A 56,314-nucleotide genomic window follows, 5' to 3' on the forward strand; every position below is an offset into this window, starting at 1 on the left:
GCCCCGGCGCGACCCCGGGGACGCCCGGCGGCCCGGGCACCCCGCCCGCGACCGGGCCCACCACCCCGCCGACCGCGCCGCCGACGAGCCCGCCCACCGACCCACCCGCCGCCGCCCTGCAGGCACCGACCGGCGTCACCGGCACCGTGGTGGCCGACGGCGTCGTCGAGGTGCGCTGGGCCCACGCCGGGCCCGCCGCCACCGCCTTCGACGTCTCCGTCGTCGACAACGGCGCCCTCTTCGCCAGCGTCGACGGGAGCGAGCGCACCGCGCGGCTGACCGTGCCCCTGGGCCAGCCGGTGCGGTTCGTGGTGACCGCCGTCGGAGACGGCGCCCGCCAGGCCTCCGCTCCCTCCGCCCCCGTCACCGCGAGCAGCCGCCCGGGCGCGCCGGCCGCCGTCGGCGGGTCCGTCGCCACGGGCGCCCACGACGCCGGCGCCGTGACCGCGACGGTCACCTGGGGCGAGGCGGAGGCGTACGGGTCGCCCGTGACCGGCTACACCGTCGTCCTGTCCAGCGGTGGCGCCGGCGGCGCGACGCAGACGCAGCGGGTGGGCGCGGACGCCCGCACGGCGACGTTCACGGTCCCCTGCACCGACACCGGCGGCGAGCAGTGCGATCCCGGCACCACGTCGGTGAGCGTGCACGCCACGAACGCCGAGGGCGACGGCCCCGCCGCGACCGCCACCATCGGCGAGGGCGGCGCAGGCGCGGCCCGGCTCCCGGGCGCCGGTCGCCAGCACGTCACCGGGCACACGGGCGGCGACATCACCTACGAGGGCTTCGGCGAGGTCACGCTCTCCCTCGCGCCGCCGGCCGACTGGGCCGCGTTCACCGGCACGTGCAGCTACACGACCGACGCGGGGTCGTTCACGCTCCCCTGCGGCGAGACCTCGCTGACGATCCAGTACAACGAGGAGATCGCGTACGTCGAGTGCGGGCGCCCGGGCGGCGTCGGGGGCGGGCAGCAGCCCCTCACCCGCCAGCGCCAGGTCGTCTTCACCGCCGACAACGGGCGCACGAGCGCGCAGAGCGCGACGTACACCTTCACCACCGAGCAGGCGACGTGGTGCCGGGGCACCCCGCTCCCGTGACGCCGTACCGGGACACCCGCACCCACCTGCCCCCGCCCGTACCGATCCCCACACCGATCCCCAGCCCCGAGAGGATCCACCTGTGACCGCCACCGCCGAGGGCCGGGCCCACCCGTCCCCGACGTCCGTCTCCGAGGCCGACGTCGCCGAGTTCCGCCGCCTCCACCAGCGTCTCGGGGACGCCGTGGAGAGCGCCGTGCACGGCAAGCGCGCGGTGGTCGACCTGGTGCTCGTCGCCGCCGTGGCCGGCGGGCACGTGCTCCTGGAGGACGTGCCCGGCACCGGCAAGACGACGCTGGCCCGGGCCGTCGCCCGCGCCCTGGGCGGCGAGATGCGGCGGGTGCAGTTCACCCCCGACCTGCTGCCCAGCGACGTCACCGGCACCACGGTGTTCGACCCGGCCAGCGGGCAGGTGCGCTTCCGCCCGGGGCCGGTCTTCTCCCACGTCGTGCTTGCCGACGAGATCAACCGGGCGGCCGCGAAGACCCAGTCCGCCCTGCTCGAGGTCATGGAGGAGCACACGGTCACGGTCGACGGCTCCACGCGCGCCGTGCCCGACCCGTTCCTCGTCATCGCGACGCAGAACCCGATCGACCTCGACGGCACCTACCGCCTCCCCGAGGCGCAGCTCGACCGCTTCCTGCTGCGCACGTCGCTGGGCTACCCCGACGCCGAGCACGAGATCGACGTGCTCCGCCCGGGCAGCACGGCCGGGCGGGTGGCCGACGTGCCGGTCGTCGCGTCCCCCGGCGAGGTCGCCGCGGCCGGTCGCCAGCTGGCCTACCTCCACGTCGCCGACCCGCTGCTGCGCTACGTGCGGGAGATCGGCGTCGCCATCCGCACCGACCCCCGGGTGCGCCTCGGCGCCTCCACCCGCGGGCTGCGCTCGCTCGTGCGCTGCCTGCAGGTGTACGCCGCCTCGCAGGGTCGCCACTACGTCGTGCCCCACGACGTGCAGCGCCTCGCCGAGCCCGTGCTGGCCCACCGCACCGTCCTGACCCGCGACGCGCTGCTCGCGGGCCACCGGCCGGTCGACGTGGTGCACGAGGTGCTCGACGGCGTCCTGCCGCCGCAGCCCGACCAGGGCTGAGCGTGGCCCGGCCCGCCCCCGCCGCCTGGCGGGCGCTGACCCCGCGCGGTCGGGGCACCGCCCTGCTCGCGGTCGTCGTGCTGGTCGTCGGCGTCGTGGCCCGCTACCCGGTCCTCGCCGGCCTCGGCGCCTGCCTGCTGGCGCTCGTCGTCGTCGAGCTCGCCGCCGTGCTGCGCCGCCACGCGCTCGCACTGCGCCGTACCGTCGAGCCGGCCGTCGTCGTGCGGCACGAGCCCTGCCACGGCACGCTGCGGGTGGCGGGGCGACGACGCCGCGGTCTGGTGCGGACCGAGGCGGTCGACACGGTCGACGGCGTGCTCCACCCCGTGCGCATCCCCGACACCGACCGCGCCGAGGAGGTGCGCGTGGAGTACCCCGTGCCCACCCGCCGGCGCGGCGTCGTACCGGTCGGGCCGCTCCTGCTGCGCCACCACGGGCTGCTGGGCCTGGCCTCGCACGGCACCGAGCACGGCGAGGTGACGAGCGTGCGGGTGCTGCCCCGGCGGGTCCCGCTCAGCCGCACCGCGCCCGGCACCCGGCGGGCCGTCGTCGGCGCCACGGAGGCCGTCGACGTGGGCGGCACCGACCTCGTCGGGCTCCACGAGTACTCGGCCGGCGACGACCTGCGGCGTCTGCACTGGGCGACGAGCGCCCGCTCCGGGACCCTGATGGTGCGCGAGGACGCCGAGCCGGCCGAGCCGCACGTGTGCGTGCTGCTCGACGACCGCTCGAACAGTTACCCCGCCGACGACCGGGACGACCTGTTCGAGGACGCCGTCGAGCTGGCGTCGGCGCTGTGCCGGGTCACCGTCGCGGCGGGCCAGCCCCTGCGCTTCCGGGTGGTCAGCGGACGGTACGCCGTCGACGTGCCCGCCTCCCCCGCCCGGCTGCCGCGTCCCGAGGGCGACGAGGTCGAGCTGCTCCTCGCCGAGATCGGCGCCGTCGGGCCGGACACCGCGCCCGTCGACGTGCGGGGCGTGCGCGACGCCGACGTGGCCGTCGCGGTCTCGGGCGCCCGGGCCGACGACCGCGAGCTGGCCCTGCTGCTGGGCGACGGCGCCCGCCGGGTCGTGCTCTCCCTCGACCCCCGGCCGCTCGTGTCGTCGGGCCAGGTGGGCGACGTGCTCGTGCTCCGCGGCGGCGGGGCCCTCGGCCTGGCCGCGCAGTGGGACGTGGCGGTGGGGGCGTGAGCGGCGCGGGCCGCACGGAGCGTGCGGGGCTGCCCGGCGCCGCGGCGCTGGTGTGGAGCGCGAGCCTGCCCGCCGCGGGGGCGCTCTCGGTGGCGACCGCGTGGGGCGGGTGGCGCATGCCGCTGCTCGTCGTGGCCGCGGTGGTCGTGCCCTTCGCCCTCCTGGTGACCGTCGTGCGGCTCGGGGTGGGCCGCTGGGCGGCGACCGCCGCGCTCACGGCCCTCCTCGTGCTCGTCGCCTACGTGCTCGGGGCGGGCGCGGGCACCACGTTCGTCGGGACGGTGGGCGACGCCGTACCCCTGCTGCTGACGGAGCCGCAGCCCCTCGCCCTGCGGGCCGACCTGCTCGTGGCCCCGGTGCTCGCCTGCGGCCTGGTGGGCATCGCGGTCGGGCTGCGCTCGGTGCGCCCGACCCGGCTCGCCCCGCTGGTGGGCGGGCTGGTGCTCTACGCCGCGGGCGCGTTCCTCACCGGCGGCCGCGGGGACCGCGTCGGGGTCGTGGCGGCCCTGCTGCTGGTGCTGGCCGTGCTGGGCTGGTGCCTGCTCGACGAGACCGGCGAGCCGCGCCGGCGCCGCCTCGTGCTCGCCGGGCCGGTGCTCGTCGTGGCGGTCGGCGTCGTCGCCTCCACCGCGCTCGTGCCGGTGAGCGGCGCCTTCGACCCGCGGTCGGTCGTCGAACCGCCGATCGTGCGCACCGACGTCTCGAGCCCCCTGCCCCAGCTCGCCGCCTGGGCCGCGAACCCGGACGTGGAGCTGTTCACCACCGCCGGCGACACGGGCCCCACCCGCCTGGTCGTGCTCGACGAGTACGACGGCACGCAGTGGCGGGCGGCCACCCGCTACGGCCCCTTCGGGGCGACGGCGGACGACGTGCTCCCCGCCGGCGAGCAGCGGCGCCGCTCCACGATGGCGGTGCGGGTGGCCGAGCTCGGCGGCAGCTGGCTCCCCGCCCCGGGCACGCCCACCGGTGTGTCCGGGACCGAGGCGCTCGTCGACCCCCGCACGGGCACCCTCCTCGAGCCTGCCGGCGCGGCCGACGCCGAGTACGAGGTGACGGCGGAGGTCGACGACCCCGACCCGGCCCGCCTGCCGGGGGCCACGCTCCCCGACCCCTCCGCCGACCTGCCGCTGGAGCGCTACCTCGAGCTGCCCGACGTGCCGACGGACCTGTGGGTGTACGCCGGGCAGGTCACCGCCGGCGCCACCACGCCGTACCAGCGGGCGGTCGCCGTCGAGGACGCCGTGCGGGGCCAGCGGCGCGTCGCCGAGCGGGCCATCTCCGGCTCGGCGCTGTGGCGCGTCGAGGACTTCCTGCTCGGCGAGGTCGGCACCGCGGGCGCCCAGGAGGGGACCTCGGAGCAGTTCGCCACCGCCTTCGCCCTCGTCGCGCGGTACGCCGGGCTGCCCACCCGCCTCGTCGTCGGCTTCGAGCCCGGCGACGAGCAGCCGGACGGCACGCGGGTGGTGCGCGGCGAGCACGCGCTGGCGTGGCCCGAGGTCTACTTCGACCGGCTCGGCTGGGTGGCCTTCTCCCCCACGCCCGACGCCGACCTGGGCGGGGAGCGCCCCGACGCCCCGCTCGACCCGCCGACCACGCCGCCGCCGGCCCCCACGCCCAGCGCCGACCCGTCGCCCGACCAGGTCGACGACCACGCCGCGGACGACGCCGGCGGGTCCACGCTGCCGCCGCGCACCGGCGCCTTCGCCGCCGGGGCGCTGCTCCTCGCCGTGCCCCTCGGGCTGCTGCTCGCCCGGGCCCTGCGCTCGTGGGGCCACCGGCGACGCGGCGCGCGCGGCGCCTGGGCCGAGGTGCTCGACGCCCTGGTGCTCGCCGGCCGCCCCGCACCACGCAGCACCCCCGCGCCCGTGGTGGGCGACGGCGTGGCGATGCGGTACGGCGCGCCCGCCGCCACCCGGCTCGCCCGCGCGGCCGACCGCGCCGCGTTCGCCCCGGGCTCGACGGGCGCCGGAGCCCCGACGACCGAGGACCGGCGGGCCGTGCGGGAGGTACGGCGGGCGGTGCGCCGCAGCGTGCCGTGGTGGCGCCGCGCGTGGTGGTACCTCGACCCGCGGGTGCTCCGGCGCCGCTGACCCGCTCGTCCCTGCAGCGGCCTCAGGACGTCGGGGCGGTGATGCAGCGGACCTCGGACAGCCCGACCGGGCCCGTCGGCATGACGAGGAGGATGGCGTAGCACTGCCGTCCCCCCGCGGCCAGCGCCCCGGGCAGCACGACCTCGCGGGTGCCCGGCGCGAGCTCGGCCTCGTAGGAGACGACCGACCCCTGCGGGCCCGACGTGCGGGCGACGAAGAACCGTGCGGTGCCCTCGCTCGGGTCGGTCCACGCCAGCTCGAGGTCGAGCCCGGAGGCGTCGAGGGTCTGGAACACGACCGCCAGCTCGGGGTCGGGGCGGGGGTCGAGCGGCGGGTCCTCCGCCGGCGGCGTGCTGGCCGTCGGCACGGCGCCGACCGTCGGCGTCTGCTGCGGGCGGTCGGCCTCGTCGTCCCCGCCGCGCAGTCCGAACCCGACCACGCCCAGGCCGAGGCCCAGCACGAGGGCGAGCACGGCGAGGACGACCAGGGACCGGCGGCGCCGTGGCTCGTGCGGGTCGGTGGGCCCGTCCTGCTCTCGCTCCCGGCGCGCGTCCCGGCCCCTCCCGCGACGACCGCGACCACCGCGACCACCGCGACCGGCGGGGGGCTCGTCGGACCCGGCGACGGCCGGACCCGGCACGGCCGCGGGCGAGGCGCCGGTGCTCGTCGGGGCGGCGTCGGGAGTGGTGTCGACCGGGGCGTGGGCGAGCGCGGAGAGCGCCAGCGGCTCGGGGTCGGCGGACGCGCCGGGTGCCCACGCGGGCTCCACCGGCGCAGGAGCGGGCGTGGGGGTCGGGGTGGCGTCCGCGGCCGGGTGCGGCCGCGGCGCCGTCGGCGCCGGGCGGGGCTGCTCGACCGGGTGCTCCTCGACCGGTACGGCGGGCCCCGGCTGCGCGGGCTGGGCTGCCTGGGCCGCCTGGGCCGGCTGGGCGGGCTCGGCGGGCGCGACCGGTACGGCGGGAACGGCCGGCTCGGAGGACGGGAGCCAGGCGGACGTGCGCAGCGCGCCGAGCGCGTCGCGCAGCTCGCCCGCGGTGGCCCAGCGCTCCTCGGTGGGCTTGGCCAGGCACCGGTCGATGATACCGGCGAGGCGCTCGGCCCCGGGCACCTCGAGGGTGCGGTGGGGCTCGGTGCGGGCGCGGCGGATGTAGGCCAGCGCGGAGTCCTCGTCGGGGTCGTCGCTGGCGAACGGGGGCCGCCCGTCGAGGAGGGTGAAGAGCGTCGAGCCCAGCGACCAGAGGTCGTCGGCCCGGGACGGCTTCAGGCCGTCGAGCACCTGCGGCGCCGCGTGCCGGTAGGTGAAGGTCTCGACCGAGGACGTGTGCTCGGAGCCCGCCATGCGGGCGATGCCGAAGTCGGCGAGCACCCAGGAGGTGGGCAGGACGAGGACGTTCTGCGGCTTCACGTCGCGGTGGAGCACGCCGCGCTCGTGGGCGAACGCGAGGGCGTCGGCCAGCACGTAGCCGAGCTCGACGACCTCGTGGACCGGGAGCGGACCGTGGGCGCGGAGCCGGTCGTGGACGGTGCCGGCCTCGACGAAGTCCATGACGAGGTAGGGGCGGCCGGCCCCCGTCGTACCCACGTCGAGCAGGTTGACGATGTTGGGGTGCTGCCGCCCGAGCTCGATGGTGATCTCGACCTCGCGGCGGAAGCGGGCCGCGCGGGTGGGGTCGTCGGTGCCGAGCACCTTGATGGCGACGACCCGGTGGGGCGAGACCTGGCGGCCGCGGTAGACGACGGAGTCGCCACCGCGGCCGACCTCGGTCAGCTCGACGTAGCCCGGGACGTCCTCGGGCTCCGCCGTGGGCGGACGTGCCGGGGAGGCCGGAGGGCGCCAGGCGCCGTCCGTGCGCTCCTCCCCGGTCATCGCGTCACACCCGGTGGGGCATCAGCTCTTCGCCGCGTCGCCCTCGGCGGCCTCGTCGGCCGTCTCGTCGGCGGACCCGGCGTCGTCACCCTCGGCGACCTCGGCGGCGTCGGCCTCGGTGTCGTCGTCGCCCTCGGGCTGCGGCTCGCCGATGGTGCCGTCGGGCAGCAGGTTCTTCAGCTCGACCGGGTTGCCGGACGCGTCGGTGACGACGGCCGACTCCACGATCGCCGCGAGCGCCTTGCCGCGCAGGATCTCCTGCACGAGCTCGGGGATGTGGTTGTGCTCGAACATGTGGTTCGCGAACTCCTGCGGGTCCTGGCCGGACTGCTGGGCGCGACGCACGATGTGCTGGCTGAGGTCCTGCTGCTCGACGCCGAGCTCCTCCGCCTTGGCCACCTCGTCGAGGAGGAACTGGGCGGCGACGGCGTCCCGCACGCGGCGCTCGAGGTCGGCCTCGAACTCCTCGATGGTCTGCCCCTCGTCCTCGAGGTACTTCTCCATCGTGATGCCGGCCATCGCGAGCTGCTGCTCGACGCCCTCGCGGCGCGAGTTGAGCTCGTCGGCGACGAGGGTCTCGGGCAGCGGGATCGAGACCTTGTCGAGCAGGGCCTCCAGGACGGCGTCGCGGGCGGCCGCGGCCTGCTCGAGACGCTTGCCGCGGGTGAGGCGCTCGCGCACGTCGGCGACGAGCTCGTCGACGGTGTCGAACTCGGAGGCCATCTGGGCGAACTCGTCGTCCAGCTCGGGCAGCTCCTGCTCCTGCACGGCGGTGACCGTGACCTTCACCTCGACGTCCTCGCCCACGAGGTCGCCCCCGACGAGCTGCGACGTGAAGTCCTTCGACTCGCCGGCCGAGAGACCCTCGATGGCCTCGTCGAGGCCCTCGAGCATCCCGCCGCGGCCGACCTTGTAGGACATGCCGGCGACCTCGGCACCCGGGACGACCTCGCCGTCCTTGGTGGCCACCAGGTCGATGGTGACGAAGTCGCCGTCGGCGGCCGGGCGCTCGACGTCGATGAGGGTGCCGAAGCGCTCGCGCAGGTTCTGCACCTGCTCCTCGACGTCCTCGTCGGTGACCTCGAGGTCCTCGACGGACGCCTCGATGCCCTCGTACTCGGGGACCGTGATCTCGGGCTTGACGTCGACCTCGGCCGTGAACTCGAGGAGCTCACGGTCCTCCAGGCGGGTGACCTCGATGTCGGGCTGGGCCAGCGGCTCCAGCGAGTTCTCGCGCAGCGCCTCGACGTACACCTTCGGCAGGGCCTCGTTGATGGCCTGGTCGAGGACCGCCCCGCGGCCGACCTGGCGGTCGATGACCGCCGCCGGCACCTTGCCGCGGCGGAAGCCGGGCACGTTGATCTGCTGGGCGATCGTCTTGTAGGCCTCGTCGAGGCTCGGCTTGAGCTCGTCGAAGGGCACCTCGACGGTGAGCTTGGCCCGGGTCGGGCTCAAGGACTCGACGGTGCTCTTCACAGGTGGTTCTCCTCGTCGGTCGACATGCTGCTGCAGGGTTCGGATCAGTCGGGGCGACAGGACTCGAACCTGCGATCTCCTGCTCCCAAAGCAGGCGCGCTAGCCACTACGCTACGCCCCGCCAAGAGGGCCTCCGACGCCCCGGTCGCAGGCGTCTGACCTGCGGCGACAGGCTGTCGTCGACCACACTTGGAGCGGATGACGGGAATCGAACCCGCGTAGCCAGTTTGGAAGACTGGGGCTCTACCATTGAGCTACATCCGCCTGCGCGCCGCAGCGCCCGGACCACTCGCCCGGGCGCGGACACGCGGACGTCATGGTGCCACACGCCGCCCGGGGCGCCCCAACCCAGGTGCCGCGCGGGCTCAGGTGCGCCGGAGCACGAGGAGCGCGCAGTCGTCGGCCCCCGGACCCAGGTCGGCCAGCACCCGGTGCCCCAGCCCGGCCAGCCCCGCGGGGGCGTGGCGCAGCAGGTGCTCGCTGAGGAGCGCGATGCCGTCGTCGATGTCCGTGCCGCCGTCCTCGACCAGGCCGTCGGTGTAGAGCACGACCGCGTCGCCGACGTCGAGCCGCAGGCGGGCGGGCGGGTAGTCGGCGCCGGGGACGACACCCAGCAGCGGGCCGGACAGCTCGACGCGCTGGACCTCGCCGCAACGGCGGATCACCAGCGCCGGCGGGTGCCCGGCGGTGTAGGCCTCCACGTCGCCGCTGCGCAGGTCCACCGACAGGTGCACCGCGGTCGCGAACCCCTCGTTCCAGCCCTGGCGCAGCAGGAACTCGTTGGCGGCCGGGACCAGCTCGGCCGGCGGCACCGCGGCGACGAGACCGTTGAGCGCGCTGGAGAGCTGCAGCGCCCGGGTTCCGGCCTTCACCCCCTTGCCCGACACGTCGACGAGCACGGCGTCGAGCCGGCCCCCGCAGGCCGTCTCGGAGAAGCAGAAGAAGTCGCCGCTGAAGGCCGTGCCGTCGGCCGTGCGCACCACCCGGTCGGCCGCCCACCCCTCGGGCAGCTCGGGCAGCCGGCCCTGCGCCTGGATGCGGTCGCGCAGGTCGACCAGCATCGCCTCGCCCTCCGCGCCGCCCAGACCGAGCCGCACCCGGCGCAGCGAGGTGACGAGCACGAGCAGCCCGATCGTCGTGTAGACCGCGACCGACGCCCACAGCTTCGGCGTGAAGGCCGTCTGCTGGGTCAGGGCCAGCCCCAGCACGACCATCGCGAAGACGATGTAGCCCGCCAGCTGTCGCGGGCGCAGGAACAGCGTCGAGGCGACCATGGGCACGGTCAGGGTGTTGAGGGGGACGGTGTCCGGCCACAGCGCGACGAGGCAGCCGACGACGGTCGTCGTCACCACCAGCGCGCCGAGCGCCCGGTGGGCGACGGCGGAACGGCGCACGTCCCGGAGCACGAGGCCCCGGGGGCGCCGGGGGCGGCCCCTACCTTCCGTCCGAGACGACGCGTGCAGAGCGGTCATCGTGCCCTCCCACGTCGGATTCCTCCGTCACTGTACGCCCCGGGGGACGTGGCGCCGTTGGCACCGACCGCACCAGAACAGGTTGCGCTGGGCGAGCTCGGCCCGACGCACGGGCGAGCCGCACACCAGGCAGGGCAGGCCGTCGCGCCGGTAGACGTAGACCTCGCCCCCGTGGTCGTCGACGCGCGGCTCCCGGCCCATCGCCTCCGGGGTGTGCTCGGGCCGCACGGTGTCGATGCGGCCCGTGCGGACGCCGTCGTGCATGAGGTCCACCAGGTCGGCCCACAGCTCGTCGTACCGCCGGCGCCGCAGGCTCTCCCCCGGGCGGTAGGGATCGAGCCGGTGCCGGAACAGCACCTCGGCGCGGTAGACGTTGCCGACCCCCGCGAGCACCGTCTGGTCCATCAGGAGGGCGGCCAGCGGGGCACGGCTCCGCCCGATCCGGGCCCAGCCCCGGTCGGGGTCGGCGTCGTCGCGCAGCGGGTCGGGGCCGAGGCGGTCCGCCACGGCCCGCACGCCCGCGCCCGTCACCAGCTCGCAGGCGGTGGCCCCGCGCAGGTCGGCCCAGGCGGCGCCGCCGTCGTCGCGGGCGGCCACCAGCCGCAGGCGCACCTGCCCCACCGGGGCCGGCACCGCGTCGTCGACCGCGGTGGCCCCGAGCACGAACGTGCCGTAGAGACCGAGGTGCACGTGGACGAACCGGTCCGCACCGAGGTCGAGGAACAGGTGCTTGCCCCACGCCTGCGCCCCCTCGAGCACGGCGCCGTCGAGCAGGGCCGCCTCGGTGGCGAACCGGCCCTGGGGGCTGGAGACCCGCACGACCCGGCCCGCGAACGCGTCACCGAGGTCGTGGGCCAGCCGGTGGAGGGTGTGGCCCTCGGGCACGCGCGCGGCCCGCTCAGGAGGCGGTGTCGGCGCTGCCCGCGTCGTACCCGGGGAGGGCCGAGGCCGGCAGCGGCGGGAGGTCGCGGGTGACCTCGTAGTCGCCCAGCTGGGCGATGCGGCGCACGTGGCGCTCGTCGTCGCTGAAGGGGGTGGTGAGGAAGACCTCGACGAAGCGGGTCATCTCCTCCAGCGTGTGCTGGCGCCCGCCGACGGAGATCACGTTGGCGTCGTTGTGCTCGCGGGCCAGGACGGCGGTCGCCTCCGACCACACGAGGGCGGCCCGGACGCCGATGACCTTGTTGGCGGCCATCTGCTCGCCGTTGCCGGAGCCGCCGATGACGACGCCCAGGCTGTCCAGGCCCTCGGCCTGGTCGGCGGCGACGCCCTCCGCCGCCCGCAGGCAGAAGACGGGGTAGTCGTCGACGGCGTCGAAGACGAAGGGGCCGTGGTCGACGGCCTCGTAGCCGCTGTCGGCCAGCCAGTTCAGCAGGTGGTCCTTGAGCTCGAGGCCGGCGTGGTCGGAACCGAGGTGAACGCGCATGCGCCGATCCTCTCAGGCGTGCTGGCGCAGGAAGCCCGCGACCTGCCACATGAGCGGCTCCGCCGCGTCGTACGTCGCGGTGTGGCGCCAGAAGCCGTGCAGCTGGCCGAGGTAGCGGGTGCCGACCACCTGCACCCCCTCTTCCGCGAGCCGGGCGGCGAGGTGCTCGCCCTCGTCGCGCAGGGGGTCGTGCTCGGCGGTGACGACGAGCGTCGCCGGGAGGGTGCCCAGGCGGTCGGAGCGCAGCGGCGCCAGGTCGGGGTGCTCGAGGTCGGCGGGGGTGGCGGCGTACTGCTCCCAGTACCAGGCCGCCTCGCGGGGGTCGAAGCCGTGGTTCTCGGTGGTGAACGACCCGAACCCGCCCTGCGGGTCGAGGAACGGGTAGATCAGCACCAGGGCAGCGAAACGGCCGGGGTGGCGCAGGGCGGCCACGAGCGCGAGGTTGCCGCCGGCGCTGTCGCCGTGGACCGAGGTCGGACCGGCGAGTCCCTCCTCCTCGGCGTGGGCGTCGAGCCAGGCCAGCACCGTGTCGACGTCGTCGGGCGCGGCCGGGAACCGGTGCTCGGGCGGGCGGCGGTAGTCGACGCTCAGCACCGCGACGCCCGCGCGGTTGGCGAACATCCGCACGGCGGCGTCGTGCACCTCGACGTCGTTGAGCACGAAGCCGCCCCCGTGGAGGTGGACGACGACGCCCGGACGCGCGTCGGCCGGGCGGTAGAGCCGGCACCCGACCCCGTCGGCGTCGACGTCGCGGACCTCGGCGACGTCCTCCCGCGGCTGCGCGAGGGCCGCCTCGCGGTCGGCGGCCCGGGCCGCCGCCACGTCGAAGTCGGGGTCGGTGACCTTCTGCTCGTCGGCCGAGGACTCGAGGGCGCGCCGCGCCTGCGGGAACAGCATGGCGCCAGCCTAGGTCCCCCCTCGGCTTCAGGAGTCCAGGCGGGCGAGCTCCTCGTCGACGACGGCCGGGTCGAGCTTCGTGAAGACCGGCGTGGGCTTGGCGACCGGCCGGCCCACCTCGACCGGGGTACGCCGCCACGGCCGCGCCGCGGCGTACTCACCCGTGATCGTGGGGTAGGACCGCGACGGGTCGTCGAGGTCGTCGACCTCCTCGATGCGCGGCATCGGCTGGACGTCGCCGGCGCCGCCGAACACGCGGTCCACCGCGTTCGCCGAGAACGGCAGGAACGGCGACAGCACCGTGTTGAGGTCGGCCACGCACTGGGTGAGCACGTGCAGCACGGTGCCGAGACGCTCGCGCTGGTCGTCGCCCTTGAGGGTCCACGGCGCGGTGTCGGTGACGTACTTGTTCACCTCGCCCACCGCCTTCATGGCCTCGCCGATCGCGGCCTTCTGGCGGTGGCGGGCCAGCAGGTCGCCGACGGTCGTGAAGGTCTGCTCGACCAGGTCCAGGAGCGCGGCGTCGCCCTCCTCGAGCGGGCCCGCGGGCGGGATCGCGCCGAAGTTCTTGGCCACCAGCGTCGCCGTGCGGTTGACCAGGTTGCCCCATCCGGCGACGAGCTCGTCGTTGGTGCGGCGCACGAACTCGGCCCAGGTGAAGTCGCTGTCCTGGTTCTCCGGCCCGGCCGCGGCGACGAAGTAGCGGAACGCGTCGGGCTGGTAGCGCTCGAGGAGGTCGCGCACGTAGATGACGACCTTCTTCGACGAGGAGAACTTGCGGCCCTCCATCGTGAGGAACTCGCTGGACACGACCTCGGTGGGCAGCGCCAGCTCGCCGTACTCCCCCGGGCTGCCGCCCTTGTCGCCCTTGCCCGCGTACGCGAGCAGCTCGGCGGGCCAGATCTGGCTGTGGAACGTGATGTTGTCCTTGCCCATGAAGTAGTAGCCGAGCGCGTCCTCGCCGCCCTCGGGGGCGGGGTTCCACCACGCGCGCCACGCGTCGGGGTCGCCCGTACGGCGGGCCCACTCGATGGACGCGGAGAGGTAGCCGACGACGGCGTCGAACCAGACGTAGAGCTTCTTCGTCGGGTTGTCGCGCCAGCCGTCGAGCGGCACCGGGATGCCCCAGTCGATGTCGCGCGTCATCGCACGGGGCCGGATCTCCCCGAGGATGTTCTTCGAGAACCGGATGACGTTGGGGCGCCACGTGCCGGAGGCCTCGCGCTCGTCGAGCCACTCCCCCAGGGCCTCGGCCAGCGCCGGCAGGTCGAGGAAGAAGTGCTGCGTCTCGACGAACTCGGGCGTCTCGCCGTTGATGCGCGACACGGGGTCCTTCAGGTCCGCCGGGTCGAGCTGGTTGCCGCAGTTGTCGCACTGGTCGCCGCGGGCGCCGTCGTACCCGCAGATGGGGCAGGTGCCCTCGATGTAGCGGTCGGGCAGCGTGCGGCCCGTGGACGGCGAGATGGCGCCGTACGTCGTGCGCTCGACGAAGTAGCCGTTCTCGTGGACGCCCGTGAAGAGCTCCTGCACCACCGCGTAGTGGTTGCGCGTCGTGGTGCGGGTGTAGAGGTCGTAGGAGATGCCGAGCGCAGCGAGGTCCTCGACGATGAGGCGGTGGTTGCGGTCGGCGAGCTCCTGGGCGCTGACGCCGGCCTCGTCCGCGGCGATGAGGATCGGGGTGCCGTGCTCGTCGGAGCCCGACACCATGAGGACGTCGTGGCCCGCCATGCGCATGTACCGGCTGAACACGTCGGAGGGCACGCCGAAACCGGCCACGTGGCCGATGTGGCGCGGGCCGTTGGCGTACGGCCAGGCGACGGCGGACAGCACATGAGTCATGGGGGCGATCCTAGGAGCCCCGGTCCCCGCGCGCCGCAACGAGGCGGCGGGGCCGTGCCACGTCAGCGCTGCTGCACGACCCAGGCGGCACGGCCGGACGAGGGCCGACTGGTCGCGGTGCCGAAGTAGGTGACCTGGACCGTGTGGGTGCCGACGCCCGGCTTCACGGTCAGCCCCAGCGTGCCGTAGCCGTCGACGAGCGTCGCGTCCTGCACCCGCACTCCGTCGACCGCGACCCGGACGCGGCCCGCCGCCGGCGTGCCGTCCGTGTTCGAGACCGCGAACCGCACCCGGTTCACGCCGCCGCGCAGCGTCGTCGGCGCGTCGAGGCGCACGTAGGTGCGGGTGTCCTGCACGCGGGCGGCGTCGATGCGGTCCTGCGTCTGGCGGCGGATGGCGTCCATCGACGCGTACACGTACCGGCCCGGGCACGCCGTGTCGTTGGTGTCGCGGTGACCGTCCATCACGTGCAGGTACGCCGTCGTGCCCGACGGGTACTTGTCGCTGCCCTCGGAGACCACGTCCCGCTTGTCGAGCGGGCTGAGGCCGGCCTGGTCCAGCTTGTACGCCGCGAGCGACGTCAGCTGCGTGATCGCGGCCGCGCTCGGCCGTGCGCCCTCGTGGTTGCCGATGAGGGCGATGCCGCAGGAGGTGGCGTTGAACCCGAGGGTGTGGGCGCCCCGGACGAGGCGCTTGACGCCGCCGGCCCGGCCCTCGAAGGCCCGGCCGAACTTGTCGACGAGCAGGTTGTAGCCGATGTCGGACCAGCCCAGGGTCTGCGTGTGGTACGCGTACATCGCCCGGATGATGCGCGGCACGTCCTCCGCGCCGTACGCGTTCGCGCCCGCCGTGTGGTGCACGTGCACCTGCTCGAGCCGGTCGCAGTAGCGCAGCGAGCCGTCCCGCAGGGACTCGTCGGCGCCCCAGTCGGCGCGGGAGTAGACGAACGACATGGGCGCGGTGCGCTCCGCGCGTCGCGCCGGCACCGCCTGGGCGTCGGCGTCCAGGAGCTCGACCGCCAGCCCCGTGACCGGGCCGTCGGCGGCCACCTCGACCGCGTCGGCGTCGCCGACCCACACGAGGTCGCTCGCCCGGGTGCGGCGGGCGGCCCGCCCCTCCTCGCTGTCGGGGCTGGGGCCGTCCTGGAGGTGGCCGACCGCCTGCCACCCCTGCCAGGTGCCGTCGAGACCACGCACGCGCAGCGACAGCGCCGGGGAGCCCGTGGCCCAGGTCAGCGCGACGAGGGCGAAGCGGTCGGCCGTGACCGTGGTCGAGCGGGGCGCGCCACGGCCGGCGAGGGCCAGGGGCACGGTCGCGCGGCGCACCCCGCCGGACGCGGTCGTCGCCAGGCGCGCCCGGGTGGGACCGGCGGCGGCTGCCGCGGCGGGGGCACCGACCGACAGGGCGGTGGTCGACACCGTGGCGGCGCCGGCGCCGAGACCGGCGCCGACGAGGAGGGAGCGGCGGGAGGGGGTGGGTCGCGCGGGACCCTCGTGGTTGTCCGAGACCATCGCACCATCGTGGACCACGGCGCCGACGAGCGCGGATGATTCCGTGAGGTGGCCGTTGAACCGGCCGTCGGGGCGCGCTTCGATGGGGCGCATGGCGCTCATCGCGGAGGACCTCCTGCTGCTCCTGCTCGACGACGAGGACGGCACCCTGCTGCAGCAGTCCTTCCTCGACCAGGCGCTCGCCGGGGCGGTGCTCGCGGAGCTGGCCGCGGAGGGGCTCGTCGAGCTGGGCGAGGAGCGGCGCTGGGGCGCGAAGCCGCACGTGCTCGCCGTACGCGGCGCGCACACCGACGACCCGGTGCTCGCCACCGCGCTGGAGCGCGTCGCGGAGAAGCCGCGCGACGCCCAGGGGCTGCTGCACCCGCTCGCGAAGGGCCTGCGGGCCACGCTGCTCGACCGGCTCGCCGAGCGCGGCGTCCTGCGCCGGGAGGAGGGCCGCGTGCTGGGCCTGTTCCGGCGCACCACCTGGCCGGCGGTCGACTCGGCGCACGAGGAGCAGGTGCGCGACGAGCTGGAGGCGACGCTGGTCCACGAGCGCCCCGCCGCGCCCCGCGCCGCGGCGCTCATCGGCCTGCTCCACGCCATCGGTGTGGTGCACCGGGTGGTCGACCGCGAGGGCGTCTCGGCCGCCGAGGTGAAGCGCCGCGCGAAGGCCGTCGCCGAGGGCGAGCTGGCCTCCGAGGCCGTCGGCTCCGCCGTCCAGGCGATGTACGTCGCGATCTGGACCGCGACCATCGTGCCCGTCATCACCACCACGACGAGTTGAACGCGAGTGGCGGGTTCCCCGGTGCACCGGGGAACCCGCCACCCCGCGGGCTCAGCTGAAGTCCAGGTCCCCGGTGCGGGTGCGCTTGAGCTCGAAGAAGTACGGGAACGACGCGACGGTCACCGAGGCGTCCCACAGCTTGCCAGCGTCCTCGCCGCGCGGGATCTTCGTCAGCACGGGCCCGAAGAACGCCGTGCCGTCGATCGCGATGACCGGCGTGCCGACCTCCATGCCGACCTGGTCCATCCCGGCGTGGTGCGACGCCTTGAGGGCCTCGTCGTACTCGGTCGAGTCGGCGGCGTCGGCCAGCTCGCGCGGCAGACCGGCCTCCTCGAGCGCCTCCTCGATCACCTCGCGGGTGAAGTCCCGCTCGTCGAGGTGCCGGCGGTTGCCCAGTGCGGTGTAGAGCGGCAGCAGCGCCTCCTTGCCGTGGGCCTGCTCGGCGGCGATGCAGACGCGCACCGGGCCCCAGCCGGTCGAGAGCATCTCGCGGTAGTCGTCCGGGATGTCCTTGTCCTCGTTCAGGTAGGACAGGCTCATCACGTTCCAGGTCACCTCGATGTCGCGCACCTTCTCCACCTCGAGGATCCAGCGCGAGGTGATCCAGGCGAAGGGGCAGAGCGGGTCGAACCAGAAGTCCGCGCGGGACCTGTCGGCGGTGGGCACGGCTGCAGCGGCGTCGGTGGTCATGCCTGCGGCAACCCGGCCGCGGCCCCCGGCATTCCCGCGTGCCCGCCTCCCGCCGTACCCGGGTCGGTGGAAGGATCGGCCCATGCCCGGAACCAACCTGACCCGTGACGAGGCCGCCACCCGCGCGGCGCTGCTGTCCGTGGAGTCCGCGAGCGTCGAGCTCGACCTGACCGTCGGTGAGGAGACGTTCGCCAGCACCACCGTGCTGCGCTTCTCCAGCACCACCCCGGGGGTGACGACGTTCGCCGACCTCGTGGGCGCGAGCGACCTCTCCATCACCCTCAACGGGGGCGAGCTGGACCCGGCGGCCGTCTACCGCGACAGCCGCATCGAGCTCGCCGGGCTGCGGGAGACCAACGAGCTGCGCGTCACCGCGCGCCTGCCCTACAGCCGCACCGGCGAGGGCCTGCACCGCTTCGTCGACCCGGCGGACGGGCGGGTCTACCTCTACAGCCAGTTCGAGGTGCCGGACGCGCGCCGCGTCTACACGACGTTCGAGCAGCCCGACCTCAAGACGGTCTTCACGTTCACCGTGCGCGCGCCCGAGGGGTGGAAGGTCGTCTCGAACGCCGTGACGCCCGAGCCCCAGCCGGCCGGCGACGGCGCCGCGACGTGGGCCTTCCCGCCCACCGAGCGGATGTCCACCTACATCACCGCGCTCGTCGCGGGTGAGTACGTCGAGGTGCGCGACACGTACGCCGGCAGCCACGGCGAGATCGATCTCGGCCTGTTCTGCCGCACCTCGGTGCGGCCCTACCTCGACGCCGACGAGCTCTTCGAGCTGACGCGGCAGGGCTTCGCGTTCTTCGAGGAGAAGTTCGACTTCCCCTACCCGTTCGGGAAGTACGACCAGCTGTTCGTGCCGGAGTACAACATGGGCGCGATGGAGAACGCGGGCTGCGTGACCTTCCGCGACGAGTACCTGCCGCGCTCGCGCCAGACCCACGCGTTCTACGAGCAGCGCGCCAACACGGTGCTGCACGAGATGGCGCACATGTGGTTCGGCGACCTCGTGACCATGAAGTGGTGGGACGACCTCTGGCTCAACGAGTCGTTCGCGGAGTGGGCGAGCCACTGGGCGCTCGTCGAGGCCACCCGCTACACCGAGGCGTGGACCGGCTTCACCAACGCCCGCAAGAACTGGGCCTACCGCCAGGACCAGCTGCCCTCGACCCACCCCATCGCGGCCGACAACCACGACCTCGAGGCCGTCGAGGTCAACTTCGACGGCATCACCTACGCCAAGGGCGCCTCGACGCTCAAGCAGCTCGTCGCGTGGGTCGGCATCGACGGCTTCCTGGCGGGGCTGCGCGCCTACTTCAAGGCGCACGCGTTCGGGAACTCGACCTTCGCCGACCTGCTCGCCGCCCTGGAGCGCGAGTCGGGCCGCGAGCTCGGCAGCTGGGCGCAGGAGTGGCTGCAGACCTCGGGCGTCAACACGCTGACGCCGGTCGTGACCTCCGGTGAGGACGGCACCATCACGGCCTTCTCCGTGCGCCAGAGCGCCGCGGCGGAGTACCCCACGCTGCGCCGCCACCGCCTCGGCATCGGCCTCTACGACCTGGTCGACGGCCGGCTCGTGCGCCGCGCGGCGGACGACGGCGTCGGGGGGTACGTCGAGATCGACGTGCACGGCGAGGAGACCGAGGTGGCCGCGCTTGTCGGCGCCCGGCGCCCCGACCTGCTGCTGCTCAACGACGGCGACCTGACCTACGCCAAGATCCGCCTCGACGAGGTGTCGCTGGCGACCACGGTGGCGCACGTCGACACGATCGACGACACCCTCGTGCGGGCGCTGCTGTGGGGCGCGACCTGGGACATGACGCGCGACGCCGAGATGGCGGGCAGCGACTTCGTCGAGCTCGTCCTGCGCGGCCTGGCGACGGAGACCGACATGACCGCGGTCGGCCGGCTCCCGACGTACGCCGGCACGACGGTCGCGTACTACACGGACCCGTCCCACCGCCCGGCCGTGAAGGCGCGCTGGGAGGAGGGCCTGCGCGGGCTGCTGGAGTCGGCGGAGGCCGGCTCGGACCGCCAGCTGGCGTTCGCCCGGGCGTTCGCGGGTGCGGCGCACTCCGACGCGGCCCTCGACCTCGTGGCGGCCCTGCTCGACGGCAGCACGACCGTCGAGGGCCTCGTGGTCGACACGGACCTGCGCTGGGCGCTGCTCACCTCGCTGGCAGCATCGGGCCGCGTCGACGAGGCCGAGATCGCGGCCGAGCTCGAGCGCGACTCCACCATCTCGGGCCAGGAGCGGGCGGCCGCCGCCCGAGCCGCCCGGCCGACCGAGGAGGCCAAGGCCGCCGCGTGGCGCGACGCCGTCGAGCGCGACGACGTGGCGAACGAGACGCAGCGGCAGGTGGCCTACGCGTTCTGCCGCTCCGACCAGGCGGACGTGCTGGCGCCGTACCTCGAGCGCTACCTCGCCACCGCCGAGCACATCTGGGAGTCCAAGGGCGTCCAGCGCGCCTCGACCGTGCTCGTCGGGATGTTCCCGCTCCCGCTCGTCTCGCCCGAGACGCTGGCGCGGGTCGACGAGTGGCTGGCGTCGTCGGGCGCGAACCCCGCGGCCAAGCGGTACGTCGCGGAGGGCCGCTCCGACATGGCGCGGGCCCTCGAGGCCCAGGCTCGGGACGGCCAGGCGGTCGCGGCCGGCTGAGCCGGGCGGCACCGGACGGTGCCGGAACGCGACGCGCCCCGTGGGTCGGACCCACGGGGCGCGTCGTACCTCTGCAGCGGTGCGGACCGGATGCTCAGAGCCGGTCGGGGCTGTCCAGGTCGGGCTCGGCGCCCTTCGCGGGGTCACCCGCGGCGGCCGCGCGGCCGGCCTTGGCGGCCTCGGCGAGCTGGGTGATGCCCCGGTTGATGCCGCCCACGATGTCGCCGTCGGCGAACGCGGACTGCATGACCGCAACGGTGCGCAGCACCACGGTGTCGTCGACGGCAGCGCGCACCTTGCCGCCGGTCACGATCTCGAGCACGCGCTCCGTCGGGTCGACCAGGATGAGGATGCTCTTGGGCGGCACGACGAGCGAGTTGTGCAGCTGCGTGGCGAACGAGCGCGGGTCACCGTTGACGTGGCCGACGTAGACCGAGAACTCGAACCGGCACAGCTGCTCGGCCGCGCGGATCGTCGCGTCGACCTGCTGGCGGTCGTGCTTGGAGAAGACCTCACCACCGGCCACTTGCGCCACCCGCCTGCGACTCCTCGGTGTCGGGCGCGGCCAGCTCCTCGGGGGCGCGGCGGGGGCCGCCGAACCACTCCGCCTCGACGGCGTGGGCGGCGCCGGGGCGCACGTCCTTGCCGCGGGCGATGGCGGGCAGGTAGACCGCCGCCGCGATGAGCAGGATGAGGCCGAGCGGGATCCCGACGAGCAGCCAGAGCACGTGGAGCGGGTCCACCGACTCCTGCGCGGGGTCCCAGCCCAGCGGCACGTCGGCGTGGGCGGGCCCGGCGGCGAGGACGGCCAGCGCCGGCGCCGCTGCGAGCACGGCGACGCGACGGACGGTGCCTCGGGAGGTACGTCGAGCGGGGCGGGGCTCAGGGTGCGCAGTCACGCACCCGAGGATATCGGTGGGGAGCGCCCCACGGATACTGGGCACCATGTTCTCCGTCCCGCTCCCCCTGGTCGAAGACGTGTCGCAGTGCGCCCCCGACCAGACGATGTCGTGCCGCCTGACCTGGCGGCTGACCGAGAACGAGGTCGTGGCGGACGTGACCAGCGCGATCGTGGGCGCGATCCTCGCGCTCGGCGGCATCTTCCTCGTCGCGTGGGTGGCGCGCTGGCTCGCGCACCGGGCCATCGACCGCATGGTGACGCGCGCCGCGTCGGGTGTGCTGCCCACCGGCCTGGGGCGGCTCAGCAAGGGCGACCGCACCACCGGGGCGAGCGAGAGCAGCCCCATCGCCACCTCGCGCCGCGCGCAGCGCACCCGGACGACGGGGTCCCTGCTGAAGAGCATCGTCAGCGCCATCATCGGCACGATCGTCGTGATCATGTCGCTCTCGGAGCTGGGCTTCGACGTCGCGCCGCTGATCGCCAGCGCCGGCGTCGTGGGCGTCGCGCTCGGCTTCGGCGCGCAGAACCTGGTGAAGGACTTCCTCACCGGCGTCTTCATGATCTTCGAGGACCAGCTCGGGGTGGGCGACGTGGTCGACGTCGGCACCGTCTCCGGCACCGTCGAGGCCGTCGGCCTGCGCATCACGCGGCTGCGGGACACGGACGGCACCGTCTGGTACGTCCGCAACGGCGAGATCCTGCGCGTCGGCAACAAGTCGCAGAACTGGGCGCGCGCCATCATCGACGTCGCCCTCCCCTACGCCACCGACGTCCACCAGCTCATCGACGTGCTCCGGGCCACCGGCCACGACCTGTGGGAGGACGACGACTTCCGCGGCGTCCTCATCGAGGAGCCGGAGGTGTGGGGCGTGCAGGAGCTGACCCACGACCTCCTGACCGTCCGCATGACCGTCAAGACCGCCCCGCTCGAGCAGTGGCGGGTCTCCCGCGTGCTGCGCGAGCGGATCAAGGTCCGCCTCGACGCGGCCGGCCTCACCGGCACGCCGCTCCCGTGAGCCCGACGACCGCCCCTCGGGCAGGATGGACACGATGACCTTCTACGACGAGATCGGTGGCGAGGCCACGATCACGACGATCGTGCACCGCTTCTACGAGGGCGTGGCGCAGGACCCCCTGCTGCGCCCCATGTACCCCGACGAGGACCTCGGGCCCGCCGAGGAACGCTTCCGGCAGTTCCTCGTGCAGTACTGGGGCGGCCCCACGACGTACTCCGACGGCCGGGGCCACCCCCGCCTGCGCATGCGCCACGCCCCGTTCGCCGTGACCCCCGCGGCCGCCGAGCGCTGGCTCGTGCACTTCCGCGCCGGGCTCGACGCCGCCGACCTCACGCCGGAGCAGGACGAGAAGTTCTGGGGCTACGTGACCCACGCGGCGCAGTTCATGGTGAACAAGATGGAGGACGTCGCGCCCTGAGCCCGGGCGCGGCGGCGCCTGACGTCGCTGCGGCGGTCGAGACGGGCGGGGTACGCCGTCCGTCGGCGTGGGCGCGCCGGCGCCCCGCGTCCGGTGGTCGAGGTGGCCGCGCCAGCGCCCCTCCAAACCACGATGTCGAGGTGGCCGCGCGCTGGGGTGCGGTCATTGAGGTGGCCGCCCCAGCGGCCCTCGGTTCGGTGGTTGAGGTGGCCGCGCCAGCGGCCCTCGAAACCACGATGTCGAGGTGGCCGCACGCTGGGGTGCGGTGGTTGAGGTGGCCGCCCCAGCGGCCCTCGAAACCACCCGACGAACGTCCGTCGGCCGGCCGCCTCGCGACGCTCTCGAGTCTCTACTTCCGACTTTCCCCAGTCCCCGTCCACCGGGGCAAGACTGTCGGTGGCCACCCCTAGCGTTGTCCGTATGAACCACCCGAGCACCGCGGTCGTCGAGGCCCCACCGGCCGTCGACACGACGGCGCTGCTCGCGACCGCCCGCGAGGCCGCCGCCGCCCAACGCGCAGCCGACGTAGCTGCGTTCGTCGCGGTCGCCGACTGGGCCGAAGCCCACACCGACGGCACCGTTGCCGACCCACTCGGCCCGCTCGGTCTGTGGTCCGAGAACCCCGATGCGATTCCTGGCGGCGACCGGTTCCTCGAGCTCGGCGGCCCGGGCGCGCCGCTGGTCTCTGAGTTCTGCCTGTACGAGATCTCCGCAGCCCTCGGCCGATCCGTCAGTTCCGGCCGCCCGCTGATCGGTGACGCCATCGAATTGCGCCACCGCCTCCCCCGCCTCTGGTCACTTGTCCTCGCAGGCGCCGACGCCTCGACGCAGCGACGCTCGGTGCCCGTGTGGCGCGCGAGGAAGATCGCCGCCCTCACCCGGACATTGACCGCCGAGGCGGCCGACTTCGTCGACCGGAACCTCGCCCCCCTCGCGCACCGCGCCACCATGCCCACCGTCGAGCGCCTGGTCGCCGAGGCCGTCGCCCGGTTCGACCCCGAGAACGCCGAGCTCGACCGCGCCGACGCCGACGCCGGCCGCTACTTCACCATCGAGACCAGCCCCGTCGACGCAGCAGCACCCTGGACCGGGGTCGTCCCCGTCCACGGCACCCTCGACCTCGCCGACGCCCTCGACCTGGACAACGCCGTGCAACGAGTGGCGGCCGACCTCGCCGCTGCTGGCTGCGACGCCGACCTCGACGTCCGCCGCTCCATGGCCCTCGGCGAGCTGGCCCGCCGCCAGACCGCGCTCGACCTGTACGGCGTGACCCACGACGGTGACGGCGCCTGCGGGAACGCAGCCGCAACGAGTAAGCCCCCGCGGCAGGTCGTCCTCTACGTCCACCTCTCCGACGCCGCCCTCGCCGCCCACCGCTCCGCCGACGGGCTAGAGGCAGGGCCCAGCATCGACACCGCGACCGGCCACACCGGCATCGACCTCGCCCGCCTTGAGAACACCCGCGCCCTCATCGCCGCCGACCAGGTCCGCGACTGGTGCCGGACCCCGGGCACGACGATCACCGTCAAGCCCGTCATCGACCTGAACGAGCACGTGGCGGTCGACGCCTACGAGGTCCCCGACCGCATCGCCGAGCGGGTGCGCCTCGACCGGGCCACCTGCGCGTTCCCCTATTGCGGGCGACCAGCACGCGGGCTCGACCTCGACCACACCGAGCCCTACCGGTGGGAAGCGGCACCCGGTGCCGGGCAGACGTCGACCAGCAATCTTGCGCCACTGTGCCGAGGCGAGCACCGCGTCAAGACACACCCATCACCGACCGGAGCCAGCCCACCAGGCCCATCCGACGGTCCCGACGACCCACCGCGCGGCATGCCACCCGATCGACGATGGCGCTACCAACGCGACTCGCTCGGCACCTACATCTGGACCAGCCCGCACGGGCTCCGCTACGCCGTCGACTCCACCGGCACCACACCCCTGAACTAACCCGCTAGCGCCGACCCGCCACCCAGCAGGACCTGGCGGGGCCACCGGCACGCCCGGGCGTGGTTTCGAGGGCCGCCGGGGCGGCCACCTCAACCACCAGACGCCACCACCGCCGTACCCGCACGGCCACCGGCGTGTCCAGGCGTGGTTTCGAGGGGTGCCAGCGCACCCACCTCGACCACAGGGAAGCGCGGCCACCTCGACCACCGGGAAGCGCCGCCGCCTCGACCAGCGGAACGCGCGGGCGTCAGGCGCGGAGGTTGTCGAGCAGCACCTGGCGGAACTCGGGGGGCGGGGAGGCGGCGCGCTGGGTCTTCGCGTCGAACGCGACCAGCGTGCAGCGGGAGCGGGACAGCAGGGTGTCGCCGTCGCGGACCTCGGCGGACACGTCGTAGGAGGACGTGCCCACGCGCGAGATCCAGCTCCACGCGTCGTAGGGCTCGGGGCGGAAGAGGATCGGGCGCTTGTACTCGACGTCCATCTGGGCGACGACGACGTTGATGCCGTGGTCGTCGCGCAGCCCGGAGAACAGGCGGTCGAAGACGACGATGCGGGCCTCCTGGAAGTACTCGAAGTACTTCACGTTGTTGACGTGGCCGTAGACGTCGACGTCGGAGAACCGCACGGGCACCGCCCAGTGCCCCGACGGGTCGAGCTGGGAGGGCGGCAGCGCCAGGCGCTGCTGGGGCTCGCCGGGCTCGAGGAAGCGGGCGAGGGCCGTGCGCTCGGCCTCGGTCAGGCGGCGCGGGCGCTCCTCCGCGAAGACGAAGGGCGTCAGCAGGGACGTCGCCCGGAGGTAGACGATCCGGTCGCCGTTCTCGTCGGTGTCGAACACCTCGTAGGCCAGCGTGAACGAAGCGGCTCGGATGTCCGTGACCCACACCTCCACCGCCACGCTCTCGCGCAGGGTCAGCGGCCGCAGGTAGGTCACCCGGTTGGTCGCGACGACGACGCCCTCGGCCAACGCGTCGGCCCGCGGGTCGGGGTTGTGCGTGCGGAGCATGTCGACGCGGGCCTCCTGGAGGTAGTCCACGTAGATCACGTTGTTGACGTGCCCGAGCATGTCGAGGTCGGCCCACCGCAGCGGGCACACGTAGAGGTGGCGCACCTCCGTGATGCTGCCAGAGCCCGCGCCCAGGCGCGCGACCGCGTCCGTGACGCCGGTCACCCCGTCGCCCGGCCCGTCAGGCGGGCAGCAGCTCGGCGAGCTCCTGGCCCCGCGCGCCGGCCAACCGCTCGGCGCCCGCGCGCACGGCGGGGTCGGTGGTGAGGTCCGCGCCGCGCCACGACTGCAGGACGAGACGGAGGCGGCGTCCCGACGACCGCGGTCGCCACGTGCCGACGACCTCGCCGTCGCGCCACACCGCGCCCGGCCGCCCGAGGGTGCGCCACAGGTCCTTGCGCTGCGCCTCGTCCGGCACCACGAGCTCCCGGTCGCGGGTCTGCAGCAGCGGGTCGAACGGGTCGAGCAGGTGCAGCCCGCGCGGAGCGGGCGCGACCTGCGCCGCCGCGACGTCGGCGGCGAGGAGGTAGCGCGGCCCCCGCCCCGGGTCGCCGTCGACGACCACCTCGACGGCGTCACCCCCGGCGACCAGCTCCGCCACCCGCCGGCGCACGTCGGCCTGCGCCGCATCGAGGTGCCCCGCCAGCTGGGCGACGGACAGCGGCCCGTTGACGGCCAGCTGCGCCCCCAGCGCGTCGAGCCGCGGCGGCACGACGGTGGACGGGCCGCTCCAGCGGGGGACGGGCCGCAGCACCGGCGGCGAGGTACCGGGCTCGATCTCGAGGCCGGCGGGCAGCGCGGCGAGCCGGAACGGCTGCTCGAACACGTGGACGGCGGCGCACGGGCGGCACTCCCGCAGGTACGGCGCCGGCAGGCGCCGCGTGAGCTCGGTCGACAGCTCGCCCTTGGTCGTCGGGCCCGTGACGATGTCCCGGACGTGCCCGGCCAGCACCGCGAGGGCCTCGATCACCGGCACCCCCGCCGCCCGCAACGGCCGGGCTGCGTCGAACACGCGCTTCGCCGCGTCGGCCTCCGAGTACGGCGCCATCGCCGCCGCGACGCCCGCCAGGTCCGCGCGACGCACCACCAGGGGCGCCCCGCGCGCGGCCCACACCAGCGCCAGCGCCGCCGGGTCGAGGTCCGGCCCGGGGTCGGCGCCCCGCAGCGCGAGCGACCACCGCGCCCCGGACGGCCCCGTGTCCTGCACCCCCAGGTCCAGCACGCGCTCCGCGCCCCGGTCGCCGGTCAGCCCGTGGGCCCGCGCCCGGAACGCCAGCACCTGCGACCGGTCGAGACGGAGAGCGCCACCCACACGATGCTGTCTAGCACGACCTCCGCGCGCCGCCTCGTAGGATCGGGGGCGTGACGGAGGAGCTCGCGGACGAGACGCGCTGGCTCGAACCCGACGAGCAGCGGTCCTGGCGGGCCCTCCTCATCGGGACGACCCTGCTGATGGACCAGCTCGACGAGGAGCTGCGCTCGGAGTTCTCCCTGTCGTTGACCGAGTACGAGATCCTCGTGCGCCTCTCGGAGACCCCCGATGCCTCGATGCGGATGGCGCTCCTCGCCGACGCCGTGCGCCACAGCCGCAGCCGCATCACCCACACCGTCACCCGGATGGAGAAGGCCGGCCTCGTCACCCGCAGCACCTGCGTCGAGGACGGGCGCGGGGTGCTCTGCGTCATGACCGAGCACGGCTGGGACGTCCTGCGCCGCGCCTCCCACGTGCACGTGCGCGGCGTGCGCCGCCACCTCGTCGACATCGTCGACCCGGCCGACTTCGCCGCCCTGGGCCGCGTGATGGACGCCGTGGCCGACGCCCTCATCGGCGCCCGCCCGGGCCTCGAGATCCGCTGACCCGCACGCACCGAGGGGCCGTACGGCGGGTGCTCCCCGTCGTACGGCCCCTCGGGTCGTGTCGTGCCGCGCGCCTGCGGGCGCCCGGCGTCAGTCGCGCGTGAGGCGGCGGTGCGTCACGCGGTGCGGACGCGCGGCCTCGGCGCCGAGGCGCTCGATCTTGTTGGCCTCGTAGGAGGCGAAGTTGCCCTCGAACCAGAACCACTTCGCCGGGTTCTCGTCGTCGCCCTCCCAGGCCAGGATGTGGGTCGCGACGCGGTCGAGGAACCACCGGTCGTGCGAGGTGACCACGGCGCAGCCGGGGAAGTCGAGGAGCGCGTCCTCGAGCGCCGACAGCGTCTCGACGTCCAGGTCGTTGGTCGGCTCGTCGAGGAGCAGCATGTTGCCGCCCATCTTCAGCGTCAGCGCCAGGTTGAGGCGGTTGCGCTCACCACCGGAGAGGACACCGGCCTTCTTCTGCTGGTCGGGACCCTTGAAGCCGAACGACGCGACGTAGGCCCGCGAGTTCATCTCGAAGTTGGCGACCTTGATGAAGTCCAGCCCGTCGGACACGACCTCCCAGACGTTCTTGTTGGGGTCGATGCCGCCGCGGCTCTGGTCGGCGTACGAGATCTTCACGGTCTGGCCGACCGTCAGGACGCCGCCGTCCGGCTCCTCGCTGCCCGTGATCATGCGGAACAGCGTGGTCTTGCCGACGCCGTTGGGGCCGATGACGCCGACGATGCCGGCGCGGGGCAGCGTGAAGGACAGGTCGTCGATGAGGGTGCGGCCCTCGAAGCCCTTCTCGAGGCCCTTGGCCTCGAGCACGATGTCACCGAGGCGCGGGCCCGGCGGGATGTTGATGTCGGAGGTGTCGATCTTGCGGGCGCGGTCGGCCTCGGCCGCCAGCTCCTCGTAGCGCGCCAGTCGCGACTTGCTCTTCGTCTGGCGGGCCTTGGCGTTGGAGCGGACCCACTCCAGCTCCTTCTCGAGCATCTTGGCGCGCTTCGCGTCCTTCTGCCCCTCGATCTTGAGGCGCTCCTTCTTCGTCTCCAGGTAGGTCGAGTAGTTGCCCTCGTACCCGTGGATGCGGCCACGGTCGACCTCGGCGATCCACTCGGCGACGTTGTCCAGGAAGTACCGGTCGTGGGTGATCGCCAGGACGGCGCCCTTGTAGCTCTTCAGGTGACCCTCGAGCCACTGCACCGACTCGGCGTCGAGGTGGTTGGTGGGCTCGTCGAGCAGCAGCAGGTCGGGCGCCTGCAGCAGCAGCTTGCACAGCGCGACGCGGCGGCGCTCACCACCGGAGAGGTTGTCCACCAGGGCGTCCGGCGGCGGGCAGCGCAGCGCGTCCATCGCCTGGTCGAGCCGGCTGTCGAGATCCCACGCCTCGGCGTTCTCGAGGTCGGTCTGCAGGTCGCCCATCTCGGCCATGAGGGCGTCGAAGTCGGCGTCCGGCTCGCCCATGAGCTCGCCGATCTCGTTGTAGCGGTCGAGCTTGCCCTTGATCTCGGCGACGGCCTCCTCGACGTTCTCGAGGACCGTGCGGCCCTCCGTCAGGGGCGGCTCCTGCTGGAGCATGCCGACCGTTGACTCGGGGTCGAGGAAGGTGTCGCCGTTGTTGGGGTGCTCGAGGCCCGCCATGATCTTGAGCAGCGTCGACTTGCCCGCGCCGTTGGGACCGACGACGCCGATCTTGGCGCCCTTGAGGAACGACTGCGACACGTTGTCGAGCACGACCTTGTCGCCGTGGGCCTTGCGGACGTTGCGCAGGGTGAAGATGAAGTCGGCCATGACGCCGAGCCTAGTTGAGGTGGCGCCCGGCGCGCGCCTCGGTGTCCCCACCCCGCGCCCGTCCCCGGCGCGGCGGCGCAGCGCTCACGCGACGCTCACGCGGCGCGCTCGCTCGCCTCCGTGGTCGGCCCGGTGGCCGGCTCGGCGACCGGCTCGACCTGCGACTGCGCCCCCGTCGTGACGTCGGGCGCGGGACGCTCGCGGACGGGCCCCGAGCGGTGGAAGCGCGCGGTGCCCTTGGTCAGGTCGTGACCGAGCGCGGTGGCCTCGATGACGTGGCGCGTCGCCGTGCCGCCCTCCTGCCGCTCCCACGTCTCGACGACGAGGCGGCCCGTGACGACGACCGGCTGGCCGCGCAGGACGGAGTCGGCCACGTGGTCGGCGGTGTGGCGCCAGGCCTTCACCGTGTACCACGCCGTCTCCCCCGACTGCCACGACCCGTCGCGCGCCTGGCGCTGGGGCGTGGACCCCAGCCGGAAGGAGGCCACCGGCGTGCCGCCGGCGGAGACGGAGTGGTTGACGTCGCTGCCGACCCAGCCCTGGACCGTGATGTAGGTGCTGCTCACGGGTGTTCCCCTCTCGCTCGCGCCCGGCCCCGTGCCGGGCGACGCGTCGAGCCAACCGCAGGTCCGCCGTACGCGCGGGGGCGGCGGCGCGCCTGGGGACGGGCGGACGCGGGGGGCGTCCTGGGGACGGGAAGTGGCGCAGGCGGTGACGCGGTCAGCGGCGCCGCAGCTGCGCGGCGGCGACCTTCTGGCGCACCTGCCGGTAGGCGTCGAGCTCGCCACGCACCGGGGTGAGCACGTGGCGCTCGACCGCCTGGTCGCTGGCGCCCCGCAGGGCCTCGTCCGCCTCCTCGGCGGCCCGTCGCCCCGCCCCCGGGGCGGCGCTGCGGCCGACCAGGGCGAGCACGACCGAGAGCACGAGCGCGACGACGGCGAGCGCGAACCCGGCCGGCAGGCCACCGACCTCGGCCGACGGGGCGGCCCCGACGAGGTCGAGCACGCCCCAGAGCAGGCCGCCCAGGGTCGCGGCGAGGAGGAGCCACTGCGCCACCCGCACCGCCTGCGCCCACCCGGGCAACCAGCCGGTGCGCAGGTCGCTGCGCCCGAGGGCTCCGTCGATCTCGGTGACCAGCTCGTCGACCTGCCCGGTGGCCGCGTGCTGCACCGACTCGGCCCACGCGGGCACGAGGCCGTCGGAGACCCGGTCGCCCAGCGAACGGGCGGCCATCTCCACGCGGGAGCGCTGCACGGTGCCGGCCGCCGGGGCACGCTCGCCCGTCAGGAGCGCCGCGGCGTCGCCGAGGTCGACCTCGACGCGGCGCAGCGGGTCGCGGCCGAACCAGGCCACGGGCGGCCAGGCGGTGGCGCGGCGTACCCGGCCGGTGACCACGGTCTCGACGCTCCCGACGAGCGCAGGCACCCCGGCGGCGGTCGCCACCGCGGTCCGGATCTCCTCGACCGTCGCGCCGGAGAGCTCCGGGGCGGCGGCGTCGCCGGTCGCCACGGACAGCTTCTCGGCGGCCTCGACGATGTCGGCGTCGATGCGCGCGACCATCGCCTTCTTCGCCTCCACGCGGTCCACGATCTCCGCGCGCAGCTCGTCGACGCCCCAACCCTCGCGGGCGCTCATCGGCAGCACGGGGACGCGGGTCAGCCCGTCGTCGTCGAGCAGCTGGCGCACGTCGGCCAGCATCGCGTCGCGCCGGTCCTCCGGCACCGCGTCGAGCTGGTTGAGGACGACGAGCATGACGTCCTGCTGCGCGACGTACGGCTTGAAGTAGCGCTCGTGGACGGCGGCGTCCGCGTACTTCTGCGGGTCCAGCACCCAGATGAGCAGGTCCGTCTTGGTGACGAGGCGCTCGACCTCGAGGTGGTGCGAGACCTCGGTCGAGTCGTGGTCGGGCAGGTCGACGAGCACGACCCCCTCGAGGTCGCCGGACTCGCGGCTCGAGTCGAGCATCGAGTCGCGGCTCGTCTGGTGGCGCGGCGGGATGCCCAGCCACTCCATCAGCTCCTCGGCGCCGTCGGCGCCCCAGATGCACGCCGTGGCCCAGGAGGTGGTCGGGCGCCGCACGCCGACCGACGACAGCTCGAGGCCCGTCAGCTGGTTGAACGTCGACGACTTGCCCGAGCCGGTCGCGCCGGCGATGCCGACGACCGTGTGCGCCGCCGAGAGCCGGATGCGGGTCGTGGCGCGGGCCGCGACCTCCTCCACGTGCGTGACGAGGTCGTCGTCGAGGCGGCCGCGCGCGGTCGCGGCGGCCTCCTCGAGCGCCGTCACGCGGGCGCCGAGGTCGGCGGCCGGCGTCGACGGGCCGGAGGAGGTGGCGGGGGGAAGGGGCGAGCTCATGATCTCCCTCGGGCGGGTGGTCTCGAGGTACGGCGGCGGGCGGGGCCCACCCTAGGGCACGGGCCGTTCAGCGCCGGGTCGCCTTCAGTGCACCGCGGTCCGCGAAGCGCAGGTCGTCGACCCGTCGCGAGGCGGAGCGGACCCGGGCGGCGGCGTCCTCGCTGACCTCGAGGCGGTCGACGACACCGGCGTAGCGGGCCCGCTCCCCCTCCAGCACGGCGCGCACGCGCTCGCGCAGCGCGGTCGTGGCGGACTGCACGAGCCGCGCGGTGGACTGCGGGCCCAGCACGGCGTTGAGCAGCTGGCGACCGGGCGACGCGGGGTCGCTGGACAGCACCACGACCGCGAGGGTCGCGCCGATGCCGTCGACGCCGAAGGCCAGGAAGCGGGCCGAGGTGCGCTTGTCGCCGGACTCCTCGCGGACCAGGTCGGTGACCTCGCGCTGCCACTCGCGGATCGTGCGCTCGGCCTGGCGGGCCACCTCGCGCGCGGGACGCTCCAGGCGGTCGCCGTCGCGCACGAGGCCGGCGCCGGCCTCGGACTCGCGCCACCGGGCGACGAGCGTCGTCGTCGCCCGCTCCGCGTGGGCCACGACCTCCGAGCCCACCGTGGAGGCGACCGCCGCCGCGACCTGCTCGGCCTGCTGCGGCTTGCCCTTGACGGCGTTGACGATGCGGTCGCGGATGAGACCCACCCGCGTCTCCAGCGAGCGCAGCAGCTCCCCGTTGCCGACGAACTCCTGCCAGCGGGCCTCGAGCTCGCCCGCGACGAGCGAGCCGTCGGTCAGCGTCTGCTCGGCCTCGAAGACGACCTCGTCGAAGACGCTGTCGACGCAGAACCGCAGGCGCCGGGCCTCGTCGACCTGCACCTCGGCGGCGTCGGCGATGCTGTGGCTGCTCAGCGACAGGGTGCGCACCGTGCCCGACAGGGTCTGGCGCACCACGGCCTCGCGGGCCTTCTGGTCGGCGGCCAGGCTGGCGAGCCAGGTGACGACGTCCCCGACCTCGTGGGGGGCCAGCACGCCGTCCGGGCCGACGTCGCCCTCGTGGACGATGAAGAGCGGCGAGTCCTTCAGGCCGCGGCTGGCCAGCATGCGGGCGAGGTGGGCGGCGACGGTCTCGACGGCGTCGGCCGGCGTGCGGTCCAGCACGATCGCGACCGCGGTCGAGCGCTCCCCCGCCTCCTTGAGGAACTCCCACGGCACCTGGTCGGCGTAGCGGGCGGCCGAGGTGACGAAGAGCCACAGGTCGGCCGCCGCCATCAGCTGGGCGGCGAGCTCGCGGTTGTGCTTGTCGACGGAGTCGACGTCGGGAGCGTCGAGGATGGCCAGGCCCTTCGGCACCGCGTCGGTGCCGACGAGCTGGAGGCAGCCGGGGTCGGTCGTCGGGTCGGTGACCCGGCGCAGCTCGGGCAGCAGGCGGTCGGGCCCGAACCACGACCCGTCGTCGGGGTGGTGCACGAGCACGGCCGAGCGCGTGGTGGGCCGGAGCACGCCGACCTCGGAGACCTTGTGGCCGACGAGCGAGTTGACCAGCGTCGACTTGCCGGCGCCGGTCGAGCCGGCGACGACGGTGAGCAGCGGCGCCTCGACGGCCATGAGCCGCGGGATCGCGTAGTCCTCCAGCTGGTCGACCATCTCGGCGCGGGCGTCGCGCGCCGTCCCCACGCCGGGCACCTCCAGGGGCAGCACGACCGCCTGCAGCGCGCTGCGCAGCTGCACGAGCGCCGTGAGCATCGGGGCGTTGCCACCGACGCCGAGCCCGCCGGCCCCTCCGGACGCGCTGCGGTTCGACCGCGAGCCCGCGGTCGGGGAGGACCCGTTGTCGGGAGGAGTCATCGAGCGGTCACCACCTGTGGAGGGATCGGGATCTGCGGGCGGGTCGCCGTCATGCGGCGCAGGTGCGCCTGTCCCCGCCGGACGAAGTCGTCGGGTGCCGTGCCGCGGAGGACGCGGTGGTGCAGGAACCCCAGCTCCACCGCCGCCTCCTGATACTCCCGCACCACGCCCTCGGCCGCGACGCCGCCTCCCCGGCGCGCGTCCCGTCGTACCTGCCGGCGCAGCCGGAGGTCCGCGATCCAGGGGATGTCGGAGGCCGGGAGCAGACCGCGGGCCGCCGCGTCCTGCAACGCGGTCGTCAGCACCCTCCGCTCGGTCGAGCGGCACCAGACGGCGGCCGCGACGAGGCCGAGGAAGGCGGGGAACATGAGGAGCGTGTAGGTGCCGAGGAAGCCGACCGGCAGCGCGCTGGACGCGTTCCACAACGCGTGCCACCCCACCGCGACGGCGTACCCCACCAGCGGGGCGGCCAGGCGCACGAAGCCCGAGCGCGAGCCCACCGCGACGCCGACGCCGATGCCGATGAACGCGGTGAAGAACGGGTGCGCGAAGGGGCTGAGCAGGCAGCGGACGACGAACGTGCCGGTCAGCGCGGCGACGCCGCCGGGCCCCACGTCGGCACCGCCGTCGTACGCCGCGGCGAGGTAGAGGATGTTCTCGGTGAAGGCGAAGCCGACGCCGACCATCCCGGCGTACACGATGCCGTCGAGGACGCCGTCGAGCTCGTGGCGGCGCCACCACAGGAGCAGCACGAGGAAGAGGCCCTTGGTCGCCTCCTCCGTCACCGGCGCCACCAGCACCGCGGAGGTCACCCGGTCCATCGGCGCCACGAGGCCGCCGACGCCGCCGAGCACCACGGCCGCCGTGGTGGCCACGAAGGCGCCCCACAGCAGGCCCGCGACGAGGAGGTTGCGCGGCTCGGGCTCGTAGCGGTCGAGCCACAGGTAGACGGCGACCACGGGTCCCACCGGGACGGCGGCCAGCACCGTCGCCACGAGCAACGTGCCCGGCGCGCCCGAGAGGGCCAGGAGGGCGAGCACCCCGAGGGCGCCGAGCCCCACGAGCGACCACACCACCACGGTGAAGGCGACGTTGTCGCGGTGGCGGGTGGGCATGCCCGCCACCCTAACCGAGCAGGGGCGCCCCCGCGGGGCCGTCGCCGACGGCTCTCCCCAGGTCAGCGGGTCCGGCGCGGGCCGCGCGTACCCTGGCCGCCATGGGTGAGGAGAGCGCACAGGCCCCCGACGTCACGACCCCCGCCGAGGGCGGCGAGGACCTGAAGGTGGAGTCGCACGACCCCGCGGTGCCCGAGGCGTACGCCGCGTTCATGCGCACCGGCTGGGCCGACGTCGAGCGCGAGCTGCCCCCGCACCCCGTCGTGCCGTGGGCGGAGCAGCGGCGCGCCCGGCTGGCCGAGGCGTTCCCCGGCGAGCGCCTGGTGCTGCCGGCGGGCACCTTCAAGGTGCGCTCGAACGACACCGACTACCGGTTCCGGCCCGACACCGCCCACACCTACTTCTCCGGCAACCAGACGACCGACGCGGTGCTCGTGGTGACCGACGGCGAGCCGGTGCTCTACGCCCGCCCCCGCTCGGGACGCGACACCGACGAGTTCTTCCGCGACCGGCAGTACGGCGCGCTGTGGGCCGGCGAGCGCCCGTCGTTGCGCGAGCTCGAGCAGTCCCTCGGCCTGCCCGTGCGCCACCGCGACGAGCTGGCGGCCGAGCTGGCCCGCACCGGCACGAAGACCCGCGTGCTGCGCGGCCTCGACGCGGAGGTGGACGCCGGTGCCGCCCCCGACGAGGCCCGCGACGCCGAGCTGGCCCGGGTCGCCTCCGAGCTGCGGCTGGTGAAGGACACGTGGGAGGTCGACCAGCTCCAGGAGGCCTGCGACATCACCACCCTGGGCTTCGAGGACTCCGTGCGCGAGTGGGACCGCGTGCGCGAGCACGGCGAGCGCTGGCTGGAGGGCACCTTCTTCCGCCGGGCGCGCGCGATGGGCAACGACCTCGGCTACGACTCCATCGTGGGCGCCGGCTCGCACGCCACGACGCTGCACTGGATCGACAACACCGGGCCCGTCCTGCCCGGCCAGCTGATCCTCCTCGACATGGGCGTGGAGAACCGCAACCTCTACACCGCCGACGTCACCCGCACCCTCCCGGTCGACGGCACCTTCACGCCGCTGCAGCGCGACCTCTACGAGCTGGTGCTCGCCGCCCAGCAGGCGGGCATCGACGCGGTGCGCCCGGGCGTGGCGTTCACCTCGGTCCACCAGGCGTCGATGACGGTGCTCGCCCACGGCCTCGGCGACCTCGGCCTGCTCCCCTGCTCCCCGGAGGAGGCGCTGTCCCCGGACAGCCGCGTCTACGCGCGCTGGACGCTGCACGGCACGAGCCACATGCTCGGCATGGACGTGCACGACTGCGCCCGCTCCGCCCCCGAGGTCTACCCGCGCGGCGACCTCGCCGAGGGGATGGTCCTGACGGTCGAGCCCGGGCTCTACTTCCAGGCCGACGACCTGCTGGTGCCCGAGGAGCTGCGGGGCATCGGCATCCGCATCGAGGACGACGTGCTCGTCACCGCCGACGGCGCCCGCAACCTCTCGGCGGCCCTGCCGCGCACCGTCGCCGACGTCGAGGCGTGGATGGGCTCGCTGCTCCCCTGACGGGCACTCCCCCGGCGGGGCACTCCCCGACCGGGCACTCCCCCGGCGGGGCACTCCCGTGGGGGTGCGGCGGGGATCAGGCCCGGCCGCGGGCCAGCGTGCAGAAGCGGCCGACGGCCACCTCGCACGCCCGCGCGAGCTGGTCGCGCGTGCCGGCGTCGAGCCCCGGCTCGGCGAGCCCGGTGAGGACCGACGTGGCCCAGCGGGAGCGGCGGGCCACGTCGGGCTCGGCCGAGACCTCGGCGTCGTCGCCCACCACGTCGCACGCCAGGGCGCCCTCGACGCAGAGGTCGACGAACCGGGACCGGGCCGTGGCCACGGGCCGCACGAGCTCGTCGACGGCGCGGGTGACCTGCTCGACGAGGAGCACGTGGAGGGCGATCGCGTCCATGCCCGCCCCAACGAGGGACGGGTCGGGACGTCACCGCCCCCGGGGGACGGCCGCGTCACCCCCCGCGGGGTGCGGCATCACCAGGGGCTGGGCTCGTAGTCCTTGAGGAAGCAGCCGAACACGTCCTCACCGGCCTCGCCCCGCACGATCGGGTCGTAGACGCGGGCGGCGCCGTCGACGAGGTCGAGCGGTGCGTGCCAGCCCTCGGCCGCGATGCGCAGCTTCTCGTGGTGGGGGCGCTCGTCGGTGATCCAGCCGGTGTCGACGGCCGTCATGAGGATCTGGTCGGTCTCGAACATCTCCCCCGCGCTCGTGCGGGTCAGCATGTTGAGCGCCGCCTTCGCCATGTTGGTGTGCGGGTGGCCCGGGCCCTTGTAGCGGCGCGAGAACTGGCCCTCCATGGCGGAGACGTTGACGACGTACGCGCGGCGGGCGCCCCGCCGTACCGCCTCGCGCATGGCGGGCCGCAGCCGGCTGATGAGCAGGAACGGAGCGACCGAGTTGCAGAACTGCACCTCGAGCAGCTCGAGGGGGTCGACCTCGTCGACGACCTGGGTCCAGGAGTTGTTGGTCTGCACGTCGGGCAGCAGGCCGCCCGCGTCGACGGCGGTGCCGGCGAGGTGCGCCTCCAGGCTGGCGTTGCCGGCCTTGAGCGCCAGCGCGGTCATCGTCGCGGCGCTGTGCGCGGCCAGGGCGTGCTCCGCGGACTCGCCGTCGTGGTGGGCGACCGCCACGTCGGCCAGGGCGCCCGCGATGGCGGCGGGGTGGGCCTCGGACACGCGGTCGAAGGTGACCATCTCGGGCAGCACGCGGTCGGTGGGCAGCGGGGCGGACTCCATCTCCACGAGCTGGGAGTAGGCGCCGGGGCTGCGCCGGACCGTCTGGCAGGCGTTGTTGACGAGGATGTCGAGCGGGCCGTCGGCCATGACGTCGTCGGCCAGCGCGAGCACCTGGGTGGGGTCGCGCAGGTCGATGCCGACGACCTTGAGGCGGTGCAGCCAGTCGTCGGAGTCCTCCAGCGCCGCGAACCGGCGCACCGCGTCGCGGGGGAAGCGCGTCGTGATGGTCAGGTGGGCGCCGTCGCGCAGCAGCCGCAGCGCGATGTACATCCCGATCTTCGCCCGGCCCCCGGTCAGCAGCGCGCGGCGACCGGTGAGGTCGGTGCGCTGGTCCCGCTTGGCGTGGCTCATCGCGGCGCAGCGCGGGCACAGCCAGTGGTAGAACGCGTCGACGAGGGTGAAGTCCTCCTTGCAGATGTAGCAGCCGCGCGCGGTGATGAGCTCGCCCGCGAACGCCCCCTTCGCCGTCGAGACCAGGGGGATGCCGGCGGTCTCGTCGTCGATCCGCATCGCCGACCCGGTCGCCGTGCTCTCGATGATCCGCTGGTCGTGCACCTGCCGCGTCATGCGGATCTCGGCCCGGCGGGTCTTCTTGATCAGCTTGTACATGTACGACGCGGCGCGCTTCACCGTCGTCACGTCGGGGTGGTCGGGCGGCAGGTCCGCGACCTGCTGCAGCACCCGCAGCGCGGTCGCCATCTCGGCGGGGTCGATGCCGGCAGGACCGGCGCTGGGTACGGCGTCACTCACCGGGAGAGGGTACGGCGCCGGGCGTCGGCGGGCGGAAACGCCGACCACGGCCCCGGCCGGCGCGCCCGGCCGGCCTCAGCCCCGCGCCACGCCCCGCAGCGAGCCCTCGACGAGCTCCTCGCTGGACGCGAAGCACGCCACGCGGCGCTCCCCCGCGTCCCAGGCCTCCTCGGTCGGGGGCACGAACGCCGGGTAGGTCGTCTCGGCCCCGGCGTAGTTCGCCTCGCCCGCGTACGAGAAGAAGAGGTCGTCGCAGTCGAAGCCGACCTCGTCCCACAACGTGTCCTCGTCGGGGTAGTCGTCCCCGTCGACCTCGACGAAGCCCGCGAGCTCCGCGTCGTGCCACCCGGCGCAGTCGACCGTCGCCGCCACCGTCTCCAGCGGGTCGCCCCACCAGAGCTGGTAGTTCAGCTCGTGGTCGAGCACGCAGTCGCCGGCCGCGAGGTCCACCAGCGGCACGTCCTGGGCCAGCGGCGTCACCGACGCCCGCTCCTCGGCGTCGCCCAGCTCCTCGGGGTCCATCGCGTAGTCCTCGTCGAACCCCTCGTCGAACCCCGCGTCGAACCCGGCGCCGACCTCGTCCAGCTCGTCGCGGAGCTCCTGCACGTCGCCCTGGAGGCGCTCGACGGTCGCCTCGCGCCGGGCGGTGTCACCGGCCTGGACCAGCAGGACGGTGCCGACCACGGCCGCGACGGCGAGCCACGCCGTACCGACCACGAGGGCGGCCACCGCCATGCCGCGACCGGGGCGCCCGCGCGGCCGGGACCCCAGCCCGATTGCGCCGAGCACGACACCGAGGAGGTTGGTGACGACGAGAGGCACGCACGCCAGGGCCAGCGCCAGCGTCGGCACGAGGCCGGCGTCCTCACGGACGGGCGGCTGCCACGGCAGGGGGTACGGCGGGTGCTGCGGCGCGGGCGCGGGGTGCGGCGTCTGGGTGCTCATGCGTCTGACCGCCCGAGCGAACCACGGCGGAGCTCCTCCGACGTGGCGACGCAGACGATCTCGCGGTCCCCGAACTCCCAGGACTCCGGGGTCGGCCAGTAGAAGCTCATCCACACGTCCGCGTAGGCGCCGGCCTCGCCGGCGTACGTGTCGTAGTGGTCCCAGCACCGGTCCTCGGTGTCGGCGAAGAACGCGTCGTCCTCCTCCGGCAGCTCGTCGACCCGGTACGCCCCGACCACCTCGAGCGGGTGTGCCTCGCTGCAGTCGACGAGGTCCACCTCCTCGCTGACGAACGGCTCCCCGCTCGACTCGGGGTCCAGCAGCCCGTCGAAGAAGCAGTCACCGACCTCGAGGTCGAAGAGCGCGACCTTCTCGGCGTCGAGGTCCTCGACGTACCAGGGGTCGGCCGCCTCGCTGGTCACGCTCGACGCCTCCTCCGACCACGCCGACCCGCCCTCGAGACCGACGACCGCGAAGGTCCCGACGACCACGGCACCGAGGAGACCGACGACCGCGACCCCGGCGACGACCAGGCCGACGACGAGACCGGTACGGCGGCGGCGCGGCGGCGCGGGCGGGCCGGGGTACGGCGCGCCCCACCCCCCGGCGTACGGCTGCGGCGCGTGCTGCTGCGGTGGGAACGGCTGCTGCACGGGCGGCTCGGGCGCGGGGCCGGGCGGCGGGTACTGCGGCTCGTCGGGCATGGGTCGTCGGTCCCCTCGGCTCGTGGTGCGGTCGTACGAGCCCGTCGGCGTCGCAACGCCCGCATGCTCCCATCCCGCGCGGGATCACGCGGGCGGAACGGGGCAACAGCCGGTGCCCCCGAGCGGTGATCCGGGCAACAGGCCTCAGCGGAGCACGACGGTGCCGCGCGCCCGACGCGCCGGCTCCCACCAGTCGCGCAGCCCCGAGAAGGCGACGACGAGGAACAGCGCCACCCCCACGGCGAAGACCACGATCCCCCAGCCCGGCCCGACGTCCTCGGCCGACAGCGAGAGGAGGGCGAAGATGCCGGCCACCACGGTGCCGACGACGAGCAGCGTCGCGGTGAGCCCGACGACCTTCTGCGTGCCCGCCGTGGCGGAGGCGGTGGCGATGAGGGCCAGCAGGTAGAGGGCGACCACGGTGACGAGGAGGAGGCCGAGGAACCCGATCCCGGCCGCGATGGAGAAGCCCTCGACGTCGCCCTCGCTGTCGCGGAAGGTCAGGGCGCGGAAGCCCGTGGTCAGGAGGCTGGCCATGACGTCCTCCTCGTCGGAGCCCTGGTTGACCGGGATGAACGGCAGCAGCTGGCCCAGCACCAGGCAGATCGCGCTGGCCCACGCCACCGCCCTCACCACCAGGTCCTCCAGCCGCTCGACCCGCTGCCCCAGCAGGCGCAGCTCGCGCTCCACGATCGTCTCCACCGCTCCACTCCTGTCGTCGCTGCCCCGGCGCGCCCGGGCCGGCGGGTGCCCTACCCCGCGGGAGCCGGCCTCACTCCCCGCTCTCGCGCACGCGGTCGGCGGCGGCCCCTACACTGCTGCCCGGACCGGCGTCGTGGCCGGACGGACCCTCCGGTCCCGTCCCCGCGAACGGTCCCCGCCTCCGTAGCTCAGCTGGATAGAGCAGCGGCCTTCTAATCCGCCGGTCACAGGTTCGAATCCTGTCGGGGGCACCGCGCAGGACGTCCGCCCCGCTGCACGAGCGCGCCCGGGGCCGCAGGTTTGGCGGCGACCACCCGAAGGTAGGGAGGGGGCGGCGCCGCGGGAGGCGGCGCCGTACCCGATCAGAGAGAGACACCCCCATGCGCAAGCGCCAGAAGTTCGCCTCCGTCGCCGTGGCCGCCGTCCTCGCGGCCTCGCTCACCGCCTGCGGCGGTGACGACGAGTCGAGCGACGACGCCGAGAGCTCGGAGTCGAGCACCACCGAGGACGCGTCCGAGGAGCCCGCCGACGAGGAGACCTCGGAGGACGAGGAGTCGGAGGACTCCGGCAGCGGCTCGGCGGGCGGCTCTTCCGCCAGCGAGCTCACCGAGCCCGGCGCCCAGCTGAAGCTGGGCGAGACCGCGACCGTCCCGATGTCGTACGCGGGCGAGGACGGCGTCATCGAGGTCACCGTCACCGAGATCCGCGAGGGCGACCCGGCCGACCTCGCCGACGTCGAGGACTCCGACGGCATGACGCCGTGGCACATCTCCTACGAGATCTCGGGCGTCGAGAACGCCGAGGCGATCGGCGGCATGCAGCTGAGCCTCGACGGCCTCACCGCCGCCGGCGACAGCGCCGCCCAGCTCATCAGCTTCTCCGGCGGCATCGGCGGCTGCGAGACCGAGTCGGCCGCGTCCGACTGGGACGGCTCGGCCTTCGAGACCTGCAACACGGTCGTCTCGGCCGAGCCGGTCACGCAGGCCGCGTTCGGCGAGGGCGACGACTACAGCCTCATCCTGGGCTCGCCCGTCATCTGGGAGTGAGCCGGGGGCGGACCGTCCACCCGCAGCAGCACGCCGTACGACGGCAGACGACGACGCCCCGGGGATCCCGACCCCCGGGGTGTCGTCCCGTTCCCGGCGGCCCGTCTTGTCCCCGGGGGCACGATCGGGGCATGGACATCGACCACACCCGACCCGACGGCGTCGACGACGCCACCGTGGAGGCCCTCGGCAAGCTGTCGGAGGCCCTCGAGGCCGTGGAGGAGGCGCGCGGCCACCTCTACGCGTTCCACCGCCGCTGCGGCACGGCCGACCTGACCCTGGGCGACGCCGTCGACCAGCTGCGCGCGGCGGGCCACGGCGAGCTCGCCGACCGGCTGGACCGAGAGATCGTCGGGCGCAACATCATCCACGGTCGCTGGTCGTTCCAGGTGGTGGAGGACTACGACGACGGCTACTACGCGACCTTCAAGGCGCTCGAGAAGGACGCCCGCGACGCCCTGCTGGAGGGCCGGAAGCACGTCTACGAGTCGGAGATGAAGGAGGGGCGGCGCACCCACGGCGAGCCGGGGCACGAGTACCGCCCGTGAGCGTCCTGCGCACGGCAGGCCGCCTGCTGCTCGGCTCCGTCATGGTCGGCGCCGGCGTCGCGCACCTCACCACCGCCCGCACCGAGTTCCAGGCCCAGGTGCCCGCGTGGGTGCCGGTGGACGAGGACCTCGTGGTCGTCGGGTCCGGCGTGGTGGAGATCGGCCTGGGGGCGGCGCTCCTGCTGGCCCCGCCGCGCCACCGGCGTCTCGCCGGCGGGCTGCTCGCCGCGTTCTTCGTCGCCATCTTCCCGGGCAACGTGGCGCAGTACGTCGAGGGCACCGACGCCTTCGGCCTGACGAGCGACCGGGCGCGGCTGGTGCGCCTCTTCTTCCAGCCGCTGCTGGTGCTGTGGGCCCTGTGGGCGGGCGGGTGGCTGCGTCGCTCGCCCGACCGGCAGGATGAGCGTCCGTGACGTTCACCGAGGTCCTGTTCCCCGGGCGGCACCACGCCGTCACCGCCTTCCAGGTCGAGCACCTGCGCCGCCTCCTGGCGGGCGACGTCCGGTTCCCCGACGGGCGTCCCGTGGAGGTGACCTCCGACGCGGTCGTCGTCTGGCCCGTCACCTCGGCCACCCACGCCTGGACCCGGCGCAACCCGCTGCCGGGCCACCGCCGCGAGGCGCTGGTCGAGCGCGTCAGCGCCGCCGCCGGGCTGCCGAGCCTCGTCGTACCGGTTCCGGACGTGCCGCAGCACCCCCGGTTCGCGGCCCTCGTCGTCACCACCGTCGCCACCGCGCTCCCCCACCGGCCGGCGCCCGCGCCCGACCACACCCTCGTGGCCTGCTCGACCCCGGCCGTCGCGGACTCCTACCGCGAGCTCGGGTTCACCGTCGTCGGGGTCGAGGACACGGTCGAGGAGGAGCCCGAGGACCAGCCCGGCCGCCCCTGGGAGGTCGTGCAGCGCCTCGCCCACGGCGACGAGTCGTGGCGCCTGCTGGCCCACCCCGAGACGGTGGCCTTCTACGAGCGGTACGGCGTGCCCGACCTCGTCGTCGACCTCTTCTCCGACCCGGTGGTCTCCAGCGAGGGCGACCTGACCACGACGCGGGACTACCGCACGTACGCCGCGTCCTTCGAGACCGCCTCGGCCCGCAAGTTCGAGCAGGTCGGGCCGCTGCTGCAGCCGGGCCGCGTCGTGGACGTCGGCTGCGCGACCGGTGGGCTGCTGGAGCAGGTCGCGGCCGACCCGCGGTTCGAGGAGTCCGACCTCTTCGGCGTCGACGTCGCCCGCCCGCTGCTCGAGGAGGCCGAGCACAAGAAGGCCACGGGCGTCTTCGCGAACCCCAACATCTGGTTCGTGCGCGCCAACATCCTGGGCGGGCCCGTGATGCCGGCGGGCTCCGTCGACTCGACCGTCACCGTGGCGCTGACCCACGAGCTGTTCTCGTACGGCGCGGGTCGCGCCGACGTGGAGGCGTTCGCCCGGCGGGTCCACGAGCACACCCGCGTCGGGGGCGTCTGGGTGAACTCCGACGTGCTCGGCCCCGCCGAGCCCGACCGCGAGGTGCTGCTCCGGCTGCGCGCCGACGACGGCGCGACCCCCGAGCAGGCCCGGACCGACCTCGACGACCTGCCGGCCGAGGACGTCGCGGCGTACGTCGAGGGCCTGTCGACCGCTGGCCGGATGGTGCAGTTCGTCCACGACTTCCCGCGCCTGTCCGGCTCCGGCTTCACCGCCACCCGGGAGCCGCTCGACGTCGAGGTCGAGGGCACCACCACGTGGCGGCTGCGGCTCGGGGACGCGATGGAGTTCCTGACGACCAAGGACTACGCCGACAACTGGCTGAGCGAGTGCCACGAGCAGTTCTGCGGGCTGTCGATGGCCGACTGGCGCGACCTGCTCACCGACGCCGGGTTCGAGCTCGACCCCGGCCACGGGGCGTGGCGCAACGACTGGATCGTCGAGCACCGCCTCGCCCCCGTCGCGGAGCTGCTCGACCCCGCCACGGGTGAGGCGCTGCCGTGGCCGGACACCCACGTGCTGAGCGTCGCGCGGCGCCCGCCGGGCTGAGCGCGGCCCCGGGACACGCCGGAGGCCCTCCCCGCTGCTGCGGTGGAGGGCCTCCGGTGGTGGTACGGCATCAGGGACTCGAACCCCGAACCCGCTGATTAAGAGTCAGCTGCTCTGCCAATTGAGCTAATGCCGCGCGGTGAAGCGGGTAGAACTCTACCTGCGAGTGACGAGGGAGCAAAATCGGCCGCGCGCGCCCGGCGGCGCCGGCCGGGACGGGCCGCACCCGTCCACGTTCTGCGCGCAACGGCTGTCGTCGGGCCGCCCAGCGGTCACAATGGCGCGGGGAGCCGGCCGCCGGGCGGTCGGGACGCGGGAACGGGAGGGTCGAGTGGCCACGCAGGAGCACGTCGTGACGCGCCCGGTGGCGCCCGCGTGGCTCCCCGTCGCGGTCCTCGTGGGCGCCCTCGCCGTCGGTGTCGTGGTCGTGCAGCTCGCGCACTCCTGGGTGGAGGCGTTCAGCGTGTCCCCCGTCGGCCTCCTCACGGGGGCGGCGCTCCTCGCCCACCGCTGGTGGCGCCTGCCCGTCGTCGCGGGCGGCGGCCTGGTGGTCGCGGCCACCCTCACCTCGGTCGGGGCCCAGGGCTCGACCGTCCTGGGCATGAGCCTCAGCACCGTGCTGCAGGCCGGCATCGGCGTCCTCGTGCTCGCCCGGACCGGGCAGCGGGACGGCCGCGCCGCCCTGCGCACGCAGGGCGACCTGGCCCACTGGCTCGCCGCGGGACTGGCGGGCCCGCTCGTGGGCGTCGCCGCGCTCGCCGGCGTGTTCGTGGCCGACGACCGCGAGCTGGCGCCCAGCACCCTGGCGCTGCTGCTCGTCGCCGCCGTGCTCTCGCAGCTGCTCCTCGTGCTGCCCTTCCTCGACGTCGACCGGTCCCCCCGCCCGGCCAGCGAACCCGAGCGGGCCGCCCAGTGGGGGGCGGTGCTCGTCTCCACGGTGGCGGTGTTCCTCCTCCAGACCGACGTCGCGTGGGCGTTCGTGGTCGTCCCGCTCCTGGCCTGGGGGGCGCTCCGGCTGCGGCTGCGCGAGATGGTGCTGCAGCTGCTGGGCCTCAGCACCACCGTGCTGGCCCTCGCCGCCATCGGGGTGGGCCCCTTCGGGCTCGCCGACACCGGCGACGCCGTCGTGGAGGCGACGCAGCTGCTGCTCTTCCTCCTCAGCGGCGTGCTGCTCGTGGTGCCCTACGCCCTCGTGGCCCAGCAGTTGCGGGACCGCTCCGCCGAGGCCCACCGCGAGCGCGAGCTCGTCGGCCGGATCATGGCCTCGGCCACCCGCACCGCGATCATCGGCACGGACCGGAACGGCCGGATCACCCTCTTCAACGTGGGCGCCGAGACGCTGCTGGGCTACACCGCGGAGGAGATGCTCGGGCGCACCCCCGACGTGCTCGTGCCCCGCGCCGAGCTGCAGAGCCAGGCCGACGCGGCCGGCGCGGCGCCCCAGTTCGTGCGCATCGCCCGCGCGCTGTCCCGCCAGACCACGGAGGCGCGCGACTGGCGCCTGCGGCGCAAGTCCGGCGAGGTGCGCACCCACTCGCTCACCATCACGCCCATGAGCGACGAGCGCGGCGCGACCGTCGGCTTCGTGTGCACCTCGGAGGACGTCACCTCCCGCGTGCAGCGGCAGGACGCGCTGCTCGCCGCGCTGCTGACCGAGCGCGAGGCGGTCCAGCGGCTCGAGCAGGCCGACCGCATGAAGGACGCCCTGGTCTCGACCGTGAGCCACGAGCTGCGCACGCCGCTGACGAGCATCCTCGGCTACGCCACGATGCTGGCCGACGGAGACTTCGGCGACCTGCCCGCGCCGGTGGGCCAGACGATGGAACGGATCCTCAACAACGGCGAGCGGCTGCGCTCGCTGGTCGAGGACCTGCTGGTGCTCTCCCGCGTCAACGCCGGGGCCCTCGAGCTCGACGCGCGGCCCACGGACGTGCGGGACGTGGTGCGGTCGGCGTACGACGTGGTGGCCCCGTCGGTCGACCGCCGCGACCTCGACGTGCGCCTCGAGCTGCCCGACGACGCGGCCGTGGTCGACGGTGACGCGGGCATGTTGGAGCGGGTCGTGCTCAACCTCCTCACGAACGCCGTGAAGTTCACGCCCGACGGCGGCCGCGTCGACGTGTCGGTCAAGCTCGAGCCCGACGAGGTGGTGCTCGAGGTCAGCGACACGGGCATGGGCATCCCCGTCGAGGAGCAGGACCAGCTCTTCACCCAGTTCTTCCGCTCCTCGCTCGCGAAGCAGGAGGCCGTCCAGGGCACCGGCCTGGGCCTGTCCATCGCGCGCGCCATCGTGGACCAGCACGGCGGGGTCATCGGCGCCACCTCGGAGCCGGGCACCGGCACGACGTTCCTCGTCGTGCTCCCCCGCCTCCTCGCGCCGGCCCCCGCCGTCGAGCCCGGCGCCCGCCGGGTCGACGTGGTGACCCCCGTCGACGCCCTCGACGCCCTCGACGCCAGAGGTTAGGGTCGCCTAAGTCTCCCGTCCGGGCGGCGGGGAGCCGACGAGGAGGCAGCGGGTGGAGCGGCTGGAGCGCGACGCCCACGGCATCGCCCACGTCCACGCGGACACCCTCGCGGGGCTGGCCCGGCTGCACGGCGCCGCCACCGCGCAGGACCGCACGTGGCAGCTGGAGCTCGTCCGCCGCCGCGCGACCGGCACCGTCGCCGCCCTCGTCGGCCCGGCGGGCGTCGCCTGGGACACCCTCGTGCGGCGCGCCGACCTGCCCGCCCTCGCCCGCCGCGCGTACGACGACCTCGACGCCCCGACGCGCGACTTCCTCGCGGCCTACGCCGCCGGCGTGAGCTCCGGGCTGCGCGACGACACCCCCGAGCTGGTCGCCCTCGACGCCGCCCCGGTCGCCTGGGAGCCCTGGACGCCGGTCGCCGCCCTCCTCGGGCACAACCTCCTCTTCGGCAGCTTCCCGCAGAAGCTGTGGCGGCAGCGGGTCGTGGACGCGCTGGGCGAGGCCGGAGCCCGGCTGCTGTCCGCCGAGGGCGTCGCCACCTCCGGCAGCAACGCGTGGGCCGTCGGCGGGGCACGCACGGCGTCGGGCCTCCCCCTCGTCGGCGGCGACCCCCACCGCGTCATCGAGGCCCCGGGCGTCTACCAGCAGGTGCGGCTCGTGCTGGCCGGCGACCCGAGCGGTGGCGGCGGCTTCGACGTCGCCGGGTTCGCGTTCGTCGGCGTCCCCGGGGTGCAGCACTTCGCGCACGCCGGCCCGGTCGCGTGGGCCATCACCAACGCGATGGCCGACACCGAGGACCTGTACGCCGAGCGGCTGCGGCGCCGCGGGCGGCACGTCGAGGCCCTCGGCCCGGACGGCTGGGAGCCGGCCGGGGTACGGCGGGAGCAGGTCGAGGTCCGCGGTGCCGACCCGGTGGAGGTCGACGTGGTGACGACCCCCCGCGGCGTCGTCGTCTACGAGGAGGCCGCCACCCCCGACGCCGACGGCTCGACGACGAGCAGCGCCACGAGCCTGCGGACCGCCCCGTGGGTCGCCGGCCGGTGCGGGCTGGACGCCCTCCTGCCGCTGCTGCGGGCCCGCACCGTCGACGACGTCGACCGCGCCCTCGACCGCTGGGTGCTGCCCGTCAACAACGTCGTCGTCGCCGACGACCGCGGCGCCGTGCGCTACCGCGTGGCCGGCCTCGTGCCCCGGCGCCCGGACGCGCACCGCCGGGGCGTGGTGCCCGCCGAGCGCGTCGGACCCGACGGCGGGTGGGACGGCTGGCTGGCCGACCTCCCCCGGCACGACGTGCCGCCCGACGGGCAGGTGGTGACCGCGAACGAGCGCCGCGGGGCGGAGAGCGAGCCGATCGGGGCGTCGTTCGCGCCGCCGTACCGGGCCCGGCGCATCGCCCGGCTGCTCGACGGGCGCACGGGGCTCGAGGCCGACGACTTCGCGGCGATCCACCGCGACACCCTGCTGCTGAGCGCCGCCCGCACGCAGGCCCTGCTGGCCGCGCTCCCCGAGCCCGGGCCGGCCGGGGCGCCCGTGCGCGAGGCCGTCCTGGCGTGGGACGGGCACGCCGAAGCGGGGTCGGGCGGCGCCGCCGCCTTCGCCGCCTGGCGCTCCGCCCTCGTGCGGCTCCTCGTCGCAGAGCCGGCCTTCGACGCGCTGCGCGACCCCACGACGTACGGCGGGGAGCTCGCGCCGTACCAGTCGCTCACCGCCCGCCTCGCCCTCGCGCTCGACGCCCTCCTCGAGGCCGAGCGGCCCTTCGGCGTCGACGTCGCGGCGCTGGCCGTGCGGGCGTTCGAGGACGCCGCCGGCCACCCGGCGACGTGGGGCGAGAGCCACGTGCTCGACCCCGCGCACGGCTTCGAGCTGCTCGGCGTCGACCTCGCCACGCACCCGGTGCCGCTGGTGACACCCCGCGTGGCGCTCTCCGGGGACGGCGACACGGTGCGTTGCACGGGGTCGCTGCCCGGCACCACCGACGCCAGCTGGCGGGGGTCGGTGGCCCGCTACGTGTGGGACCTCGCCGATCGCGGTCGCGGCGGGTGGGTCGTGCCGCTCGGCGCGTCCGGGCACCCCGGGGCCCACTCCCACGACCAGCTCGACGCCTGGGTGCGGGGCGACCTGCTGCCCTGCCCCACCGACCGTCCTGCCACCGACCGTCCCGAGGAGGACGCATGACCGCTCCCCTGCCCGAGCCCCCGTCCCCCGCCCGCCCGGTGCTCCACGAGCGACGCGCTCCCGGCCTGGGCCACCTCACGCTCGCCGAGCTCGACCCCGCCACCGAGGCCGGGATCGTGCACGCCTGGACCCGTGAGGAGCGCGCCCGCTTCTGGATGATGGGCGACAAGTCGCCGGACGAGGTCCGCGACATCTACACGTGGATCGACTCCCAGCCCACGCACGCGGCGTACCTCGTGCGCCTCGACGGCGAGCCCACCGCCCTCTTCCAGACCTACGACCCGCGGGCGGAGGAGGTCGGGGAGCTGTACGACGTGCAGCCCGGCGACGTGGGCGTGCACCTCATGACGGGGCCCCTCACCACCCCCCGGCCGGGGTTCACGCCGCAGGTGGTGGCGCTCGTGCTCGGGGCCTGCTTCGCCGACCCGGCGACCACGCGCGTGGTGGCCGAGCCCGACGCCCGCAACGCGAAGGTGCAGGCCCGGCTCGACGCGATGGGCGTGGCCCGGGGCCCCGAGGTTCGGCTCAGCACGAAGCCGGCCGTGCTGCGGTTCCTCGACCGCGCGACGTACGACGCCCTCGTCGCCACCCTCGGCTGAACGGCCGGAGCCCCCGACGCGCGAGGCGTCGGGGGCTCCGGACGGTGGGGTGAGTAACGGGACTTGAACCCGCGGCCCCCTGGACCACAACCAGGTGCTCTACCAGCTGAGCTATACCCACCACGACCACGCGCACGGCTTGCACCGCGACGGGCCGGGAAGAAGTGTAGCGGCACTCAGGCGGTGCTCTGACCACCCGGGTCGGCGACCGGGGCGTGGAGGCCCGTGAGCGATCCGCCGTGGCGCTTCGCGATCTCCTGGGCCTGGGCCGACGTGGGCCCGGGCGAGGGCACGAACACGGCCTCGCGGTAGTAGCGGAGCTCCTCGATGCTCTCCTGGATGTCGGCCAGCGCCCGGTGGTTCCCCCGCTTCGTCGGCGCCTGGTAGTACGCCCGCGGGAACCAGCGGCGCGACAGCTCCTTGATCGAGGAGACGTCGACGATGCGGTAGTGGAGGAACCCCTCGAGCTGCGGCATGTCGCGGGCCAGGAAGGACCGGTCGGTGGCGACCGTGTTGCCGGCGAGCGGGGGGCGGCTGCCGTCGGGGCAGTGCTGGCGCACGTAGGCGAGGACCGCCGCCTCCGCCTCGGCGAGCGGGAGGCCGCCGTCGAGCTGCTCCAGCAGACCCGACTTGCCGTGCATGTCGCGCACGAAGTCGCCCATCTGCTCGAGCGCCTCCGCCGGGGGCTTGACGATGATGTCGACACCCTCCCCGAGCACGTTGAGCTCGAAGTCGGTGACGAGAGCCGCCACCTCGATGAGGGCGTCGGCCCCCAGGTCGAGGCCGGTCATCTCGCAGTCGATCCACACCAGTCGGTCCGTCACGTCGGCCCACCCTACCGATGCGGCACCGGGCCCGCGTCCGGCCGGACGTCGACGCCCGCGTCCCGCCCGGCGCCGACGGCTCAGGATGGGTTCAGGGAACGTGCCTAGGGTGGTGCGTCGCCACCCCCGACACCGAGCGAGACGAGGACGACGACGATGGCCAAGCCGGCGAGCAGGTCGACGGAGAGCGCGGCGTCGCGCGCGGCGAAGGCAGCCGCCGCCCGCCGCGAGGCGCAGCGCAAGGAGCGCCTGCGGGAGATCGGCATCGTGGTCGCCGTCGTGGGCGTGGTCGCCGCGATCATCCTCGCCGTGGTGCTGCTCACCGGCGGTGACGACGGCGAGGGTGACGCGACCGCCCCGGGGGTCGGCAGCTCCTCGAGCTCCTCGGGCACGTCCACCGCGACCGACGGCGCCGCACCCGGCGCGGGTGACGGCACGAGCTCGCTCACCGGCGAGGTGACCGACGACTACGGCATCGCGTTCGGCGACCCCGACGCCGAGCACCGGGTCGTCATCTACGAGGACTTCCTCTGCCCCTTCTGCGGCCAGCTCGAGCGCGAGACCACCGACGACCTCACCCAGCTCGTCGACTCCGGCCAGGTGGTCGTGGAGTACCGCGCGTTCAACCTGCTGAGCCGCATCGGCGACTACTCCGAGCGGGCCGCGAACGCCTTCGCCGTCGTGATGGACACCGCCGGACCCGACGCCGCCAAGGCCTTCCACGACCTGCTCTTCGCCAACCAGCCCGCCGAGAGCGGCGCCCTGCCCGACGACGACTGGCTCGTCGACATGGCCGTCGCCGCGGGCGCGGACGAGGAGGCCGTGCGGAGCCCGATCGAGTCCCTGGCGTACGGCGACTGGGTCGCCGAGGCCACGGACGCGGCCAGCGACAACGGCGTGCAGGGCACGCCCACCGTCCGCGTCGACGGCGAGGACGTGGGCGGCGCCACCGTCAGCGAGCTCGGGGACGCGATCTTCGAGGCCGTCGGCGGTCGCCCCTGACCGCCCTGCACGACGCACCCGGCGCCCGGTCGACCCCCGCGGTCGGCCGGGCGTCGGCGTCTGGACGGGGAGGGCTCAGGCCGGGGCGGCGTCGGTGACGTCGGCGACCGTGGCGTCGAGCGCGGCGAGCATCGCCTCGGCGTCGACCGTGAGACCCACGCCGTGCTCGCCGCCGCCGAGCGAGACCGCACCGCCGCGGACGCGCTCGTCCGCGACGACCGGCCAGGGTCCGTGGGGGCCGGGGCGGGCCCCGAACGGCGTGATGGTGCCGCGCTCGTAGCCCGTCGCGGCCAGCGCCTCGTCGGCCGGGGGCATCGACAGCCGCGTGACGCCGAGCAGCGCGCGCAGGCGTGGCCAGGCGATCACGCGGTCGCCGGGCACCAGCACGAGGAGGTGGTCGTCCTCGCCCCGGCGCACGACCATCGTCTTGACGAGCCGGTCGGGGCTCACGCCGCGGGCGGCGGCCGCCTCGGCCAGCGACCGGACGGGGCCGTGACGGGTCACCGTCACCTCCAGCCCGAGCGCCGCGGCGGCCGCGACGGCCCGCTCCGCGCTCACCCCGGGAACCCGGCGACGCCGTCGCCGCCACCGGGCGCCCAGCCCAGGGCCGGCCCCAGGGAGCCCGCGAGGTCGGTGAGCACCTGGACCTGGTCGTCGAAGGAGAACGTGAACGGCAGCGTCACGACGACCTCGTCGACCGCCTGGAACCCGGCGTGCGCGCGCAGCGCCGTGACGAGCTCGTCGGTGGTGGCGACGAGGTCGGGCGCGAACAGCATCCGCGCCGGGCCCTGCGGCTCCCGGGTGCGGGGCAGGCGGGACGCGGCGTACTCGGTGTAGCGGCGCCGCTGCTCGGGCGTCGCGCTGTCGGTCGGGATGATCACGAGGCCCTGCGAGACGCGCGCCCGCCCACCGTCCGGGTGCGCCGCGCGGAACGCGTCGACCTGGGCGCGCTGCACGCGGGCGAAGTCGGTGTCCTCGCCCTCGGCGCGCACGACGCTGCTGGTCAGGAACCCCAGGCCCTGCTCCCCCGCCCACGTCGCCGAGCGGAGCGAGCCCCCGCCGTACCAGACGCGCTCGGCGAGGCCGGGCACGTGCGGCTGCACCCGCTCGGAGAACTCCTCGATGCCTTGGCGGCCGCTGAAGGTGCTGGCGGGCTCGCCGCGCAGCAGGCGCAGGAGCCGCAGCACCCGCTCGTAGGTGAAGTCCTCGACGTCGGCCGAGTCGGGGTAGAGCGCGTCGCGCACGTGCTCCCACTGCAGCGGCGGCCCGACGCTCACGCCCGGCTGCAGCCGCCCGCCCGACAACACGTCGACGGTGGCCAGGTCCTCCGCGAGGCGCAGCGGGTTCTCCCAGCCGAGCGGGGTCACGGCCGTGCCCAGCGCGATGCGGCTCGTGCGCTGCGTCGCCGCCGCGAGGAAGGTGAGCGGGGAGGAGATGCCGTGCTGCAGGTGCCGGTGGCGCACGTGGGCGCTGTCGAACCCGAGCTCCTCCCCCACCTCGACGAGACGCAGGGTGGCCTCGTGCCCCGGGCGGGGGTCGGCGGGGTCGAAGAGCCCGATGGTCAGGAAGCCCAGGCGGCGCAGCGGACGCTGCGCGTCATCGCCGCCCGCCCCGGCCACGTGTCAGCGCACCGCGTCGAGGGCGGCGAACTCGTCGTCGCTCAGCTCGATGCCCGCCGCGGCGACGTTGGACTCGAGGTGGTCGACGCTCTTGGTGCCCGGGATCGGCAGCACGGCCGGGGAGCGGCGCAGCAGCCAGGCCAGCGCGAGCTGGGCCGGCTCGGCGCCGTGCTCGGTCGCGGCCTGCGCGAGCGGGCCGTCCTGCTTCGACAGCTCGCCGGTCGCCAGGGGGAACCACGGGATGAACCCGATGCCCTCGGCCTCGCAGTAGTCCAGGAGCGGCTCCGCGTCCCGCGTCGTCAGGTTGAACAGGTTCTGCACGGTCGCGATGTCGGTGACCGCCCGCGCCTCCTCCACCTGCGCGATGGAGACCTCGGAGAGCCCGACGTGGCGCACCTTGCCCTCGTCGCGCAGCTTCGCGAGCTCGCCGACCTGGTCCTCGAGCGGGTACGCCGGGTCCACCCGGTGCAGCTGGAAGAGGTCGATGGCCTCGACGCCGAGGCGGCGCAGGCTCAGCTCGCACTGCTGGCGCAGGTACGACGGGTGGCCCAGCGGCACCCACACGTCCGGCCCCGTGCGCAGCAGCCCCGCCTTGGTGGCGATCACGACGTCGTCGGCGTTCGCCTGGGCGGGCTTCGCGTCAGTCACGCCGACCACCCTGCCACCGCGGTCAAGGCACGTCACGCGTCCCCGGCGACCTCGTCCCGCAGCTCGACCACGCCCTGCTCGGCGAGGTCGGCGAGGGCGGTGCGCGTGCCGGCCAGCGCGTCCCCGTCCGGCGGGGCGCCGAAGCGCTCGACCAGCCCTGCCGCGACGGTGGCGACGGGCACCCAGCCGTCGTCGCCGACGAGCTCGACGAGCACACCGGCCAGCGGGGAGAGGACGAGGACGGTCGCGTCCACCATCACGGCGGTCTCGTCGTGGCCGGCGTCGCCGGTGCCGGGGTAGACGTCGCGCACCCGCCCGGTACGGCGGACCCGCCCGCTCACCGCGCGCCCTCCCCGCACCAGGCGTCGAGCAACGGCTCGAGCGTCGCCGCCTCGCGGTAGCGCACGCGGCGCAGGCCCCCCGCCCGCTCGACCACCGCGGCGAGGCGGTGCAGCGGGCGCGGCGTGCGGGCGAGGGAGGAGGTCTGCCCGGCCAGCTCGGCCAGCGCGCGCACCACCGGGACCTCCTCGACCTCGGGCACCTCGGGGCCGTCGGGGTGCCGCTCGAGGACGGCGAGGGCCCCCACGACCGGCGCGACCGGTGGCCGGGCGAGGCCGAGCGCGTCGGGCGCCACCTGCTCCTTGAGCGCGGCGCCCGGTGCGGGGATCACCGACAGCGGCTTGGGGTAGGCCAGCACACGGCCATCGGCGTCCACCCCGGCGGTCTCGTCGCTGAGGTAGCCCCACCGGGCGCCCAGCGTGCGCGTCGTCGTCGTCTTGCCGGTGCCCGACGGCGCGACGAGGACGGCGACGCGCCCCGTGGTCGGGTGCGCCAGCGCGCAGGCGTGCAGCAGCACCAGCTCCCCCGCGCGGGCCTCGAGCAGCCGCAGGGTCACCGCCGGCGAGAGGTGGTGCAGCAGCGTCGGCAGGTCGGTGGCCGCCGTCGCGCCCCGCCCCCGCGCCGCCGCGACCACCTCGTCGCGCGGGTCGAGCACGACCTCCAGCGCGGGACCGTCACCGGCCCCGACGGGTGGGACGAGGCAGCGCGCCCACGCCTCGCCGACGGCGGCGTGCAGCGCGTCGGCGTGCCGGCCGCGCAGCCGCAGCCCGAGCCTCGTGCCGAGCCCGGCGACCACCACGTCGTGGCCCGGGCCCTGCCCGGGCACGCCCCCGGCTGGCACGATCACCGCGTGGACCTCGACGACGGCACGGTGCTCGCGCGCAACCCGACGACCGTGTCGGCGCGCATCGAGGAGACGGTGGTGCTGCTGGACGAGCAGCGCGAGCACGTCGAGCTCGAGGGCGTCGGTGTCACCGTCTGGGAGGCGCTGGCCGCGCCCACCACCGTCGGCGCGCTCGTCGGGCTGCTCGCGCAGGAGTACGACGCGGAGCCCGCCACCGTGCGCCGCGACGTCGTGCCGTTCCTCGGCGAGCTCGTGCGTCGCGGCGTCGTGCGGGCGGGCTGAGCGCGCCTCACGCCGCTCCACCTGCGCGGAGGACCCGCCGTACCAGCGCCGCCACCGGCGGCACCGTGGCCGCCAGCTGGTCGGCGACGGCCGCGTGGACGGCGGCGTCGCGGCCCATCGGGTCCGGTACGTCGAGGTCCTGCTGCGCCACCGCGACCCGGCGCCCGGACAGCGAGCGCACGACCCGCCGTACGCCGTCCGCGGGGGCCGGCTCGTCCACCTCGGCCTCCAGGGCGGCGAGCTCGCGCAGGGTGAAGGCGCGGTGGAGGACGGCAGGCGCGGTCGCGACGGCGGCCGTGCGCACGTCCCGCGTCGCCGTCAGCACGAGGTCGGAGGCCCCCAGCAGCTCCGTGGTGGCCCGCCGGGAGCGGAAGCCCGCCGGGTCACCGCCCAGCCGCGCCAGCTCGGCGGCGGCGAGCGCGTGCATCTCCCACCCGTCCTGCGCCCCCACCCCGACGCTGCCGAGGGTCACGGCACCGCAGGCGACCTCGGGGGCCAGGTCGCGGGCCAGGAGGCGCTCGGCGAGGGGGGAGCGGCAGATGTTGCCGACGCAGGCGACGAGGATGTGCACGGCGCCACGCTCCCACGACACTCCCCGTTCTGCTGCGGAAGCGCGGTGCAGCAGTGGACCATCGTCCGGTGGTGCCGCCGGGCCGCGCCACGGACACGGAAGGTCATGGATGTCACTCGCCGACTACCTGCTCGCGCTGCGCAACCACTGGGTGGGAGCGGTCGCCCTCAGCCTCGTCGGGCTGTGCGCGGCGCTGGCCTGGTCGCTGAGCCAGCCGGCGGTCTACGCCGCCGACGCCAACGGGTTCGTCACGACGGGCGCCGGGGCCGGGACCGACGACAACGTCGCGCTCGGCTCGGTGGGTGACGCGCTGTCGAAGTCGCGGGCGAAGTCGTACGTCGACGTGGCGACGAGCCGCGCGACGGCGCAGCGGGTCATCGACGAGCTGGACCTCGACGCCTCCCCCAGCGGCCTCATCGGCCAGATCGAGGTGGAGCAGCCGGTCGACACGGTGCTGCTGAAGATCACCGCCCGGGCCTCCTCCCCCGAGCTGGCCCAGGGCCTGGCCGACGCGTGGGTCACCGCGCTGGCCGCCGAGGTGGCGGAGATCGAGAACCCCGACGCCGTCCCGGACGCCCAGGTGCCCCAGGTGCGCTCCATCGAGTCGGCGGCGCTGCCGTCGGCGCCGATCTCGCCGCGGCCGCTGCGCGACGGCGCGCTCGGGCTGCTGGTGGGGATCCTCCTCGGCGTCGCGTACGCCGCGCTGCGCTCGCAGCTCGACCGGCGCCTGCGCACGACGCAGGAGGTGGAACGGAAGTTCGGCGTCTCGGTCGTCGGCGCCGTGCCCGCCACCCGGGGCCTCGAGCACGAGCGCGGCGAGCCGGCCGAGCTGGCCGTCGCCGCGAGCGACGAGACCGCGTCCTTCGCCGCCGCGGAGGCGTTCCGCAAGCTGCGCACCAACCTGTCCTACATGGACATCGACGACCCGCCGCGCACCATCGTCGTCACCAGCTCGCAGCCCTCCGACGGCAAGTCGACGGTGTCGACGAACCTGGCGGCGGCCGTCGCGGCCTCCGGCCAGCCCGTGATCCTCGTCGACGCCGACCTGCGCCGCCCCGTCGTGGCCGCGACCCTCGGCCTGGTGGAGGGCGCCGGGCTCACCGACGTGCTCATCGGCCGCGTCGAGCTCGACGACGTGCTGCAGGAGCACCCCCAGGTGCCC

At 74.9% G+C, this 56,314-nt stretch carries 51 protein-coding genes and 5 tRNA genes (1 of these 56 cut by a window edge); 22 read left to right on the forward strand and 34 right to left on the reverse strand.

The features are described 5' to 3' along the window. The 4 genes from INN71_RS15830 to INN71_RS15845 all read left to right on the forward strand — a co-directional run. Window positions 1–1,094: fibronectin type III domain-containing protein (locus INN71_RS15830; RefSeq protein ID WP_301801178.1), on the forward strand; the 1,094-nt coding region annotated here is incomplete at its 5' end. 82 nt (window positions 1,095–1,176) lie between these two features. After that, window positions 1,177–2,184 (forward strand): MoxR family ATPase, encoded by a 1,008-nt coding sequence (locus INN71_RS15835; protein ID WP_277501634.1) that lies wholly within the window; start codon window positions 1,177–1,179, stop codon window positions 2,182–2,184. A 2-nt stretch (window positions 2,185–2,186) separates the two neighbouring features. After that, window positions 2,187–3,374 (forward strand): DUF58 domain-containing protein, encoded by a 1,188-nt coding sequence (locus tag INN71_RS15840; protein ID WP_277501635.1) that lies wholly within the window; start codon window positions 2,187–2,189, stop codon window positions 3,372–3,374. After that, window positions 3,371–5,464: a transglutaminase domain-containing protein gene (locus INN71_RS15845; RefSeq protein ID WP_301801181.1), complete on the forward strand. Its 2,094-nt coding sequence runs from the start codon at window positions 3,371–3,373 to the stop codon at window positions 5,462–5,464. Before INN71_RS15840 ends, INN71_RS15845 begins: the two co-directional genes overlap by 4 nt. 22 nt (window positions 5,465–5,486) lie before the next feature. Here the strand turns inward: INN71_RS15845 and INN71_RS15850 are convergent, their stop codons facing one another. The 10 genes from INN71_RS15850 to INN71_RS15895 form a co-directional block, all read right to left on the reverse strand. Beyond that, on the reverse strand, window positions 5,487–7,331 hold the full coding sequence (locus INN71_RS15850; RefSeq protein ID WP_301801183.1) for a serine/threonine-protein kinase: 1,845 nt from the start codon (window positions 7,329–7,331) through the stop codon (window positions 5,487–5,489). 21 nt (window positions 7,332–7,352) lie between these two features. Further along, on the reverse strand, window positions 7,353–8,807 hold the full coding sequence (gene tig, locus INN71_RS15855) for a trigger factor (RefSeq protein ID WP_277499662.1): 1,455 nt from the start codon (window positions 8,805–8,807) through the stop codon (window positions 7,353–7,355). Between the two features lie 48 nt (window positions 8,808–8,855). Further along, window positions 8,856–8,928: transfer RNA gene (locus INN71_RS15860), tRNA-Pro, on the reverse strand. 69 nt (window positions 8,929–8,997) lie between these two features. Continuing rightward, window positions 8,998–9,071: transfer RNA gene (locus INN71_RS15865), tRNA-Gly, on the reverse strand. A gap of 101 nt (window positions 9,072–9,172) precedes the next feature. Next, complete coding sequence (locus INN71_RS15870; RefSeq protein ID WP_277499663.1) at window positions 9,173–10,201, reverse strand: PP2C family protein-serine/threonine phosphatase; 1,029 nt, start codon at window positions 10,199–10,201, stop codon at window positions 9,173–9,175. 105 nt (window positions 10,202–10,306) lie between these two features. After that, window positions 10,307–11,164, reverse strand: a complete 858-nt coding sequence (locus INN71_RS15875) for an Fpg/Nei family DNA glycosylase (RefSeq protein ID WP_277499664.1) — start codon at window positions 11,162–11,164, stop codon at window positions 10,307–10,309. Window positions 11,165–11,177: 13 nt separating this feature from the next. Next, window positions 11,178–11,705 (reverse strand): ribose-5-phosphate isomerase, encoded by a 528-nt coding sequence (locus INN71_RS15880; protein WP_277499665.1) that lies wholly within the window; start codon window positions 11,703–11,705, stop codon window positions 11,178–11,180. A 12-nt stretch (window positions 11,706–11,717) separates the two neighbouring features. After that, on the reverse strand, window positions 11,718–12,602 hold the full coding sequence (locus INN71_RS15885; protein ID WP_277499666.1) for an alpha/beta hydrolase: 885 nt from the start codon (window positions 12,600–12,602) through the stop codon (window positions 11,718–11,720). Window positions 12,603–12,629: 27 nt separating this feature from the next. Continuing rightward, window positions 12,630–14,441, reverse strand: a complete 1,812-nt coding sequence (gene metG / locus INN71_RS15890; RefSeq protein ID WP_277499667.1) for a methionine--tRNA ligase — start codon at window positions 14,439–14,441, stop codon at window positions 12,630–12,632. Window positions 14,442–14,503: 62 nt separating this feature from the next. Continuing rightward, on the reverse strand, window positions 14,504–16,054 hold the full coding sequence (locus tag INN71_RS15895) for an N-acetylmuramoyl-L-alanine amidase (protein WP_277499669.1): 1,551 nt from the start codon (window positions 16,052–16,054) through the stop codon (window positions 14,504–14,506). On the opposite strand from INN71_RS15895, the gene INN71_RS15900 reads away from it, so the two are divergent. Further along, window positions 16,044–16,718, forward strand: coding sequence for a GPP34 family phosphoprotein (locus INN71_RS15900; RefSeq protein WP_277499670.1), 675 nt, complete (start codon window positions 16,044–16,046; stop codon window positions 16,716–16,718). The two genes, INN71_RS15895 and INN71_RS15900, sit on opposite strands and share 11 nt — an antisense overlap. Before the next feature lie 51 nt (window positions 16,719–16,769). Here the strand turns inward: INN71_RS15900 and INN71_RS15905 are convergent, their stop codons facing one another. After that, the gene (locus INN71_RS15905) at window positions 16,770–17,408 is read right to left on the reverse strand and encodes a disulfide bond formation protein DsbA (RefSeq protein WP_277499671.1); all 639 of its coding nucleotides are present in this window, start codon (window positions 17,406–17,408) and stop codon (window positions 16,770–16,772) included. Between the two features lie 82 nt (window positions 17,409–17,490). Between INN71_RS15905 and pepN the strand changes: the two genes are divergently transcribed. Continuing rightward, window positions 17,491–20,070: an aminopeptidase N gene (gene pepN / locus INN71_RS15910; RefSeq protein WP_277499672.1), complete on the forward strand. Its 2,580-nt coding sequence runs from the start codon at window positions 17,491–17,493 to the stop codon at window positions 20,068–20,070. A 94-nt stretch (window positions 20,071–20,164) separates the two neighbouring features. Here pepN and INN71_RS15915 read toward each other — a convergent pair whose 3' ends face one another. Both INN71_RS15915 and INN71_RS15920 read right to left on the reverse strand, forming a co-directional pair. Beyond that, window positions 20,165–20,605, reverse strand: coding sequence for a DUF5130 family protein (locus tag INN71_RS15915; protein ID WP_277499673.1), 441 nt, complete (start codon window positions 20,603–20,605; stop codon window positions 20,165–20,167). Continuing rightward, on the reverse strand, window positions 20,583–20,969 hold the full coding sequence (locus INN71_RS15920) for a hypothetical protein (protein WP_277499674.1): 387 nt from the start codon (window positions 20,967–20,969) through the stop codon (window positions 20,583–20,585). Before INN71_RS15920 ends, INN71_RS15915 begins: the two co-directional genes overlap by 23 nt. Before the next feature lie 46 nt (window positions 20,970–21,015). On the opposite strand from INN71_RS15920, the gene INN71_RS15925 reads away from it, so the two are divergent. The 3 genes from INN71_RS15925 (at window position 21,016) to INN71_RS15935 (ending at window position 24,355) form a co-directional block, all read left to right on the forward strand. Continuing rightward, window positions 21,016–21,987 carry a mechanosensitive ion channel family protein gene (locus INN71_RS15925; protein WP_277499675.1) on the forward strand — a complete coding sequence of 324 codons (972 nt, stop codon included), beginning with the start codon at window positions 21,016–21,018 and terminating at the stop codon, window positions 21,985–21,987. 34 nt (window positions 21,988–22,021) lie between these two features. Next, complete coding sequence (locus INN71_RS15930) at window positions 22,022–22,405, forward strand: globin (RefSeq protein ID WP_277499683.1); 384 nt, start codon at window positions 22,022–22,024, stop codon at window positions 22,403–22,405. 420 nt (window positions 22,406–22,825) lie between these two features. After that, window positions 22,826–24,355 carry an HNH endonuclease signature motif containing protein gene (locus INN71_RS15935; protein ID WP_277499685.1) on the forward strand — a complete coding sequence of 510 codons (1,530 nt, stop codon included), beginning with the start codon at window positions 22,826–22,828 and terminating at the stop codon, window positions 24,353–24,355. 247 nt (window positions 24,356–24,602) lie between these two features. Here INN71_RS15935 and INN71_RS15940 read toward each other — a convergent pair whose 3' ends face one another. Both INN71_RS15940 and INN71_RS15945 read right to left on the reverse strand, forming a co-directional pair. Beyond that, the gene (locus INN71_RS15940) at window positions 24,603–25,523 is read right to left on the reverse strand and encodes a thioesterase family protein (protein WP_277499687.1); all 921 of its coding nucleotides are present in this window, start codon (window positions 25,521–25,523) and stop codon (window positions 24,603–24,605) included. 16 nt (window positions 25,524–25,539) lie between these two features. Further along, window positions 25,540–26,670, reverse strand: a complete 1,131-nt coding sequence (locus INN71_RS15945; RefSeq protein ID WP_277499689.1) for a crosslink repair DNA glycosylase YcaQ family protein — start codon at window positions 26,668–26,670, stop codon at window positions 25,540–25,542. Between the two features lie 50 nt (window positions 26,671–26,720). On the opposite strand from INN71_RS15945, the gene INN71_RS15950 reads away from it, so the two are divergent. Next, entirely contained in the window at window positions 26,721–27,215 is a 495-nt protein-coding gene (locus tag INN71_RS15950; protein WP_277499690.1) for a MarR family winged helix-turn-helix transcriptional regulator, read from the forward strand. A gap of 90 nt (window positions 27,216–27,305) precedes the next feature. Here the strand turns inward: INN71_RS15950 and ettA are convergent, their stop codons facing one another. From ettA to INN71_RS15975, 5 genes are all read right to left on the reverse strand, one after another. Beyond that, window positions 27,306–28,988 (reverse strand): energy-dependent translational throttle protein EttA, encoded by a 1,683-nt coding sequence (gene ettA / locus INN71_RS15955; RefSeq protein ID WP_277499691.1) that lies wholly within the window; start codon window positions 28,986–28,988, stop codon window positions 27,306–27,308. A 95-nt stretch (window positions 28,989–29,083) separates the two neighbouring features. Then, window positions 29,084–29,554 carry a single-stranded DNA-binding protein gene (locus INN71_RS15960; RefSeq protein WP_277499692.1) on the reverse strand — a complete coding sequence of 157 codons (471 nt, stop codon included), beginning with the start codon at window positions 29,552–29,554 and terminating at the stop codon, window positions 29,084–29,086. A gap of 154 nt (window positions 29,555–29,708) precedes the next feature. Then, window positions 29,709–31,343: a GTPase family protein gene (locus tag INN71_RS15965; RefSeq protein ID WP_277499694.1), complete on the reverse strand. Its 1,635-nt coding sequence runs from the start codon at window positions 31,341–31,343 to the stop codon at window positions 29,709–29,711. Window positions 31,344–31,410: 67 nt separating this feature from the next. Next, on the reverse strand, window positions 31,411–33,180 hold the full coding sequence (locus INN71_RS15970; protein ID WP_277499696.1) for a dynamin family protein: 1,770 nt from the start codon (window positions 33,178–33,180) through the stop codon (window positions 31,411–31,413). Then, the gene (locus INN71_RS15975; protein WP_277499697.1) at window positions 33,177–34,295 is read right to left on the reverse strand and encodes a PrsW family intramembrane metalloprotease; all 1,119 of its coding nucleotides are present in this window, start codon (window positions 34,293–34,295) and stop codon (window positions 33,177–33,179) included. Before INN71_RS15975 ends, INN71_RS15970 begins: the two co-directional genes overlap by 4 nt. A gap of 101 nt (window positions 34,296–34,396) precedes the next feature. On the opposite strand from INN71_RS15975, the gene INN71_RS15980 reads away from it, so the two are divergent. Further along, entirely contained in the window at window positions 34,397–35,848 is a 1,452-nt protein-coding gene (locus INN71_RS15980; RefSeq protein WP_277499699.1) for an aminopeptidase P family protein, read from the forward strand. Window positions 35,849–35,924: 76 nt separating this feature from the next. Here INN71_RS15980 and INN71_RS15985 read toward each other — a convergent pair whose 3' ends face one another. The 5 genes from INN71_RS15985 to INN71_RS16005 form a co-directional block, all read right to left on the reverse strand. Beyond that, window positions 35,925–36,239: a hypothetical protein gene (locus INN71_RS15985; protein WP_277499700.1), complete on the reverse strand. Its 315-nt coding sequence runs from the start codon at window positions 36,237–36,239 to the stop codon at window positions 35,925–35,927. Between the two features lie 77 nt (window positions 36,240–36,316). After that, window positions 36,317–37,828 carry an SDR family NAD(P)-dependent oxidoreductase gene (locus tag INN71_RS15990; RefSeq protein WP_277499701.1) on the reverse strand — a complete coding sequence of 504 codons (1,512 nt, stop codon included), beginning with the start codon at window positions 37,826–37,828 and terminating at the stop codon, window positions 36,317–36,319. A gap of 75 nt (window positions 37,829–37,903) precedes the next feature. Continuing rightward, window positions 37,904–38,773, reverse strand: coding sequence for a DUF4190 domain-containing protein (locus tag INN71_RS15995; protein WP_277499703.1), 870 nt, complete (start codon window positions 38,771–38,773; stop codon window positions 37,904–37,906). Continuing rightward, window positions 38,770–39,477 carry a septum formation family protein gene (locus tag INN71_RS16000; protein WP_277499704.1) on the reverse strand — a complete coding sequence of 236 codons (708 nt, stop codon included), beginning with the start codon at window positions 39,475–39,477 and terminating at the stop codon, window positions 38,770–38,772. Before INN71_RS16000 ends, INN71_RS15995 begins: the two co-directional genes overlap by 4 nt. A gap of 144 nt (window positions 39,478–39,621) precedes the next feature. After that, the gene (locus tag INN71_RS16005; RefSeq protein ID WP_277499706.1) at window positions 39,622–40,179 is read right to left on the reverse strand and encodes a hypothetical protein; all 558 of its coding nucleotides are present in this window, start codon (window positions 40,177–40,179) and stop codon (window positions 39,622–39,624) included. 177 nt (window positions 40,180–40,356) lie between these two features. Here INN71_RS16005 and INN71_RS16010 point away from each other — a divergent pair. The 5 genes from INN71_RS16010 (at window position 40,357) to INN71_RS16030 (ending at window position 43,784) form a co-directional block, all read left to right on the forward strand. Next, window positions 40,357–40,430 (forward strand) — tRNA-Arg (locus tag INN71_RS16010). A 129-nt stretch (window positions 40,431–40,559) separates the two neighbouring features. Beyond that, the gene (locus INN71_RS16015; protein ID WP_301801198.1) at window positions 40,560–41,225 is read left to right on the forward strand and encodes a hypothetical protein; all 666 of its coding nucleotides are present in this window, start codon (window positions 40,560–40,562) and stop codon (window positions 41,223–41,225) included. A gap of 131 nt (window positions 41,226–41,356) precedes the next feature. Next, on the forward strand, window positions 41,357–41,773 hold the full coding sequence (locus INN71_RS16020) for a hypothetical protein (RefSeq protein WP_277499710.1): 417 nt from the start codon (window positions 41,357–41,359) through the stop codon (window positions 41,771–41,773). 41 nt (window positions 41,774–41,814) lie between these two features. Next, on the forward strand, window positions 41,815–42,186 hold the full coding sequence (locus INN71_RS16025) for a hypothetical protein (RefSeq protein WP_277499764.1): 372 nt from the start codon (window positions 41,815–41,817) through the stop codon (window positions 42,184–42,186). Beyond that, window positions 42,183–43,784: a class I SAM-dependent methyltransferase gene (locus tag INN71_RS16030; RefSeq protein WP_277499712.1), complete on the forward strand. Its 1,602-nt coding sequence runs from the start codon at window positions 42,183–42,185 to the stop codon at window positions 43,782–43,784. The genes INN71_RS16025 and INN71_RS16030 overlap by 4 nt, the downstream gene beginning before the upstream one ends. A gap of 60 nt (window positions 43,785–43,844) precedes the next feature. Here INN71_RS16030 and INN71_RS16035 read toward each other — a convergent pair. Beyond that, window positions 43,845–43,920, reverse strand: a tRNA-Lys gene (locus INN71_RS16035). A gap of 216 nt (window positions 43,921–44,136) precedes the next feature. Here INN71_RS16035 and INN71_RS16040 point away from each other — a divergent pair. The 3 genes from INN71_RS16040 to INN71_RS16050 are packed head-to-tail and all read left to right on the forward strand — an operon-like array spanning window position 44,137 to window position 49,023. Next, window positions 44,137–46,248 (forward strand): ATP-binding protein, encoded by a 2,112-nt coding sequence (locus INN71_RS16040; RefSeq protein WP_301801200.1) that lies wholly within the window; start codon window positions 44,137–44,139, stop codon window positions 46,246–46,248. Window positions 46,249–46,300: 52 nt separating this feature from the next. Next, the gene (locus INN71_RS16045; RefSeq protein WP_277499715.1) at window positions 46,301–48,424 is read left to right on the forward strand and encodes a penicillin acylase family protein; all 2,124 of its coding nucleotides are present in this window, start codon (window positions 46,301–46,303) and stop codon (window positions 48,422–48,424) included. Beyond that, a complete protein-coding gene (locus INN71_RS16050; protein ID WP_277499719.1) occupies window positions 48,421–49,023 on the forward strand; it encodes a GNAT family N-acetyltransferase in 603 nt (200 codons plus the stop codon). Before INN71_RS16045 ends, INN71_RS16050 begins: the two co-directional genes overlap by 4 nt. Before the next feature lie 45 nt (window positions 49,024–49,068). On the opposite strand, the gene INN71_RS16055 is transcribed toward INN71_RS16050, so the two are convergent. After that, window positions 49,069–49,144: transfer RNA gene (locus INN71_RS16055), tRNA-His, on the reverse strand. 55 nt (window positions 49,145–49,199) lie between these two features. Then, window positions 49,200–49,847 carry an oligoribonuclease gene (gene orn / locus INN71_RS16060; protein WP_277499721.1) on the reverse strand — a complete coding sequence of 216 codons (648 nt, stop codon included), beginning with the start codon at window positions 49,845–49,847 and terminating at the stop codon, window positions 49,200–49,202. Between the two features lie 156 nt (window positions 49,848–50,003). On the opposite strand from orn, the gene INN71_RS16065 reads away from it, so the two are divergent. Beyond that, window positions 50,004–50,849, forward strand: a complete 846-nt coding sequence (locus INN71_RS16065; protein WP_277499723.1) for a thioredoxin domain-containing protein — start codon at window positions 50,004–50,006, stop codon at window positions 50,847–50,849. 75 nt (window positions 50,850–50,924) lie between these two features. On the opposite strand, the gene INN71_RS16070 is transcribed toward INN71_RS16065, so the two are convergent. The 5 genes from INN71_RS16070 to INN71_RS16090 are packed head-to-tail and all read right to left on the reverse strand — an operon-like array spanning window position 50,925 to window position 54,302. Next, window positions 50,925–51,407: an aminoacyl-tRNA deacylase gene (locus INN71_RS16070; RefSeq protein WP_277499725.1), complete on the reverse strand. Its 483-nt coding sequence runs from the start codon at window positions 51,405–51,407 to the stop codon at window positions 50,925–50,927. Beyond that, on the reverse strand, window positions 51,404–52,468 hold the full coding sequence (locus INN71_RS16075; RefSeq protein WP_277499727.1) for an LLM class flavin-dependent oxidoreductase: 1,065 nt from the start codon (window positions 52,466–52,468) through the stop codon (window positions 51,404–51,406). The genes INN71_RS16070 and INN71_RS16075 overlap by 4 nt, the downstream gene beginning before the upstream one ends. A gap of 3 nt (window positions 52,469–52,471) precedes the next feature. Then, window positions 52,472–53,116: an aldo/keto reductase gene (locus tag INN71_RS16080; RefSeq protein WP_277499729.1), complete on the reverse strand. Its 645-nt coding sequence runs from the start codon at window positions 53,114–53,116 to the stop codon at window positions 52,472–52,474. A 32-nt stretch (window positions 53,117–53,148) separates the two neighbouring features. After that, entirely contained in the window at window positions 53,149–53,457 is a 309-nt protein-coding gene (locus INN71_RS16085) for a hypothetical protein (protein ID WP_277499731.1), read from the reverse strand. Further along, window positions 53,454–54,302 (reverse strand): hypothetical protein, encoded by an 849-nt coding sequence (locus INN71_RS16090; RefSeq protein ID WP_277499733.1) that lies wholly within the window; start codon window positions 54,300–54,302, stop codon window positions 53,454–53,456. The genes INN71_RS16085 and INN71_RS16090 overlap by 4 nt, the downstream gene beginning before the upstream one ends. A 3-nt stretch (window positions 54,303–54,305) precedes the next feature. Between INN71_RS16090 and INN71_RS16095 the strand changes: the two genes are divergently transcribed. Then, window positions 54,306–54,581, forward strand: coding sequence for a PqqD family protein (locus INN71_RS16095; protein WP_277499736.1), 276 nt, complete (start codon window positions 54,306–54,308; stop codon window positions 54,579–54,581). Between the two features lie 7 nt (window positions 54,582–54,588). Here INN71_RS16095 and INN71_RS16100 read toward each other — a convergent pair whose 3' ends face one another. Continuing rightward, window positions 54,589–55,152, reverse strand: coding sequence for a low molecular weight phosphatase family protein (locus INN71_RS16100; protein ID WP_277499738.1), 564 nt, complete (start codon window positions 55,150–55,152; stop codon window positions 54,589–54,591). Window positions 55,153–55,261: 109 nt separating this feature from the next. Here INN71_RS16100 and INN71_RS16105 point away from each other — a divergent pair, with 109 nt between their 5' ends. Then, window positions 55,262–56,314, forward strand: the 5' portion of a protein-coding gene (locus INN71_RS16105) for a polysaccharide biosynthesis tyrosine autokinase (protein ID WP_277499741.1). It continues 408 nt past the right edge of the window; 1,053 of the gene's 1,461 nt are visible here — the first part of the coding sequence; its start codon is at window positions 55,262–55,264; the stop codon falls past the right edge of the window.

It is taken from the genome of Nocardioides sp. ChNu-153, assembly GCF_030466625.1.
GTDB lineage: Bacteria > Actinomycetota > Actinomycetes > Propionibacteriales > Nocardioidaceae > Nocardioides.

Excerpts from the sequence above, each read along its gene's own strand:
- INN71_RS15850 (WP_301801183.1), bottom strand. The coding sequence starts at position 7,331 with ATGACCGGGGAGGAGCGCACGGACGGCGCCTGGCGCCCTCCGGCCTCC.
- INN71_RS15880 (WP_277499665.1), bottom strand. The coding sequence starts at position 11,705 with ATGCGCGTTCACCTCGGTTCCGACCACGCCGGCCTCGAGCTCAAGGAC.
- INN71_RS15885 (WP_277499666.1), bottom strand. The coding sequence starts at position 12,602 with ATGCTGTTCCCGCAGGCGCGGCGCGCCCTCGAGTCCTCGGCCGACGAG.
- metG (WP_277499667.1), bottom strand. The coding sequence starts at position 14,441 with ATGACTCATGTGCTGTCCGCCGTCGCCTGGCCGTACGCCAACGGCCCG.
- INN71_RS15900 (WP_277499670.1), top strand. The coding sequence starts at position 16,044 with ATGGCGCTCATCGCGGAGGACCTCCTGCTGCTCCTGCTCGACGACGAG.
- INN71_RS15895 (WP_277499669.1), bottom strand. The coding sequence starts at position 16,054 with ATGAGCGCCATGCGCCCCATCGAAGCGCGCCCCGACGGCCGGTTCAAC.
- INN71_RS15905 (WP_277499671.1), bottom strand. The coding sequence starts at position 17,408 with ATGACCACCGACGCCGCTGCAGCCGTGCCCACCGCCGACAGGTCCCGC.
- pepN (WP_277499672.1), top strand. The coding sequence starts at position 17,491 with ATGCCCGGAACCAACCTGACCCGTGACGAGGCCGCCACCCGCGCGGCG.
- INN71_RS15925 (WP_277499675.1), top strand. The coding sequence starts at position 21,016 with ATGTTCTCCGTCCCGCTCCCCCTGGTCGAAGACGTGTCGCAGTGCGCC.
- INN71_RS15930 (WP_277499683.1), top strand. The coding sequence starts at position 22,022 with ATGACCTTCTACGACGAGATCGGTGGCGAGGCCACGATCACGACGATC.
- INN71_RS15935 (WP_277499685.1), top strand. The coding sequence starts at position 22,826 with ATGAACCACCCGAGCACCGCGGTCGTCGAGGCCCCACCGGCCGTCGAC.
- ettA (WP_277499691.1), bottom strand. The coding sequence starts at position 28,988 with ATGGCCGACTTCATCTTCACCCTGCGCAACGTCCGCAAGGCCCACGGC.
- INN71_RS15965 (WP_277499694.1), bottom strand. The coding sequence starts at position 31,343 with ATGAGCTCGCCCCTTCCCCCCGCCACCTCCTCCGGCCCGTCGACGCCG.
- INN71_RS15970 (WP_277499696.1), bottom strand. The coding sequence starts at position 33,180 with ATGACTCCTCCCGACAACGGGTCCTCCCCGACCGCGGGCTCGCGGTCG.
- INN71_RS15975 (WP_277499697.1), bottom strand. The coding sequence starts at position 34,295 with ATGCCCACCCGCCACCGCGACAACGTCGCCTTCACCGTGGTGGTGTGG.
- INN71_RS15980 (WP_277499699.1), top strand. The coding sequence starts at position 34,397 with ATGGGTGAGGAGAGCGCACAGGCCCCCGACGTCACGACCCCCGCCGAG.
- INN71_RS15985 (WP_277499700.1), bottom strand. The coding sequence starts at position 36,239 with ATGGACGCGATCGCCCTCCACGTGCTCCTCGTCGAGCAGGTCACCCGC.
- INN71_RS15995 (WP_277499703.1), bottom strand. The coding sequence starts at position 38,773 with ATGAGCACCCAGACGCCGCACCCCGCGCCCGCGCCGCAGCACCCGCCG.
- INN71_RS16000 (WP_277499704.1), bottom strand. The coding sequence starts at position 39,477 with ATGCCCGACGAGCCGCAGTACCCGCCGCCCGGCCCCGCGCCCGAGCCG.
- INN71_RS16015 (WP_301801198.1), top strand. The coding sequence starts at position 40,560 with ATGCGCAAGCGCCAGAAGTTCGCCTCCGTCGCCGTGGCCGCCGTCCTC.
- INN71_RS16020 (WP_277499710.1), top strand. The coding sequence starts at position 41,357 with ATGGACATCGACCACACCCGACCCGACGGCGTCGACGACGCCACCGTG.
- INN71_RS16025 (WP_277499764.1), top strand. The coding sequence starts at position 41,815 with ATGGTCGGCGCCGGCGTCGCGCACCTCACCACCGCCCGCACCGAGTTC.
- INN71_RS16050 (WP_277499719.1), top strand. The coding sequence starts at position 48,421 with ATGACCGCTCCCCTGCCCGAGCCCCCGTCCCCCGCCCGCCCGGTGCTC.
- INN71_RS16065 (WP_277499723.1), top strand. The coding sequence starts at position 50,004 with ATGGCCAAGCCGGCGAGCAGGTCGACGGAGAGCGCGGCGTCGCGCGCG.